Below are 57,671 nucleotides of genomic sequence, written 5' to 3'. Positions count from 1 at the left end.
TCATCACCGACAACACCGTGACCAGCGCCATTACCCCGAGAGTAATGCCTATGGTGGAGAGCCAGGAAACGAAGCGACCGAAGCGATCTGCTGCACGCCCACGCATATAACGCAGGCCGATGAATAGAGCGACAGGTTGGTACATGAAATCCGTCTGGTTGCTGTTAGCAAAGTCACGAGTATATAAGCGAAAGCGGAATGGGTAAATGACTGAACCGTAAGTGTTCGACAGCACTATTCCTAAAAGTATAAATAAATCAATTCGCTAAAGTTGTCCCTCTTCCCTTCAGCCCGGGCCCCTGATCTTTATCTTAAAAAAACAAAATGCAGACAGTTACGCATTACAGCGCACAGCGGGTTGCGCAGGATGGCAGGCTATAGCCAACAATATGGATACGCCGTCTCGATGAAGAAAAAAGAACTATGGATTAATCAAATCAAAGGGTTATGTATTTGTCTGGTGGTAATTTACCACTCGGTAATCACGTTTTACCCGCACCTCACTACTTTTCAGCATCCGCTTTCAGAGCTGCTGAGCAAATGCTGGATTTACCTCAATTTGTACCTGGCGCCGTTTCGCATGCCGGTCTTTTTCTTTATTTCGGGGTATCTGATCCGTCGCTACATTGATAGCGTCCCGTGGACAACCTGCGTGGATAAGCGGATCTGGAGCATTGCCTGGGTGCTGGTGCTTTGGGGAGTGGTGCAATGGCTGGCGTTAGTCGCGCTCAATAACTGGCTGGCCCCACAGCGCGATCTGAGCCATGCTGCCAACGCCGCTTATGCCGATTCGATCGCGGGTTTTACCCACGGAATGCTGACCGCCAGCACCAGCTTGTGGTATCTGTACGCGCTGATTGTCTATTTTGTTCTGTGTAAGATTTTCAGCCGCTGGGCGGTGCCACTGTTGGCGTTATTTGTGGTGCTGAGCGTGGCGATCAATTTTGTCCCGACGCCGTGGTGGGGAATGAACAGCGTGATTCGCAATCTGCCCTGGTACAGCCTCGGTGCATGGTTTGGCACAACGCTAATGGTATGGATCAAGGAGGTGCCCCTGCACCGCCATGCGGTCATTGTTCTGGTTAGCGCAATTGCCGCCGTCGTCGCGTGGCTGGCAAATGTCTCACTATTACTTTCTCTGCTTTCCATTGTGCTGATCATGAAGCTGTTTTATCAATTTGAGTTGCGCTTTGGTATGCGTGAGTCCGGCCCGTTAAGCGTGATTGGATCCAATACCATCGCCATCTACACTACCCACCGTATTCTGGTTGAGCTGTTCAGCTTAACGCTAATCCCTAAAATCAATCATACCGCCTGGCCTGCATATGCGGAGCTGGCCCTGCTGCTGGTGTATCCGTTCGCCTGCCTGCTACTGTGCACCTTGTTTGGCCTGTTGGTACGTAAAATTTCACAAAAAACCGTGGCCGACCTGCTCTTTTCCCCGCCTTCTTTATCGACCGCCTCGCGCTAACCCCAACGCGCTTTTTGCCCCCATTCGGGGGCGAATCAATTTGCTTATGAGAAACGATCACGGATAATAAAGAACATTGCTTATCAGATGTATATCTAAACGAGATCCTGACAACCGAATGCCTGAACAACATCGTTACACGCTCCCAGCGAAAGCAGGCGATCAGCGCCAGTTGGGTGAGCTTACCGGCGCGGCCTGCGCAACGCTGGTTGCCGAAATCGCCGAACATCATGCCGGTCCAGTGGTCCTGATCGCGCCGGACATGCAAAATGCGCTGCGTTTGCATGATGAAATTCGTCAGTTTACTGACCAGATGGTGATGAACCTGGCCGACTGGGAAACGCTACCCTACGACAGCTTTTCTCCCCATCAGGAGATTATCTCCTCGCGGCTCTCCACGCTGTATCAGCTGCCTGCCATGCAGCGCGGCGTGCTGATCGTTCCGGTAAATACACTGATGCAGCGCGTTTGTCCGCACAGCTATCTGCACGGTCATGCGCTGGTCATGAAAAAGGGCCAACGACTTTCACGTGATGCTCTGCGTGAACAGCTGGACAGTGCGGGCTATCGCCATGTTGATCAGGTCATGGAACACGGCGAATATGCCACGCGCGGCGCGTTGTTGGATTTGTTCCCGATGGGCAGCGAGTTGCCTTATCGTCTGGATTTCTTTGATGACGAAATCGACAGCCTGCGTCTGTTTGATACCGACACCCAGCGCACGCTGGAAGAAGTCGATGCCATTAATTTGCTTCCCGCACACGAATTCCCGACTGACAAAACGGCCATCGAGCTGTTCCGTAGCCAGTGGCGAGATACCTTTGAGGTGAAACGCGACGCCGAACATATTTACCAGCAGGTCAGCAAAGGCACGTTACCTGCGGGTATTGAATACTGGCAACCGCTGTTTTTCAGCGAGCCGCTGCCGCCGCTGTTCAGCTACTTCCCCGCCAATACGTTATTGGTGAATACCGGTGATATCGAGACCAGCGCAGAACGCTTCCAGGCCGATACCCTGTCGCGCTTTGAAAATCGCGGTGTTGATCCGATGCGCCCGCTTCTGCCGCCGGAATCGCTGTGGCTGCGGGTTGATGAGCTGTTTTCTGAACTTAAACGCTGGCCGCGCGTTCAACTGAAAACCGAGAGTCTGGCGAACAAAGCAGCGAATACTAACCTCGGGTTCCAGAAGCTGCCGGATATCGCCGTTCAGGCACAGCAAAAAGCGCCGTTAGATGCGTTACGTAAATTCCTTGAAGGCTTCACCGGTCGGGTGATTTTCTCGGTGGAAAGTGAAGGCCGCCGTGAAGCACTTGGCGAACTGCTCGCCCGTATCAAAGTGGCGCCGAAGCGGATATTGCGACTCGATGAAGCCGTAGATAACGGTCGTTATCTGATGATTGGCGCAGCTGAGCACGGCTTCATCGATAGCAAACGCAATCTGGCGCTGATTTGTGAAAGCGATCTGCTTGGGGAACGCGTGGCGCGCCGCCGCCAGGATTCTCGTCGCACCATCAACCCGGATACGTTAATTCGTAACCTCGCAGAGCTGCATCCCGGTCAGCCGGTGGTGCATCTGGAGCATGGCGTGGGTCGTTATGCCGGTATGACCACGCTGGAAGCGGGCGGCATAACCGGTGAATATCTGATGCTCACCTATGCCAACGACGCCAAACTGTACGTGCCGGTGTCGTCACTGCATCTGATCAGCCGCTATGCAGGTGGCGCAGAAGAGAATGCGCCGCTGCATAAACTTGGCGGCGATGCCTGGTCACGTGCCCGACAGAAAGCCGCTGAGAAGGTGCGCGATGTTGCGGCAGAGCTGCTGGATATTTATGCCCAGCGCGCGGCGAAAGAAGGCTTTGCCTTTAAGCATGACCGTGAACAGTATCAGCTGTTTTGCGACAGCTTCCCGTTTGAAACCACGCCTGACCAGGCGCAGGCGATTAACGCGGTACTCAGCGATATGTGTCAACCGCTGGCCATGGACCGCCTGGTCTGCGGCGACGTCGGCTTTGGTAAAACCGAAGTCGCGATGCGCGCGGCCTTTCTCGCCGTAGAGAACCACAAGCAGGTTGCCGTGTTGGTGCCGACCACCCTGCTCGCACAGCAGCACTTCGACAACTTCCGCGACCGCTTTGCCAACTGGCCGGTACGCATTGAGATGTTGTCCCGTTTCCGTAGCGCCAAAGAGCAAGCGCAGATTCTGGAGCAAGTTGCCGAGGGAAAAATTGATATTCTCATCGGCACGCACAAACTGCTGCAAGCGGATGTGAAGTTAAAAGATCTGGGTCTGCTGATTGTCGATGAAGAGCACCGTTTCGGCGTTCGCCACAAAGAACGCATCAAGGCGATGCGCGCAGATGTCGATATTCTGACCCTGACGGCAACGCCAATTCCACGTACGCTCAATATGGCAATGAGCGGCATGCGCGATCTGTCGATTATCGCCACGCCGCCCGCTCGTCGTCTGGCGGTCAAAACCTTCGTGCGCGAATACGACAACCTGGTGGTACGCGAGGCGATCCTGCGTGAAGTTCTGCGCGGGGGACAAGTTTATTATCTGTTTAACGACGTCGAAAACATCCAGAAAACCGCTGACAGATTAGCTGAACTGGTGCCGGAAGCGCGTATTGGTATCGGTCACGGACAAATGCGCGAGCGCGAACTGGAACGCGTGATGAATGATTTCCACCATCAGCGTTTTAACGTGCTGGTGTGTACCACCATAATCGAAACCGGGATCGACATCCCCACCGCTAACACCATCATCATCGAACGAGCGGATCACTTCGGTTTAGCGCAATTACACCAGTTGCGCGGTCGTGTGGGACGTTCTCACCACCAGGCTTACGCCTGGCTGCTGACGCCGCATCCGAAAGCGATGACCACCGACGCGCAAAAACGTCTGGAAGCCATCGCCTCGCTGGAAGATTTGGGTGCAGGTTTTGCGCTGGCGACCCACGACCTCGAAATTCGCGGCGCCGGGGAATTACTGGGTGAAGATCAGAGTGGTTCCATGGAAAGCATCGGCTTCTCGCTGTATATGGAACTGCTGGAAAACGCGGTCGATGCGCTCAAAGAAGGGCGTGAACCGTCACTGGAAGATCTCACCAGCCAGCAAACCGAAGTTGAACTGCGCATGCCGTCTCTGCTGCCGGATGACTATATCCCGGATGTAAACACCCGACTGTCGTTCTACAAGCGCATTGCCAGTGCGAAAGGCAAAAACGAACTGGAAGAAATTAAGGTTGAGCTGATAGACCGTTTTGGCTTGCTGCCCGACCCGGCTCGTACGCTGCTGGATATCGCCCGTTTACGCCAGCAGGCGCAGAAACTGGGGATCAGAAAGCTCGAAGGCAATGAAAAAGGCGGTACCATTGAATTTGCCGAGAAAAACCACGTCAACCCGGTCTGGCTGATTGGTTTACTGCAAAAGCAGCCGCAGCACTTCCGTCTGGACGGTCCAACCCGGCTGAAATTTATGCAGGAGTTGAGCGAGCGTAAAACGCGGATCGACTGGGTCCGCCAGTTTATGCGTCAGCTTGAAGAAAACGCCGTAGCATAAGCATAGTGAACAGGCCGGGTGAGCACACCACTCACCCGGCCTGATGAATTTACAAACTCTTTGCACTTCCCTGCACTTCCCGACACAGCAAACAGCCATAATTCTCGTTTACTTTTACATAATAAAAACCACGTAAAAACAATGGATTTATGGTGATGTTAAACAATAAACGACTCTCTCGCTGGCTCGCGTTTTTTACGCTTGCAGCGACATTCGCGTTAGCACTTCCGGCTCAGGCAAACACCTGGCCGCTGCCGCCACCGGGAAGCCGTCTGGTGGGTCAGAATGCCGTTCACGTTGTTGAAGACAATGGCGGTTCTCTGGAAGCGATTGCGAAAAAGTACAATGTCGGCTTTCTCGCGCTGCTGCAGGCCAACCCTGGCGTTGACCCTTACGTACCACGTCCGGGCAGCGTTTTGACGATCCCGTTACAAACTCTGCTACCTGATGCCCCGCGCGAAGGTATTGTTATCAACCTCGCCGAACTGCGTCTTTATTATTACCAGCCGGGGACCAATTCGGTGACCGTGTATCCTATTGGTATTGGCCAGTTAGGTGGTGACACGCTGACGCCTACGATGGTAACCACCATCTCTGATAAACGCGCCAACCCCACCTGGACGCCGACGGCAAATATCCGCGCGCGATACAAAGCAAACGGGATTGACCTGCCTGCCGTTGTGCCTGCCGGTCCGGATAACCCGATGGGCCATCATGCGATTCGCTTAGCGGCATACGGCGGCGTGTACCTGTTGCACGGTACAAATGCTGATTTTGGCATCGGAATGCGCGTCAGCTCCGGCTGTATTCGTCTGCGCGACGGTGATATAGAAACCCTGTTCCGTCAGGTAACGCCCGGAACTAAGGTCAATATTATCAATACGCCGATCAAAGCATCCGTTGAGCCTAACGGCGTGCGCCTGGTGGAAGTACACCAACCGCTGTCCGAAAAAATCAATGACGACCCGCAACTGCTGCCGATCGTGCTGAACGCGTCCATGCAGACATTTAAAAATGCGGCGCAAACAGATACCGCCGTCATGGATCATGCGATGGAGATTCGCTCTGGCATGCCGGTCGATGTGACTCGTCATCATGATGTTGCTCAACAACCGCTGTAAACGTAGTGTATAAAAAAACCCCCGCTGGATTTTATTCCGCGGGGGTTTTTTATTTAACTCGCAGTGGCATTGCGATGGGTTAAATCTTATTTGTAGATAACAGCAGTTCCGTGAAGAGTGTTAGGACCGGTAACGGAAGTAATACGGAAAGACTTCGCACCCATCTCATCGGCTTTCTGCGCCAGTTGATCTTCCAGAGAACCTAAGTTAGTCCCCGCATTCGCAGAAATAGTACCGGCTTTCTCTTGGCCCGCAGGAGTGGATTGAACTTCAACAGCGGCAAAGCTTGCAAATGACAGTGAGCTAAGAACAGCAGCAACAAACAGTGTTTTTACGTTTTTCATAATAGTGACCTTTAGCAGATGAATGGGTGTCGAAAAGATTAACTTAACGATCGATAGGTAAATCATAGATGTGATCCAGGTCACACGTCAACATTTTTTTATAATGATCGTTATATAAAATATAAAGGTCTTATTTTTCATAATAATAGCTATAAATTATTTTTATCGTGAATCCGCTGGAGTGTGCAGTCGAATATTTTTATAATGGTTATTCAATAAACCCAACAAAGGTACATCGGCGCCATGACAACTGAAACGACAGGTTGTGCAAAAAAAAGCCGTGGCCGACCAAAAGTGTTCGACAGGGAAGCCGCGCTTGATAAGGCCATGACACTCTTCTGGCAGCACGGATATGAAGCGACCTCGCTCGCCGATCTTGTGGAAGCCACCGGCGCAAAAGCGCCCACGCTGTATGCGGAGTTCACCAATAAAGAAGGGTTGTTCCGTGCCGTACTGGACCGCTACATCACCCGCTTTGCGGCGAAACACGAAGCCCAGCTGTTTTGTGAAGAAAAAAGCCTTGAGTCCGCACTTGAAGACTATTTCACCGCTATAGCGACCTGCTTTACCAGCAAGGACACCCCGGCGGGATGTTTCATGATTAATACTTCTGCGACGCTGGCAGCCTCTTCCCGCGATATTGCGCACACGGTGAAATCCCGCCATGCAATGCAGGAACAGACGCTTACCCAGTTCCTTCACCAGCGCCAGCAACGAGGCGAAATTCCGGCCCATTGCGACGTGCAAAAACTGGCCGAATACCTGAACTGTATTTTACAAGGTATGTCGATCAGCGCCCGTGAAGGCGCAACGTTTGAAAAACTGATGCAGATCGCACACACAACTCTGCGGCTGTGGCCCGAACTCGTCAAAGCTTAACCCTTTCCTGCAATTCCCCCGCTGTACTCACACCACCGGGAGCTGATAGAGCCCCCGGTTAGATTCCCGTTCTATTGTCCCTACATTTCTCATTGTTTTCATCGTGTTACCCGATCATTTTTTGTAAAAAGTATTGATAACGACAATTATTATCAGCAATATTCGCATTTGTTTTAATGCCTGTTTCACAATGTAACCATCGGTTTCTCTACCGCTATAACAAAAACAGACCGACTTTTTTTAAAAGGAATACAAATGCATAAGCGTCTCTGGGTGCTCAATCCTCTTCTGTTATCTTTAACTCTACCCGCTGTTGCGGCTGAGGAAGAGAACCTCATCGTCAGCGCCAACCGTAGCCAGCGCACCGTGGCAGAAATGGCGCAAACGACCTGGGTTATTGAAGGAAGCGAGATTGAACAACAGGTTCAGGGAGGAAAAGAGTTCAAGGATGTTCTTGCTCAGCTAATCCCAGGAATCGATGTTAGTAGCCAGGGACGCACAAACTACGGCATGAACATGCGCGGTCGCGCCATTGTCGTGCTAATTGACGGCGTCCGTCTGAACTCCTCGCGAACCGACAGCCGTCAGCTTGACTCCATTGACCCATTTAACATTGCGCATATTGAAGTCATTTCAGGCGCAACCTCTCTTTATGGCGGTGGCAGTACCGGCGGATTAATCAACATTGTCACCAAAAAAGGTCAGCCGGAGCGTGAAGTAGAACTCGAACTGGGGAGCAAAAGCGGCTTCAACAATAGCAACGATCATGATGAACGCGTTGCCGCGGCGGTGAGTGGCGGAACCGATCGCGCTTCCGGGCGTATGTCCGTCGCGTATCAACGATTTGGCGGCTGGTATGACGGTAATCACGATGCCCTGCTGCTCGATAACACCCAAACCGGGCTACAGCACTCCGATCGTCTGGACGTCATGGGCACCGGGACAATTGAACTTGACGACAACCGTCAGTTGCAACTGGTTACGCAGTACTATAAAAGTCAGGGGGATGACGATTACGGGCTGGATCTCGGCGAGAACATGTCCGCCGTGACCGGAAACGGCAAAGCATATACCAGCAGCGGACTGAATTCCGATCGTATTCCCGGCACCGAACGTCATCTTATTAGCCTGCAATATTCAGATGCGGATTTTTTTGGCCAAAACCTGGTCAGCCAAATCTATTACCGTGACGAATCGCTGAAATTCTACCCCTTCCCTACGCTCAGCAAAGGCAAAGTCACCAGTTTCTCCGCATCACAGCAGGACACAGACCAGTTTGGTGCCAAAATTACCCTCAACAGCCAGTTGATGGATAACTGGGAGCTGACGTGGGGTGTCGATGCCGATCACGAAACCTTCGACTCCAATCAGAAATTCTTCGATCTGGCCTGGTCCCTGCCCTCCGGCGGCATGGACAACCGTACCGCTTATACCACCGGGCGTTATCCCGGTTACAGCATCACCAACTTCGCGCCTTTCCTGCAAAACAGCTATGACATTAACGACATTTTTACCCTCAGCGGCGGCGTGCGCTATCAGTGGACCGAAAACAGGGTTGATGATTTCGTTGGCTATGCTCAACAGCAGGGAATCGCGACCGGGCTTGCGAACTCTGCCGATACTATTCCGGGCGGCAAAACCGATTACGATAATTTCCTGTTCAACGCCGGTATCCTTGCCCACCTGACCGACCGTCAGCAAACGTGGTTTAACTTTTCTCAGGGCGTGGAGCTTCCGGACCCAGGGAAATATTACGGTAACGGTACCTATTCGCTGGTTGGCGATCATTACCAGCTCCAGCGCAGCGTCAACGTGGCGGATTCACGTCTGGAAGGGATTAAAGTTAACTCGTACGAACTGGGGTGGCGCTACACCGGCGATAGTCTGCGCACGCAACTGGCCGCTTACTACTCGACTTCAGATAAATCGATCGTTATCAACCGTAGCGATATGACCATTAACGTTCAGCCCGACGATCGCCGCATTTATGGCGTTGAAGGTGCGGTGGATTATTTCATTGCGGACACGGACTGGAGCCTGGGTGGCAACTTCAACGTCATTAAATCGGAAGTGAAACAGAACGGTAAATGGCAAAAATGGGATGTCACGCTGGCCTCACCGTCCAAAGCAACCGCGTGGGTCGGCTGGGCACCAGAACCGTGGACCTTGCGCGTACAGAGCCAGCAAACATTTGATCTGACCGACGCCAGCGGTAACAAGCTGGATGGCTATAACACGATGGACTTTATCGGCAGCTATCAGCTCCCGTTGGGTAAGCTGACCTTCAGCGTGGAAAACCTGCTGAATGAAGAGTACACCACACTGTGGGGACAACGTGCGCCACTGCTGTATAGCCCAACCTACGGCAGCCCGTCACTGTATGAATACAAGGGCCGGGGTCGTACTTTTGGTCTGAACTACGCCTTAACCTTCTGATAAAAAAAGCCCCCCAGCCTGAGCGAATGGGGGGCTAATGTTCAGGATAATGCTATTTTACGCTTTGTTATTCAGTACCAACTGTCCGTTGTTATCCAACGGAATTTGCGCGCCGGGGTCCTTATCCATACGGATTTTCCCCTGCTGATCGCCAATTTTGTACGTCACGTCGTAGCCCAGCATCTTTTCAGATTTGTCATACACCGTTTTACAACGCTGCTGCGTGGTGGTGTAAGTATCGTTTTCCTGCATCGAACCCTGAATCTGGTTACCTGCATAGCCGCCGCCTAAAGCACCGGCCACGGTAGCAATATCTTTACCACGTCCACCGCCAAACTGATGCCCAATAACACCACCCGCAACCGCGCCCAGTACGGAACCCGCGATACGGTTTTCATCTTGTACCGGCTTGCGGTGGGTGACCGTTACGTTCCGGCACTCCTGACGCGGTGTTTTTACCGACTCTTTAATCGGTGTTGCAGAGACAACTTGCGCATACTGTGGGCCACGCTCGAAAACGTTCAGACTGGCCACCGCTGCAACACCCAGCGCAGCAGCTACGCCAATCCCTATACCCGCCAACATTGATTTATTCACGGGACTACCTCCTTTTTTGCTATTAGCAACAACTTTGCAACAGAAGGTAAGGAATGCCAATCAGATTACGGATGAAAATAGCGGGAGGTGGAGCGAAAGCGGAATGATTCAGACAACTCTGAAGGAAGGCGCCGGATGCGTAAAATCATCCGACGCCACAGGTCGATATTAATGCAGTTTCAGACGCGGGCGAATCACCCGGTTGATACTGCCGACCAGCATCATCAGCCCGGTTTTGAAGTAGCCGTGCAAAGCAATCTGGTGCATGCGGTACAGTGAGATGTACACAAAGCGCGCAATACGTCCTTCCACCATCATCGAACCACGGGTCAGGTTGCCCATCAGGCTACCCACGGTAGAGAAGTTAGAGAGCGAGACCAGAGAGCCGTGATCTTTGTACTGATACGCTTTCAGCGGCTTACCGTTCATCTGTGCCAGAATATTGTTCATCGCGCAGGTCGCCATCTGGTGTGCTGCCTGAGCGCGCGGAGGCACAAAACCGCCTTCCGGGCGAGCGCAGGAAGCGCAGTCGCCAATCGCGTACACGTCAGGATCGCGCGTGCTCTGCAGAGTTGGCTCAACCACCAGTTGGTTAATACGGTTCGTTTCCAGACCGCCAATGTCTTTCATAAAGTCTGGCGCTTTGATACCCGCCGCCCACACCATCAGATCAGCTTTAATGTATTCGCCATCTTTGGTGTGCAGTCCGCCTTCGTCAGCGCTGGTTACCATCGTCTGGGTCAGTACGCGTACGCCCAGTTTGGTTAACTCATTATGCGCAGCACCGGAAATACGCGGCGGCAACGCAGGCAGAATACGCTCACCGGCTTCGACCAGCGTAACGTTCAGCGCGTCATTGGTCAGCCCTTTGTAACCATAGCTGTGCAGTTGTTTTACCGCATTGTGCAGCTCAGCGGAGAGTTCAACACCCGTCGCACCGCCGCCCACAATGGCGATATTCACTTTTCCGTTAGCGCCCAGATTCGCGGAATACTTCAGGAACAGATTCAGCATCTCCTGGTGGAAACGACGCGCCTGATGCGGGTTATCGAGGAAAATGCAGTTTTCTTTCACGCCAGGGGTGTTGAAATCGTTAGACGTACTGCCCAACGCCATCACCAGCGTGTCATACGGCACTTTACGCTCAGGAACCAGTAGCTCACCCTTCTCATCGCGCAGCTCAGCGAGAGTAATGGTCTTCGCTTCACGATCGATATCCACCACCGAGCCTAACTGGAACTGGAAGCCATGGTTACGGGCATGAGCCAAATAACTCAGCGCATCCACACCTTCGTCCAGTGAACCCGTCGCCACTTCATGCAGTAACGGTTTCCACAAGTGACTGTGGTTTCTGTCTACCAGTGTGATTTTGGCCTTTTTCTTACGCCCGAGTTTTTTACCCAGCTGCGTCGCCATTTCCAGTCCGCCAGCACCGCCGCCGACAATCACGATCCTTTTCAATGGTGTAGTCAACGTGACCCCCTCAAATTTATTAACCAATTGTTAATTAAAAGTTATGAGCATAGCCTTTAATTAACAACAAGTTACGACAATGAAAATGTTCTTCGAGAGTGAGAATAACACGAACGGTGCATTGGTCATACCAAAATTGATATGTATCAAGTTTTGATGCTGAAAAGATAGACAACCGGAACTTTAAGAACAAAAAAACCAGCCCGATGGCTGGTTTTTTACACACTCAATAAGAATTAACCTAACGTCTTGAACGCTTTGATGCGCTGCAAATGCGGAGAGATATTCTTAAACTTATGCGTCTGCTCTTCGTCCCAGACTATCTCGTAAAAATGATGCAGCTCTTCCGACGAACGCTGACTGTTAAGCGCTTCATCATGACGTGACAGGATCACCAGGCAGCGATCGCGATTCTTCTCACGGAAATTGGTCACGCATTTTGTTGCGATGTCTGCATACTCCTCAGGTCTGTCGATTTTGCCTTCCATGTTCTCATACGGGAACAGGTTGGGATTAAACACTACCTGACGAATATCACACAGGAAACCAATCCGTTCAGCCCAATATCCCCCGAGCCCCACACCACAAATCAGCGGACGGTCATCCACATTCAGCTGCAGCATTTTGTCCACTTCTTTCAGCAGATGCTGCATATCATGTTTAGGATGCCGCGTACTGTAGCTAATCAGCCTGACATCCGGGTCGATGAATTGCAGCTGCAACACCTTCTCATGGTTGCCCGGGCTGTTAGAGTCAAAACCGTGTAAATAGATAATCATCGCATCCTCGCCAAACTTGCGTTAATGACCTGCTTTCTCTTCCTGCCAGCGCTCATGAAGTTGGTTAAGCTGAGCGCTTACCGTCTTCCAGCGTGCCGAGTCCATCAGTTCCTGACGTGAAAATGAACCTTTATGATACAAACGTGTAACACGTTCTGCATTGATCGGCGACAGATTATCTAACACACTGACCGCTCCCTTACGATTATTGCAGACCAGGATCATATCGCAACCTGCATCCAGCGACGCCTGTCCACGCTCCGCATAGCTTCCCATAATCGCCGCCCCTTCCATCGACAAATCGTCGGAGAAAATGACACCATCGAAGCCAAGTTCCTGACGTAGCACCGTTTTCAACCAGTGAGGTGAGCCACTCGCCGGACGCGGATCGACATCACTGTAGATGACATGCGCAGGCATAATGGCATCCAGTTTGTTTTCCGTAATCAACGTCTGGAACACGGACATATCTTTCGCACGAATCTCGGCTTCTGGGCGTGGATCGGTTGGGGTTTCTTTGTGTGAATCCGCCGTCACCGCCCCATGTCCTGGGAAATGTTTACCGGTCGTTTTCATGCCAGCAGCATGCATCCCGTCAATGAAGCGGGTCGCCATCGCCAGCGCTTTTAGCGGATCGGCATGGTAAGAACGCTCGCCGATTGCCGCGCTGATATGGCCCACATCCAGCACGGGTGCAAAGCTGATATCAATGTCCATCGCGATCATTTCGCTGGCCATCAACCACCCAGCGTCCTGAGCCAGTTTGCCGCCCTCTTCCAGACCGTGCAACGCAGCAAAGGATTGAGCTGCAGGCAGGCGGGTAAAGCCCTCACGAAAACGCTGTACGCGTCCGCCTTCCTGATCTACCGCCACCACCAGATGGTTACGTGACGCAGCCCGGATCTGACGCACTAATTCACGCAGCTGTTCCGGGTCATGATAATTTCGGGTAAAGAGGATCAACCCACCTACCAGCGGATGTGCCAGAATCTCACGCTCTTCAGCGTCCAGCTCATACCCTTCGACATCCAACATTACTGGGCCCACACTGCTCTCCTTATCCTTTCATTGTTAGCTGCCGCCAGGTTTCATCGGCCAGCCTGATAAATTGTCGATCGCCGGTTTGCCGCCAGCGATACTCAAACCACCCCGCCTTCAGCATCATTATCCAGGGTTGCCATTGTCTGACCTGTCGCCACAAAACGTCTGGCTCAATGTGCGCTCGTTGGGCGTAGGTGCTAACCAACTGTTGGTGCTGGGATTCATCGCTAACCCATACTGCCGCCAGCTCCAGGGCAATATCACCGTCTCCGGCGTATTCCCAGTCAATCAGCCGCAGTCCTGATGCCGTATGTACGATGTTGTCACCGTGAACATCCATATGCAGCGGCCCCAGACGCAAAGGTCGAGGCTCACCTCGTTTCCTTAGCCGCTTCAGCGCGCGCAGCCAGCATGGTGTACGACGCGCCGGATCGCCACACTGCCAGTACTGTTCAAGTAGCGGAAGCAGGCTGATTCGCCAGCCCAATCGGGGTTGCTGGTGCAGATGATACAGTAAGCCTGCGAGTTCGTCGGCGTCCGGTAATCTGGATTCTACCTTACCGTGAAAAAACTCGACTGCCATCCACCCACGCGTATAAAAGTGAGGACGTGGCGCAAGGCTTTCTGGCAGGTGTTTTAGCGCATGGTATTGGCGTAAGAAATGAGATTCCGGCGCGTCAGGGTCGTGATGGCAGCGCAGTACCAGTCGGTGGGAACGGTGTTCAATGATGCAGCTCCCGCCGCTCAGGCCGGTTTGGCTGGTTGCGACGGGATGATACTGCGGGAAATAGCGCGACAACACTTCGCCGCGCGTGAGTCTGTTATTGTTGCTGAACGGCACCTTTACCTGACCAGATTATCTCGCCAGTTTGTACCAGCATTAATTGCATTTGCAGCGCAGGCGAATTGACGTTGCCGGATGCGCTGGAATAAAGCACATACTGCGCGCCAACGTTACGGGCGATACCAATCGCTTTACTGCGCGTTCCCAGACTGTCATTCGGCGACAGACCTAACTGCTGTTTGGCGACAGCCAGCTGTTGGGCAGAAATCAGCGTAAACTTACCGTTATTCGCCAGTGCGTTACGTAAGGTTTCGGTGGCTTCACCCGCGTTCAACGAGCCGTTGGTGCGGTTATTCACGCTATCAACCAGCAGAACGCCGCCCGCTTTGACGCCGTCTGCCTGCAGCATTTTGCCGACCATCGGCTGCATAGCCCCGTTCCAGTCATAGTGACGTTGACGTGGCGTAGGCTGCGCCGTTTGGTCTTCATGCTCAATTGGGCCAGGCTGCTGCGGTATGCTTGGCACCGTTGGCACAACCGGCACCGGCTGTTGCGGCTGCGCAGGCTGTTCCGGTACCGGCTTCACTTCCTCTACCGGCGCGGGCTCACGTTGCGCCACACAGCCAGAGAGAAACATCGCCAGCGCGGCAATCAGTGCGTAGCGATTCATTTTGTTCATCAAGATTCACCCCTTACAAATAAAGATAAAGTCTAACCTTGTGCGCCCCCAGAAAATTGGCGCTGCCGTACAGCGTCACCGACGAATGAGCCGGAATAGTCACACTGCGTGGCGCTTCCAGAGGGTGCATTTCCAGCCCTCTGGCGTCATACCAGTAAAACCGATAATGAACGGTAACGGGTTCTTGTCTTTCGTTATAGAGTCGAGAGGATGCCGAAGCCTGAATATCAGACGTTGTTAACGTGGGCTGCTCTGCTGTAATACCCGCCGCCAGAATTGTTGATTCCATCACCAGCGACTGTTCATCACTTACCGGGATTTCAGGATGTGTTCGACAACCCGCCAGCAACAACAAGCCCAGTGAAAGCGCAATGCATCCTCTGGTCATGCTTACAGACCTTTATGCGCAAGCATTGGGCCAAGCGCACGTCCACCCAGCAGGTGCATATGAATGTGATACACCTCCTGCCCCCCGTGGCGGTTGGTGTTCATGATTAAGCGGTACCCATCTGCAGCAATGCCTTCCTGCTCAGCAATTTTCGCCGCAACGGTGATCATGCGGCCCAATGCCTGTTCATGTTCCGCCGTCACATCGTTGACAGTTGGGATCAGAATGTTAGGAATGATCAGGATATGCGTTGGTGCCTGAGGGGAAATATCACGAAACGCAGTGACCAGTTCATCCTGGTATACGATATCCGACGGAATCTCACGACGAATAATTTTGCTGAATATAGTTTCTTCTGCCACGACGTTTTCCTTTTTCATTAACAGCCCAAGCGTTTTGCCATGCTACGCCGGGTAACTCTGCGAGTATAGAGTATGAGCGAGTTACTCACGCTCTTTCAACTTTAACCCTCGATTTTTTAAGCGAAAACCCCAGTCAGTGCTGCTCTTATAACCATTTCCCTGCGCTATTGCTCAAGCATAGTACTGAAACAATATTTCATTTATGCCGTAGCATCTGTTTACACATTGAGTGCTAATGCGTATATTTCGCATTTGTATTTACATGCGCATTTAATAATTTACAACCAAAGGGTTCATCACAACTACCGGTGATTTGAACTTAATATTAATAATTATCAAGGACTTTTCGATGTCTTTCACAACACTCAACGGGAATGTTCAACGCCAACCGGGCCTTGCCCCTTCTTTGCTGGCAGCATGCGTCACGCTAGCCCTTTTACCTTCCACCAGCCTCGCAGCCCCTGCAGAAGAGACAGTGATCGTGGAGGGTTCTGCTCCAGCCGCATCCAGTGAGGAGCAGGATTACAGCGTTAAATCGACGACCGCTGGCACAAAAATGCAGATGACACAGCGCGATATTCCGCAATCGGTCAGCATTGTCAGCCAGCAACGCATGGAAGATCAGCAGTTGCAAACGCTGGGCGATGTGATGGACAACACGTTGGGGATAAGCAAAAGCCAGGCGGATTCAGATCGCAGCAGCTATTACTCGCGCGGATTTCAGATTGATAACTATATGGTCGATGGGATCCCGACCTATTTTGAATCCCGCTGGAATCTCGGTGACGCCCTTTCTGACACCGCCCTTTTTGAGCGTGTCGAAGTGGTCCGTGGCGCAAACGGGCTAATGACCGGGACGGGTAACCCTTCAGCCTCCATTAACATGATCCGTAAGCATGCCACCAGCCGCGAGTTCACCGGTAATGTTTCAGCGGAATATGGCAGTTGGAACAAACAACGCTATGTGACCGATCTGCAAAGCCCGCTTACAGCAGACGGCAACGTGCGCGGCCGCATCGTGGCGGGTTACCAGAATAACGACTCCTGGCTTGATCGCTACAATAGCGAAAAAATGTTCTTCTCCGGGATTGTCGATGCCGATTTGGGTGACACCACCAGCCTGTCTGCGGGCTATGAATATCAGCGCATTGATATCAACAGCCCAACCTGGGGTGGATTGCCGCGCTGGAATACCGATGGCAGTAAAAACAGCTACGACCGCTCGCGTAGCACTGCGCCGGACTGGGCTTACAACGATAAAGACTTCAACAAAGTGTTTGTCACCATCAAACAACGTTTTGCCGATACCTGGCAGGCGACCATGAACGCCACCCACTCCGAGGTCAAGTTCGACAGTAAAATGATGTACGTCGATGCCTATGTTAATAAGGCCGACGGCACGCTGATTGGCCCATATGGTAACTATGGTCCAGGATATGACTACGTCGGAGGAACCGGCTGGAACAGCGGCAAACGTAAAGTGGATGCTGTCGATCTATTCGCCGACGGCGGTTATGATCTGTTTGGTCGCCAGCATAATCTGATGTTGGGCGGCAGCTACAGTAAACAGAATAACCGTTATGAAAGCTCGTGGGCGAACGTTTTCCCCAACGAAATCGGCAGCTTCTATACCTACGATGGTAACTTCCCTGAAACCAACTGGAACCCGCAGTCATTGGCTCAGGACGATACCACGCACATGAAATCGCTGTACGCCGCAACGCGTATTTCGCTGGCCGACCCACTGCATTTGATTGTTGGCGCACGTTACACCAACTGGCGTATCGACACCCTGACCTACAGCATGGAGCAAAACCACACCACGCCGTATGCGGGTCTGGTCTATGACATTGACGATAACTGGTCTACCTACGCCAGCTATACCTCAATCTTCCAGCCGCAGAACAAGCGCGACAGTTCCGGTAAATATCTCTCTCCGATTACCGGCAACAACTATGAGCTTGGTCTGAAGTCCGACTGGATGAACAGCCGTTTAACCACCACGCTCGCGGTGTTCCGCATTGAACAGGATAACGTAGCGCAATCAACCGGCGTGCCAATCGCCGGTAGCAATGGCGACACAGCCTTTAAAGCGATGGATGGTACGGTCAGCAAAGGGGTCGAATTCGAGATTAACGGTGCGATCACTGATAACTGGCAGATGACGTTTGGTGCGACACGCTATGTTGCTGAAGACAACGAAGGCAATGCAGTAAACCCGAATCTGCCGCGGACCACGGTCAAACTGTTTACCCGTTATCGCCTGCCAGCCATGCCGGAACTGACCGTCGGCGGTGGAGTTAACTGGCAGAATCGTGTTTACAGCGATACGGTCACGCCTTATGGCACATTCCGCGCGGAACAGGGAAGCTACGCCCTGGTAGATTTGTTCACCCGCTACCAGGTAACAAAAAACTTCTCAGTGCAGGGTAACCTTAATAACCTGTTCGATAAAACCTACGACACGAATATCGACGGTTCTATCGTTTATGGTGAGCCGCGTAACGTCAGCGTTACCGCCAGCTATCAGTTCTGACACCGGGTATTGCGTAGAATCGCTAACTCGCTGACTTAGGTTGCAAATTCTCATCAAACTCCAGCCGCTTTCTGTCGGGTTCTACCGCAGTCAGCGGCTCCACTTCTGCAAGCGTCTGCTGACAGCGCCCCACCAGCACCTGATACTCGCGAGTGCCCTGTTTTTTCCACACCAGTTCCTGCTCAGTTAACATGCGAATCGCTTTCGCCGGGCTGCCGACAATCAGATGGTTGGCGGGCATCTCAGCGCGCGCTTTCACAAACGCCGAAGCACCAACGATACTGTTTTCACCGATAATCGCGCCATCGATAATCACCGCGCTCATGCCGATCAGCGCGTTACGCCCAATCACACAGCCGTGCAGAATCGCGCCGTGGCCGATATGTCCGTCCTCTTCCACCACCGTATCCTGGCCGGGAAATCCGTGCATCACGCAGTTATCCTGGATATTCGCCCCATCTTTAACCACGATACGCCCAAAATCTCCGCGCAGGCTGGCGTTGGGACCAACATAAACACCTTTGCCGAGAATGACATCGCCAATCAGCACTGCGGTTGGGTGAACATAGCTTTCTGCAGGAACTACCGGGATCATCCCGTCAATCTGGTAAATCGGCATGGCTTCTCCTGTTACACCTCGGCTAATCCGCCGAAGCGTTGATAATAGAGCGGACCCGGCGCGGGCAGTTCCCCCACCGAGCTCTCGCCTTTTTCGCTGACGAAAACCTGGGCGCCGGGCGCAACACGTTGATAAATATTAATGCACAGCTGACGCGCCGTCTGACCCAGCCAGTGAGCAGGCAACAATTCTTCCGGCAGTAGCGGATCTTTGAGCACAACCCGACGATAGAAGTGAATGAGCAACAGGCGGATCTGGAAGCAGCGCTCTGGCGTAAGTTCGTCCGGCCCGGCGTCACGCAGTAGCGGTAACAACGGACGGAACAGCATGATAAACGCCTCGTACATGGCATTTTGTTCGGTTAAGTGCCAGCACCCTTCTACCCGCTCACGCAGCGCAGCGCGGGAGAGTGCCAACGGCGAATGCGCCTCAAAAACGATGACGTTTTCCGCTACCCCAGCTTCATGAAGCAGCGACTGTACGTCCGCCAGCTTTTGCGATGGCGACGCCAGCAGACTCGGCGCCAGTACGCCAAAACCTTGCCATAACAGCTGCTTTTTAACTTCGGCCAGGGTATTTTTCTCCAGCCCCTCCGACAGCAGCAGCAGCCAGGTACCGTCCCACTCAGGGGCGCTGGCACGGTAGATTTTGCTCTCGGCGCGGCGCGTCAAGCGTAGCCCTTTATCACTCAGGCGGTAGAAACTGCGGCGGCCGATACGTACTACGTCCAGCCATTCTTCTTTATTAAGGCGAAACAGCGCGGTACGTACAAAACGTTCACCGAAGCCAAGCCCTTCCAGCAGCGCGGCAACGCTACCGAGCCAGACTTCTCCACCGCGTTGCGATAAACAGTCCCCGTAAAGCGAGGCGATAAGAGAGGTGCCGCTGACCGGCATTGCGGTTACCGCCTGCTGAATAAAACTATCGAGTTTTTCCATATGATTCATACTGTTGTCTTTTTTGTCTTTCTTGAATCATAGCACAGGATAATTTCCGCGATATGGCAGGAATTTGTAGGCCGGATAAGGCAACGCCGCCATCCGGCAACTTGTGCGCTCTCGCCTGGTGGCGCTGCGCTTATCAGGCCTACGAGTCTTAACCGTTGGCGGCAACTTTGCGCAGGTCGAACACCCGGCACGCCTTTCCTTCTGAGCGCGGAATGCTGCCGCAGTTAACAATGCTTACGTCCGTTGAAATACCGACCATCGACTTAATACGATGACGCAAATGATGGCAAATCTGGCAGCGCTGCTCATGGCTTAGCACCAGGCTACTCTCTTTAAGCTCCACGCGTACCGAAAGCGAATCAAGATGTCCTCGGCGATCCACTTCCAACTGGTAATGCGGAGCCAGATGTTCAATCTTGAGGATCTCTTCTTCCACCTGCGATGGGAAGACGTTGACGCCGCGAATAATCAGCATATCGTCGCTGCGCCCGCTAATGCGATCCATACGACGCATCGTGCGTGCGGTACCCGGCAGCAGGCGCGTCAGGTCGCGGGTACGATAACGAATGACCGGTAGCGCTTCTTTCGTCAGCGTGGTGAACAGCAGTTCGCCGTGCTCGCCGTCGGCCAGTGGCGTACCGTCATCCGGATTGACCACTTCCGGGAAGAAATGATCCTCCCATATTGTCGGACCATCACCCGTTTCGATGCACTCCATCGCCACGCCCGGCCCCATCACTTCCGAGAGGCCATAAATATCCAGCGCCGTAATACCCAGGCGACGTTCGATCTCCGCGCGCATCCCCGTTGTCCACGGCTCTGCGCCAAAGACACCGGTACGCAGCGAACAACCCCGCGCGTCACCGCCCATCTGGCGCTCCAGCTCTTCAATCAGGTTCAGACAGTAGGATGGCGTGACCATAATCATGTCAGGTTTGAAATCGCGAATCAGCTGCGCCTGTTTCTCGGTTTGACCGCCGGACATCGGGATAACCGTTGCCCCCAGGCGTTCCGCGCCGTAGTGCGCGCCCAGTCCGCCGGTGAAAAGGCCATAGCCATAAGCGACGTGGATTTTATCTTTCGCGGTACCGCCTGCGGCACGCAGCGAGCGGGCGACGATGTTAGCCCAGGTATCGATATCATTTTGCGTATAGCCCACCACCGTCGGTTTACCCGTGGTGCCGGATGATGCATGGATACGCACCACCTGCTCCATCGGTACCGCGAAGGTGTCGAAGGGATAGTTGTCACGCAGGTCCTGCTTGGTGGTGCAGGGAAACTTGCTCAGATCGCTCAGCTCACGGAAATCATCCGGGTGAACCCCCGCCGCGTCGAACTTACGGCGGTACATCGGGACATTTTCATAGGCGTGTTTTAACGTCCATTTCAGGCGCTCGGTTTGCAAAGCCTGTAATTCGTCACGCGATGCGGTTTCAATCGGATCTAATTTTGTTGTTGTCGTTGTCATTTTGTAGGGCACTCGCAGGTCAATTAGCTCACACTCGCTCAAGGATCATGGCAATGCCCTGACCCACGCCAATACACATCGTACACAGCGCATAACGTCCATTGCGTCGTTCCAGCTCCAGCGTTGCAGCCAGCGCTAACCGCACACCGCTCATCCCCAGCGGGTGACCTAAAGCGATAGCCCCCCCATTGGGATTCACGTGTTCTGCGTCATCTGCCAGTCCAAGCTGTCTCATCACACCCAACGCCTGGGCGGCAAAGGCTTCATTCAGCTCAATCACATCCATATCGTTGATATTCAGCCCGGCGCGCTCCAGCACTTTTCGTACCGCAGGAACTGGCCCAAGCCCCATAAACTTCGGCTCCACGCCCGCCGTCGCCATCGCGACAATGCGTGCACGCGGCGTTAGTCCCTGGGCCTTTATGTGTTGCTCGCTGGCTACGATCATTGCTGCCGCGCCGTCGTTCACCCCAGAGGCATTGCCTGCGGTGACCACGCCGTTCTTACGAAACGGTGTTTTCAGTTGTGCGAGTTGCTCCAGCGTGGTTTCTGCACGCGGATGTTCATCTTCACGTATTGCGCTAACTGCCCCTTTCTTGCCAATGATTTGTACCGGCACAATTTCCTGCGCCAGAATGCCGTCACGCTGGGCTTTCGCCGTGCGCTGCTGGCTGCGATACGCAAAGGCGTCCTGGTCCCCTCGGCTTATATTTAACAATTCAGCTACATTCTCCGCCGTTTCAGGCATGCTGTCAGTTCCGAATTGTTGCTGCATGAGCGGGTTCACAAAACGCCAGCCAATGGTGGTATCAAACATTTCTGCCTGACGCTGAAACGGCACGGTCGCTTTGCCCATTACAAACGGCGCGCGTGACATTGACTCAACACCACCAGCGATCAGCAGGTCGGCATCACCGGCTTTGATCGTGCGAGCAGCGAAGCCGATCGCATCAAGCCCGGAGCCGCACAGACGGTTGATGGTCGTGCCGGCAACGCTGTGCGGATACCCCGCCAGCAAGGTCGCCATATGCGCCACGTTGCGGTTATCCTCGCCCGCCTGGTTGGCGCAACCGAAGATCACATCGTCAATAGCGCTGGGATCCAGGCGTGGGTTGCGGTTGAGTAATTCACGCAACGGGATGGCCGCCAGATCGTCGGCACGCACGCCTGCCAGCGCCCCGCCGTAGCGACCAATCGGGGTACGAATACCGTCACAAATAAATGCGTCACGCATTAGACTTCTCCTGTAATCGTGCCACCGATGCGGTGGGATTTGCCGCGAAACAGAGCCACGGTTTTGTGTTGCTGATTGACAATTTCAATGTCGTAAACGCCAGTGAGTTTGCCTTGCTGCTTGACCCGCGCGGTGGCGGTCAGTTTGTCACCTGCAAAGGCCGGACGCAGAAAGTCGATACTGGCCGCTGAGGCTACTGCTGCCAGTCCCTGACTGTTGCAGGCGTAAGCAAAGGCAGTATCTGCCAGTGAAAACAGTTGCCCGCCGTGACAGGTCTGATGGCCATTCAGCTGCGACGGCGACACGGTCATGGTCATCTGTGAATAACCGTCGTCCATCTCAATAATTTCAATCCCCAGCGCCTGCGCGCAGGTGTCTTTCACATACATGGCGCGGGCGTTGCGCCAGGCTTCGTTACTCATGACGCATCTCCATCAGCGCTTTCTGGCGCAGCAGCGCACTCGGGCGATAGCGTTCTTCGCCGTAGTGCTGTTGTAGATTTTCCAGCAGACGCAGCACACGTCCCCAGCCGAGCGATTCGCCCCAGGCCAGCGGCCCGTGCGGGTAGTTGACCCCCAAGCGCATGGCGGTATCGATATCCTCGGCGCTGGCGACTCCTTTTTGCAGCGCATCCAGCGCTTCGTTCGCCAGCATCGCTACCGTGCGCCATACCAGCAGCCCTGGATAGTCGGCAATACGCAGCACTTTTTTGCCCTGCTGCTGGAAGTAGTACACCGCTTTGTCGGTGGCTGAAGCCGGGTTGGTTGGTGCGCTTGCCAGAACGACGGTGTCGCCCGCAGCATGGTCATACACCACCACCGGGCGCTGGTGCTGCACGCTTAAGGCCAGCGCGGTTTCACCGGTAGTTTCAAGGAGCAGCACATCATCCAGTTCAGTGACAACGTCACGCTTGATATTTTTTGCTGCATTTTCAGGCGCTACCGCTGCAACAGCCAGTTCAGGCGATACCTCAGCAGGCCAGCGATAGACGCCGTAACCGCTCTTCTTTCCCAGACGCCCCGCCAGAGCGAGCTCCTGTTGCAGCAAAGACGGCAGAAAACGGCGGTCCTGCCAGAAGGCGTTAAACACCGAACAGGTCACGGCAAAGTTGACGTCCTGGCCAATCAAGTCGGTCAGCGCCAGCGGTCCCATCGGGAAGCCGCCGCCGTCACGCAGAGCCGCATCAATCACTTCCGCTGACGCAACCTGTTCTTCCAGCGCGCGCCAGGCTTCAGCGTAGTACGGACGCGCCACGCGGTTGACGATAAAACCCGGCGTTGAGCGGCAGCGCACCGGCTGCTTGCCCCAGGCGATTACGCACTGGCAAAGCAGCTCGACTACCTCAGTTGAGGTGGCAAGGCCGCTCACCACTTCCACCAGTTTCATCACCGGTGCAGGGTTAAAGAAATGCAGCCCCGCCACACGTTCCGGATGCTTCACTCCCGCCGCAATTGCGGTAATTGAGATCGACGAGGTATTACTGGTCAGCAGCGTTGACGGCAAACAGATCTCCGCCAACTGATTAAACAGCGCTTTTTTAATTTCCAGCCGCTCGGAAGCGGCTTCAATCACCAGTTGTGCATCGGCAAGCTGATTCAGTTCAGTCGCGGGGGCGATCCGTCCCAGCAGCTCACTGGCCTGTTCCGCACTGATTTTTCCACGACCAACACGAACGTCGAGTCGCTGGCGAATACCCTCAATGGCGCGAGTAATCGCCTCAGCGGAAATGTCATACAGCAGGACCGAATGTCCGGCGCTGGCAGCCACCTCGGCAATACCTGCACCCATTGTTCCGCCGCCGATCACGGCAACGCGATGAAGAGTTTGCGTCATGGCTTATTTCCCGCTGAACTGTGGTGGGCGTTTGCCGAGAAAGGCGCTGACCCCTTCGCGGTAGTCGTCGCTGCGACCGGCCATGCGCTGGTAGTCGCGCTCAAGCTCAAGCTGCTGATCCAGCGTGTTGGTTTCGGAAAGCTGCAAGGCTTTCTTAATCAGCCCTAGGCCATAGGTCGGCTGCGTCGCGAAATGGCGCGCCATGGTCAACGCGGCATCTTTCAACTCGGCATCGTCGACCACTTGCCAGATCATGCCCCACTGCGCGGCCTGTTCGGCGCTGAGGTTATCGCCAAGCATCAGCAAACCCACGGCACGAGCGCGACCGACTACGCGCGGCAGCACCCAGCTTCCGCCGCAGTCCGGCACCAGACCGAGCTTGCTGAAGGCCATGACAAACTTCGCCGAGCGCGCGGCAAGGACGATGTCGCAGCCCATTGCCAGCGTGGCACCAGCACCAGCGGCAACGCCGTTGACGGCGCAGATAACCGGCTTCGGCAGCGCGGCTAAGCGGCGCACCAGCGGGTTGTAGAAGCGTTCCACCGACATGCCCAGATCCGGCGCGGGGCCGCTCGGGTCAACGTTACGGTCGTTCAGATCCTGTCCGGCGCAAAATCCGCGTCCGGCGCCGGTGATCAGCAGGCAACGAATGGTGTCGTCGCGCTCGGCCTGTTTCAGGCAGTCGGCAAGCTGCTGGTGCATCACGTCGTTAAAGCTGTTGAGTCGGTCCGGGCGGTTCAGGGTGATAGTCATCACGCCCTGCTCCACTTCGCTGAGAATAAATGCGTCCACGATTAGCGTCCTTTAAATTCCGGTGTGCGTTTTTCTAAAAAGGCGCTGACGCCTTCACGACGATCTTCGGTGCCGCTCAGCAGCGTAAACAGCTGACGTTCCTGCACCAGACCGGCCTGGAGACCCACTTCTTGCGAAGCGCGTAGAGACTGTTTTGCCGCCCGCAGCGCCAGCGGTGAGTGACGGGCGATGGTCGCCGCCAGCTTGAGCGCGTATTCATCGGAGAGGTTCGCCGGGTGAATGTCACTCACCAGCCCGGCCTGTTGCGCTCGTTCGGCATCAATGCTTTCACCGCTCAGCACCATTCGGCTGGCCAGCGCTTTACCAACACTACGGATAAGCCGCTGCGTACCGCCCGCCCCTGGCATGGTGCCGAGAGTAATCTCCGGCAGGCCGAAGCGCGCGTTATCCCCTGCAATCACCAGGTCGCACAGCAGCGCCAGCTCGCAGCCCGCGCCCAGCGCGTAACCGTTAACCACCGCGATCAGCGGCTTGTTGAAGGCATCAATACGTGCCCACAGGCGAGGACGAATATCGTCGAAAGTGGCGGGCAGATCTTTTTCCGCCATTTCGTTGAGATCGGCTCCGGCAGCGAAGTAGCGCGGGTTGCCGCTAATCACGCAAACGCTGATGCTGGCGTCCGCCGCCGCGCTTTCCAGCGCGTCAGCAATCTGCGTTAGCAGCGCATTGTTCAGGGCGTTACGCGCCTGCGGACGGTTCAGGGCCAGTTGCAGTACACGGTCGTGACGGGAAATCAGCAGTTCGCTCATGCCATCCCCCGCGCATCGAAGTCGACCACTACGTCACCGCTGGTTGGCAGCGCCTGGCAGCTCAGCACATAGCCCGCCGCCAGTTCATCGGCTTCAAGGCTGTAGTTGGCGGCCATCGCCACCTCGCCGCTGACCACCTTGCATTTGCAGGTGGCGCACACGCCGCCTTTACAGGCGAACGGCAGGTCAGCGCCCTGGCGCAGCGCAGCGTCGAGAATGCTGTCATCTTCCGCATTCAGTGAAATCAGGCGATCGCGCCCATCCTGACGAAGGGTGACCGTGCGGCCTTCCGCCTGCACGCCGGTGGCGCGTTTCACGCTGGTCCCCGGCGTATTGAAACGCTCAAGGTGAATAGATTTTTCCGCTATGCCCAGTTCGCGCAGTGCCACTTCGGCTTCATCCATCATTGCCGATGGGCCACAGATAAAGGCGTCGTCAAAGCGGCTGAAATCGAGCAGGTTTTTGCTCAGCGCACGCAGTTTGTCGCCGTCAATACGACCCTGTAGCAGATCGCTGTCCATCGACTCCTGACTGAACAGGTGCACCACCTGTAAACGCTGCGGATAGCGGTCTTTCAGATCGGCCAGCGCCTGACGGAACATCATGCTGTGGCTGCTGCGGTTGCCGTAGATCAGCGTGAACTGGCTGGCCGGTTCGGTCGTCAGCGTCGCTTCAATAATCGCCATCATCGGCGTAATGCCGGACCCGGCGGCAATCGCCAGATATTCGGCTTCGCGCTCGGCCTGCGGCTGGTAGCCGAAGTGCCCCTGCGGCACCATCACCTCCAGCGCCATACCCTGCTGGATATCCTGCTGGGCATAGCGGGAGAAACGCCCACCGTCGATAGCTTTAACCGCGACGCTAATTTCCGACGGCGAGCGGCTGCGACAAATGGAGTAACACCGACGCAGCTCTTCTCCACCGAGGTGAGCTTTCAGCGTCAAATGCTGGCCCGGTCGGAAGGCGTAGTCATTACGCAGCGCGTCGGGAATGGTGAAAGTGATGGTCACCGCATCGCGCGTTTCCGCTTCGACGTTGGCCACGGTAAGCGAATGAAATGTTGTCATCGCAACCTCAAATACATTTAAAGTAATCAAAGGGTTCACGGCAGCTGTCGCAGCGATATAACGCTTTACAGGCCGTGGATCCGAATTCGCTAATCAGCGAGGTATGGGTGCTGGCGCAGCGCGGGCACTGTACGTCAGTTGGCATTTCGGCATGACAGGCGTGGGCCTGCGGCGGGCTGATACCATACTGGCGCAGGCGTTCGCGGGCGTCCGGGCTCATCCAGTCAGTGGTCCACGGTGGGTCAAGCTGCAGGACGATATGTACTGGCGTATAGCCGTGCTCCGCCATCACCATGCGAATTTCACCCAGTAGATGCTCGGTGGCCGGGCAGCCGGAGTACGTCGGCGTAAAGCCGATTACCCAGCCGTCGCCGCAGCGCTCAACGCTGCGTACCATGCCGAGATCGGTGATGGTCAGCACCGGCACTTCCGGATCGGAAATCGCACTTAACAGCCCCCAAACGGTGTGCACCTCTGGCGGTGCGACCGCGGTAAGACGTTGCATAGCCACCCCCTGCTACCACTGCTGACCAGGATACGCACGCTGCAAGTACTGCATCTCGGCCAACATCGGCCCGAGATGTTCGCTGTGTAGCCCCTGCTTACCGCCGTTGCGAAACGCCGCCTCTTGCGGAACGTGTAAACCAGAATCAATCAGCGCAGTGTGTACCGTCGTCTGCCATTCGGTTTGCAGTTCGCGCGGATCGACGGCAATGCCCTGCCTGGCCAGAGCGATCTCCAGTTCGTCGGCAAGGAACAATTCGCCGGTGTAACGCCACAGATTGTCCACCGCCTTCTGCATCAGTTGCGCGGAGTAGTCAGTACCATTCCCCAGTCGCTCCAGCCAGCCGCGGCTGAAGCGCAGGTGATAACGCACTTCTTTCAGTCCTTTGGCAGCGATAGCCGCAATCTGCTTATCGCGGCTGTTAACCAAACGAGTGAACAGCGCCACATGCCAGACGTCGATAAAGAACTGGCGAGCGATCGTGTCGGCAAAGTTGCCGTTAGGCTGTTCCACCAGCAACAGATTGCGGAACTGACGCTCGTCACGACCAAAAGCCAGTGTGTCTTCGTCGCCGCTACCCGCCAGTTCGGCGGCGTAGCTGAGGAAGTTGCGCGCCTGCCCCAGCAGGTCGAGGCCGATGTTAGCCAGCGCCAGATCAATCTCCAGCTCCGGCGCATGACCGCACCAGGCACCCAGACGCTGAGCCAGCACCAGGCCGTTATCGCCCAGACGCAGGGCATAGGTTGCAACGGGATTCAGGTTATTCATCGTTGCCTCACATATGTTCCATGCCGTCCGGCACGGTGTAGAACGTGGGATGGCGATAGACTTTGCTCTCTGCCGGGTCAAAAAACTCACCGCGTTCTTCCGGCTGTGACGCAACAATTTCGCTGGCTTTCACCACCCAGATGGAGCAGCCTTCGCTGCGGCGTGTATAGGCATCGCGGGCATTTTCCAGCGCCATCTGGTCATCGGCGGCATGCAGACTGCCAACGTGACGGTGCGATAACCCTTGTTTGCTGCGGACAAAAACTTCGTATAACGGCCAGTATGTTTTGCTCATGACTCTCTCCTTACGCCGCGTCGCGGGCCTGTTGCTTTTCGGCGTGCGCCAGTGCGGCCTCGCGCACCCATGCCCCTTCTTCCCAGGCCTTACGCTTTGCGCCCAGACGTTCGTGGTTGCAGACACCACGACCGTTGATGACCTCATTAAATTCCTGCCAGTCGATCTCACCGAATCGATATTTCCCCGTCGCTTCATCAAGCTGTAGGTCGGCGTCCGGCACGGTCATACCGAGAATTTCTACCTGCGGGACCGTGTTATCAACAAAGCGCTGACGCAGTTCGTCGTTGGAGTGCAGTTTGATTTTCCACGCCATGCTGCGGGCGCTGTTCGGTGAGTTGTCGTCGTTCGGGCCAAACATCATTAGTGCAGGCCACCAGAAACGGTTGATGGCGTCCTGCAGCATCTGACGCTGATCCTCGCTACCGGTAGCCAGCGCCATACACGCTTCGAAGCCCTGACGCTGATGGAAGCTCTCTTCTTTGCAGATTTTGACCATCGCCCTGGCATACGGGCCGTAGGAGGTACGACACAGCGCCACCTGGTTAACAATCGCCGCGCCATCGACCAGCCAGCCGATCACACCGATATCCGCCCAGCTGAGGGTTGGGTAGTTGAAGATGGAGGAGTATTTCATCTGGCCGTCGAGCATCTTCTGGTACAGATCTTCACGCGCGCAGCCCAGTGTTTCCGCCGCGCTGTAGAGGTACAGACCGTGTCCGGCCTCGTCCTGTACTTTTGCGAGCAGAATGGCCTTACGCCGCAGCGTAGGTGCGCGGGTTATCCAGTTGCCTTCCGGTAACATGCCGACAATTTCCGAGTGCGCATGCTGGCCAATCTGGCGGATCAGCGTCTTACGGTATGCGTCCGGCATCCAGTCCTGCGGCTCGATGGCCGTTTCCTGCGCGATGCGCTGGTCAAAGCGTTGTTCTTCTGTCACGTCATCACCTTATGATTCCGATAATTTCAACAAATCAATATTTGCGAATCACTTTTTTTATAAAAGTTACATCTTGGTTAAATAAAACCACAAATTTTGTTTGCTGATTTTGCGATACTTGTCGCAAATGGTTTTTGTTTATTCATTAATAACAGATAGATAACCAATAAAGGTAAAGTGTTCGCGATCTCATTGTTAACAAATTATTAAAATCTCACTTGCATTTTGTGATTCATAAAAGAACTATTTAAAGAGATATTACGGAACACATCTGGAGATTAACGATGCAGCAGTTAGCCAGTTATTTATCCGGTGCCTGGCAGACAGGCCGGGGCCGCACCCGCACCATCCACCACGCCCTTACCGGTGAAGCGCTTTGGGAAGTGACAAGCGTTGGACTGGATATGGCGCAGGCGCGCCGCTTTGCTATTGAGCACGGCGGCAAAGCGTTACAGGCAATGAGTTTTATTGAGCGCAGCGCGATGCTAAAAGCGGTGGCGAAGCATTTAATGGAACTGAAAGCCGATTTCTATGCCATATCCGCGCAAACCGGAGCAACGCGCGGTGACAGCTGGGTCGATATCGAAGGCGGCATTGGCACGCTTTTCACTTATGCCAGTCTCGGTGCCCGCGAGCTGCCGGACGATACGCTGTGGCCGGAAGACGAACTGATCCCGCTCTCCAAACAGGGCGGTTTTGCCGCACGCCACGTGCTGACCTCCAAATCCGGTGTTGCGGTGCATATCAACGCCTTTAACTTCCCCTGCTGGGGTATGTTAGAAAAGCTGGCGCCAACCTGGCTTGCCGGGATGCCAGCCATTATCAAACCTGCAACCGCCACCGCGCAGCTCACTCAGGCAATGGTGAAAGCGATTATCGACAGTGGCCTGGTACCGAACGGCGCAATTAGCCTTATCTGCGGCGGCGCGGGTGACCTGCTCGATCACCTCGACAGCCAGGATGTGGTGACCTTTACCGGTTCTGCTCATACCGGACAGCAGCTGCGCGTGCACCCCAATCTGGTGGCTAAATCGGTTCCTTTCACCATGGAAGCGGATTCACTCAACTGCTGCGTGCTGGGTGATGACGTCACCCCAGAACAGCCTGAGTTTGCATTGTTTGTACGTGAAGTAGTGCGCGAGATGACGACCAAAGCCGGGCAGAAATGTACCGCTATCCGCCGCATTATCGTGCCACAGGCGCAGGTGAAAGCGGTCAGCGAGGCGCTGATTACCCGTCTGCAAAAAGTGGTAGTGGGCGATCCGGCGCAGGAAGGCGTGAAGATGGGGTCGCTGGTGAATAACGATCAGCGTCAGGACGTACAGGATAATGTGAATCGTCTGGTTGAAGCCGGGTGTGAGGTGCTGATGGGCGGAAAAGCAGATCTGAGCACGGCTGGGGCTTTCTTCCCGCCAACGCTGCTGTTTTGTCCGCAGCCGGATGAAATTGGCGCGGTACATGCAATTGAAGCCTTTGGTCCGGTCGCCACGCTGATGCCGTATCAAAATACCGGGCATGCCATGACGCTGGCGCGCGCCGGTGAAGGCAGTCTGGCAGGAACACTGGTGACGGCGAGCGGCGAACTGGCGCGAGAGTTTGTCCTCGGTGCGGCCCGCGCCCACGGGCGTATTCAGGTGCTGAACGAAGAGTCCTCGGCGGAATCGACCGGTCACGGCTCTCCGCTGCCACAGTTGGTCCACGGCGGGCCTGGACGTGCAGGCGGCGGTGAAGAGCTGGGCGGTCTGCGCGCGGTGAAACACTACATGCAACGCACCGCCATTCAGGGCAGCCCAACCATGCTCGCGGCGGTAAGCCAACAGTGGGTGCGTGGCGCTCGGGTGGAGGAAGATCGTATTCACCCGTTCCGTAAATACTTCGAAGAGATCCAGCCGGGCGACAGCCTGCTGACGCCACGTCGTACACTGACCGAAGCGGATATCGTTAACTTTGCCTGCCTCAGCGGTGACCACTTCTACGCCCATATGGACAAGATTGCAGCAGCCGATTCCATTTTCGGCGAGCGCGTGGTGCACGGTTACTTCCTGATTTCCGCCGCAGCCGGTCTGTTTGTTGACGCGGGCGTCGGTCCGGTGATTGCCAACTATGGCATGGAAAACCTGCGCTTTATCGAGCCGGTTAAGCCGGGCGACACTATCCAGGTGCGTTTAACCTGCAAACGCAAAACGGTGAAACGTCAGCGCAATGCCGAAGAAAAAGCGACCGGCGTGGTGGAGTGGTCAGTGGAGATCTTTAATCAGCACCAGCAGGCGGTGGCGCTGTATTCCATTCTGACGTTGGTTGCTCGTCAGCATGGGGATTTCCCGGCGTAAGATTCCGGCGTAGCTTCGCTCGACCAGGCTTGAAACAAAAAACAAAAAGCCTGCTTAGTTTCCTAAGCAGGCTTCTTAAATATGGCTCCTCTGACTGGACTCGAACCAGTGACATACGGATTAACAGTCCGCCGTTCTACCGACTGAACTACAGAGGAATCGTTGTGGAGGCTTATCTTAGCGGCGAAAAAAATTTTGTCAAACCCCATTTCCTCGAATGCGAATCAATTGATGCTTCTCTCGACAGTTTGTTGCATTTACAGACATTTTAAATAGAAAAAACTTTGCAGCTTTTTTGATTCTCCCTCATCATTTGAAATGAGGTTTCAACTTTCTTCGTTAAGGTCCACTTTGAACGTCTCCGCTGCCTTACGCCAGGTCGCTTCCCGCACGCCCTGGTATGCCAAACGCAAGAGTTATAAGGTTCTCTTTTGGCGCGAAATCACTCCGCTGGCTGTCCCCATTTTTCTGGAAAACACCTGTGTGCTATTGATGGGTGTTCTCAGTACCTTCCTGGTCAGCTGGTTGGGAAAAGAAGCGATGGCCGGTGTCGGACTCGCCGACAGCTTTAATATGGTCATCATGGCATTTTTCGCCGCCATCGATCTGGGCACCACCGTGGTTGTAGCATTTAGCCTCGGGAAACGAGATCGTCGACGGGCCAGAGCCGCGGCCAGACAATCACTGGTGATCATGACAATTTTTGCTACCGTTCTGGCAGCGGTCATTCACTATTTTGGTCAACAGATTATTGACGTTGTCGCAGGTGAAGCAACGCCAGACGTTAAAGCTTTGGCACTCACCTATCTGGAGCTGACGGTGCTCAGCTACCCGGCGGCAGCCATTGCGCTGATTGGCAGTGGCGCACTACGTGGAGCCGGAAATACAAAAATACCGTTGTTGATTAACGGCGGCATGAACATCCTGAATATCATCATCAGTAGCATCCTGATTTACGGGATCTTTTCCTGGCAAGGTCTGGGATTTGTGGGAGCAGGCCTGGGACTGACCATTTCGCGCTACATCGGGGCGATTGCCATCATCTGGGTACTGATGATTGGTTTTAACCCCGCGCTGCGAATTCCCTTCAAAAGCTATTTTAAGCCACTCAATCTCGCCATTATCTGGGAGGTGATGGGGATCGGCATTCCGGCAAGTATCGAGTCAGTGCTGTTCAATGGCGGTAAACTTTTGACGCAGATGTTTGTTTCAGGCATGGGAACCAGCGTTATCGCCGGGAACTTTATTGCATTTTCTATCGCCGCGCTTATCAACTTACCGGGGAATGCTTTAGGTTCCGCGTCGACAATCATTACCGGCAGGCGTCTGGGAAATGGCCAGATTGCCCAGGCTGAAATCCAGCTACGGCATGTATTCTGGCTGTCGACGATCGGCCTGACGGCAATTGCCTGGTTAACCGCTCCTTTCGCCGGGGTGATGGCCTCATTTTATACCCACGATCAGGATGTAAAAGAGGTCATAGTCATCCTGATTTGGCTCAACGCAGCATTTATGCCGATATGGGCAGCCTCCTGGGTGTTACCAGCAGGCTTTAAAGGTGCGCGAGATGCACGTTTTGCTATGTGGGTATCGATGCTGGGCATGTGGGGCTGCCGCGTAGTCGCGGGTTACACCCTGGGTATCGTATTAGGATGGGGAGTTGTCGGCGTTTGGTTAGGCATGTTCTTCGACTGGGCCGTACGCGCCGCGTTATTTTACTGGCGTATGGTCACCGGCCGCTGGCTGTGGAAATACCCGCGCCCCGAACGCGAAAAGTGCATAAAACAACCGGTTGCGTCTGAATAAGCGGCGAAATGGGGAATATTTCAGCAAACGATCGCATTTATCCATTCAGGCTTTGACAACGCTGAGCGGCATCGCTAATATTCGCCTCGTTCAAACGATTCCTCTGTAGTTCAGTCGGTAGAACGGCGGACTGTTAATCCGTATGTCACTGGTTCGAGTCCAGTCAGAGGAGCCATATTTAAGAAGCCTGCTTAGGAAACTAAGCAGGCTTTTTGCTTTTCTGCGATCCCAGTCGCCAGGTAGACCGCTTCACTCCACACCAGGTTTTTCCATACTGCCGACGGGAGAATGTCCGTCTGCTTATGCAAAATGTCTCTATGATCCAATTCGTTAACTTCATGGTTAAGTATCTTATCGTGCAACGACATCAGAATGAGACCCATACTTGCCCATGCCGATACTGCTGAAAGCAGCGCTAACCGCTTTATTAGTAATTCCACTGAGTACAATAGCCGGTGAGAAAGTCACGCTACGTTGCCCGGACAGAGGCTGGGCGGAGGTGACATTTCATTTGTTCCAGCACGTTAGCGTGCTGTGGGAAAACAATAGTTTTTATGTTTCCGATGCCCGCCGTAGTCAGAGTAATAAATTCTATACGTTTACCAATCGAGATGTTCTTTCGGTGAAGAATGGATTTCAGTTTATTTATGCGGATTCGGGACGGGCGGTGTCTTGTTCGATATTGTCGCGGGTGCCGACGCAGGATCTGAGGCTGGAGACCTTGAGGTAACGCAGCTTTCTACCCGCCATTCAGCAACGTCAGAGAAGCCCGTTCGCTCACGGGCTTTTGTAGTTAAATCTGATAATCAATCACCGCTTCATCTGGCTCCATCGCCTGGCGCTTAATTTCATCGACGGATAGCCCTGCATTGCATAGCTCGATGAATCGCCAGACGTAGTTGCGCTGCAGCTGTCCGCGTTTAAGCCCCAGCCAAACGGTATTTGCATCAAACAAATGCCGGGTATCCAGACGGGTTAAGGTCCCCTCTTCCTGCTCGCCGCTGGATTGCTCTGCCACCAGCCCAATCCCCAACCCCAGCGACACGTAAGTTTTAATCACATCCGAGTCCTGGGCGCTGAGAATAATATCCGGTATCAGCCCTTTGCGAGCAAATGCTTCATCGATGCGGGAACGCCCTGTAATCCCCTGACGATAGGTAATTAACGGCCAGTGAGCAATAGACTCCAGCGTGAGCGGAGAGGCTTTCACTAATGGATGGTCGTGAGGAACAAGCAGGCTGTGGTGCCAACGAAACCAGGGAAAAGCCACCAACAATGGATCGCTGCTCAGCCGCTCACTGGCAATTCCGATATCTGCCCCGCCATTTTGTAGCAGGACATCAATCTCCTGTGGCGTACCCTGAATAAGTTCCAGACGCACCTCAGGGAACAGCTCACGAAAAGCTTTTATCACCGCAGGCAAGCTATAGCGTGCCTGGGTATGCGTGGTGGCAATCGTCAGAACGCCGGACGTGTCATTGGTAAACAGATCCGCCAGTCGACGAACATTACTAGCCTCATTCAGAATACGCTCGGCAATAACCAGCAAGGCTTTACCCGGTTCGGTCATGCCCAACAGGCGTTTACCGCGACGGATAAAAATCTCGATACCAAGTTCATCTTCAAGTTCACGAATGTGTCGGCTGACGCCCGACTGCGAGGTGTACAGTATATTCGCGACCTCTGTCAGGTTGTAATCCTGACGGGCCGCCTCGCGGATTATTTTAAGTTGCTGGAAATTCACGTTTCGCTCCGGGCACATCAGACATTACGCTATTGTTAAAGTCTGATGCCCGGCATAACAAATAATAAAAACCTGCATCTTATTCCTTGTGGGAATAAGGTTTAGCTGACCAGCTGCAGCTCGCGATTTTCCAGCGCCGGACGGCTGACCAGCGACAACAGGATCTCCTTCACGGCCTGCGCCTGGGGCGATAAGCTCCCTCTGGCGGATACGTTCAACGATAATGGCAGATTCATCGATGGTGTTGTGATGCGCGCCATCCAGCCGTTAGCCGCATTGCATAATGAACGGGCGGCCGACTCAGGCAACACTGTGACACCCATACCACTGGCAATGGCGGCCGTTAGGGTGGAGATAGACTCAATTTCGCCAATCACTTTAGCCGTTAAGCGACGTAGCGAAAAAGCTTCATCCACGCGCAGGCGAACCGCGCTGTAATCCCGTGGCAAGAACAAATTCATCTGCGCCACTGCGGCTAAATCGACGCTTTGCCCCGGACACTCACGCGTGCCAACCAGGTACAGATCCTCTTTAAGCAACGGTTGACTGCTGATGCCCGCCACGGGTGAACGCTCATAGAGCACTGCCATATCTAATTGCCCGCTGAGCAGCTTGTCATTCAGCACTGCCCCACTGTTTTCATGCAAATAGACCAGCACATCAGGCAGTTCGGCACGTAGCGTCTGTAATAACGGCATGGTAATGGATGACGCGACTGTCCCCGGCGCAAGGCCGATAGAGACCTGTCCACTCAAGGTCTGGCCCACGTTATTAACCGCAAGTTGCGCCTGTTCGCACTGACGTAAAATCGTCCGGGCGTGGGTATATAGCACTTTTCCTGCTTCCGTCGGCGTGACGCCACGCTTGGTACGAATCAGCAATTGCTGATCCAGCTCACCTTCCAGCGTAGCGACCTGCTGGCTCAGCGCGGGTTGCGCAATGTGCAACACTTCCGCTGCCTGGGTCAGGCTACCAATATCGACGATTTTCACGAAATATTTCAGTCGTCTGAAGTTCATTTTGCCTCCTGTCGGAATACCAGAACCCGTGCTGGCAGTCATTAAATTCAGGATTGCAAGATGCTTGCCACTTTCGTCTAAAACGGTGTTTTACGGTTAAAGCCGCGTAAAGTCAGGAGTAAAAGCGAAGGAAGATCATTCTGCGCACCTAAGTATCTCATTCAGGCTGCCCTGGAAGAGGTAGACACGCACCAGAATGGGGCAAAAGCATAAAAAGACGGAAAGATCGCCGCTTTGCTGATTTTGTCAGCAAACGAACACACAAATGTATTTACCCCTTTGACAAGCCTCACCACCCTCGCTAATATGCGCCTCGTTCAAACGATTCCTCTGTAGTTCAGTCGGTAGAACGGCGGACTGTTAATCCGTATGTCACTGGTTCGAGTCCAGTCAGAGGAGCCATATTTAAGAAGCCTGCTTAGGAAACTAAGCAGGCTTTTTGCTTTTATGCCATTGCTCATTGCGCATATCAAAACCTCAACTTAGTCTGGCCAACACTTCATTCATAATAGCCGCAGGTATTTGTTCCAGACGCTTACCGTTCCGGGCTTCCATATCAATAGACAGGACCAACAATGAGTTGAGATGTCCGCTCTTCGCTCACTGCAGACTTTAAACTCACCCAGTACCTCCGTTCTGTGCCAGCAGCGGCGTTTTCTATCGCCGCTGATATATTAATCAATGGAGAGCAGGCCATATTTATAATATAAATTGACGGATACGCTGAATTTTACAGGAACATCTCCAATGAATATTGCCGCCTCAATTGCCCTTTTGGGCGCTTGCCCATTTGTGAGTCTGGCGGCAGTACCGGTGACCTTTTCCGAAACTGTCCTGGATGCCGCAGGGCCAAAAGGCCCTTTGAAAGGCACGTTACTCACCCCGAATTCAAAACCAACAGCCGTTGTTCTTATCGTTCCTGGCTCCGGGCCAACCGATCGGGATGGAAACAACCCGCTTGGTGTGAACGCATCGCCTTACCGACTTCTTGCTGAAGGCCTGGCTGCCAAAGGTTTTGCGACGCTTCGTATCGACAAACGTGGAATGTTCGCTAGCGCAATGGCCGTAGACGATGCCAATGCGGTGACGATTGCTGACTATGTTGACGACATTCGATCCTGGGTAGACGTGCTTCGACGTCACATGCACACCCCCTGTATTTGGGTTTTAGGGCACAGCGAAGGGGGCGTAGTCGCACTTGCCTCGGCTCAAGAAGAGAATGTGTGCGGTGTGGTTCTTATCGCAACGCCCGGGAGGCCGATGGGCGAGGTGTTGAGGGGGCAACTTAACGCTAATCCGGAAAATGAAATTCTATTAAAGCAGGCGCTGCCGATAATTGATGCTCTGGAGCATCGGCGGCGAGTCGATATTACGAATATTCACCCAGCACTGCAAAGTATCTTTAATCCTGCTGTTCAGGGGTTTTTGATCAATGCATTTTCATATAATCCGGGTCATCTCATTTCGAGTATTTCCAAACCCGTGTTAGTGCTACAAGGGCAACGCGATCTCCAGGTGGAAGAAACGGATGCAAGACTGCTTAAGGCCGCGAATCCTCAAGCGTCCCTGGTTATACTGCCCAATATGAACCATGTTATGAAAGAGGTGACTTCGGACGATCGCAAAGCGAATATCGCGACATACGCTGAACCCGCGCTCCCCTTAGCTCCCGGTTTAATCGACTCGATTGAGCATTTCCTGATCCGCAACTCACCTTTTCCCGAAAAGTAACAGCTGCTCTGCTCTCGGTGTCCTCCCAAAAACGGTTTACTTTTAAAGAGTTCAGCATGCTTTAAAGCATTCGTCTGCTCCATGCTCACAGCAGACATGGTCAGATGTCATTCCAACCGTCACATGCCAGAAGCAGACTCCCCTTCCCCATCCGATATCCACCTCATAACATTTTTATAAATAACAACGCATTAAGAAGTTCAACGTAATACAATTATATTTCTAATTGTAATGATAACCATTCTCATATTACTATAATCGCGTGATAATTAACTTTTGATACATTCCACATGTCTGACCACGCCACTACCACTGCTTCCTTTACGCTCGAGTCGCTTTATGGCGCACATCACGGCTGGTTGAAAAGCTGGCTGACGCGCAAACTCCAGTCCGCCTTTGATGCAGATGACATTGCCCAGGACACTTTTCTACGGGTAATGGGCAGCGACTCGCTCTCGACGATCCGCGATCCGCGCTCCTTTCTGTGCACTCTCGCCAAACGGGTGATGGTCGACCTGTTTCGCCGAAACGCGCTGGAAAAAGCCTATCTGGAGATGTTGGCGCTTATGCCGGAGGCGCTCGCGCCTTCCCCCGAGGAACGCGAGAGCCAGCTCGAAACCCTGCAACTCATCGACAGCATGCTTGACGGGCTGAACGGAAAAACACGAGAAGCGTTTCTGCTTTCGCAACTGGATGGTCTGACATACAGCGAGATCGCGCTGAAGCTCGGTATCTCCGTCAGCTCGGTGAAAAAGTATATGGCAAAGGCTATCGAACATTGTCTGCTGTTTCGTCTGGAGCACGGTCTGTGAACGCTTCTATCACCGATTCTCGCCGCCAGGCATTGCGCTCGGCATCGCACTGGTATGCTGTATTGAGCGGCGAGCGTGTCAGCCCACAGCAAGAAGCGCGCTGGCAACAATGGTACGAAGAGGACAAAGATCATCAGTGGGCATGGCAACAGGTTGAAAACCTGCGCAGCCAGCTCAGCCGCGTACCGGGCGATGTTGCCAGCCGGGCGCTGCACGATACGCGCCTTACCCGTCGTCATGTCATGAAAGGGCTACTGCTGCTACTCGGCGTAGGCGGCGGCTGGCAGCTCTGGCAGTCTGAAGCCGGTGAAGGTCTGCGCGCGGATTACCGCACCGCCAAAGGCGCGGTCAGCCATCAGCGGCTGGAAGATGGTTCTCTGCTGACGCTCAACACACAAAGCGCCGCGGATGTTCGTTTTGATACGCGTCAACGCGCTGTCCATCTCTGGTACGGCGAAATTGCTATTACCACCGCAAAAGACGCGCAGCAGAGACCTTTCCGCGTTGTGACCCGCCAGGGCCAGCTCACCGCATTAGGCACAGAATTTACCGTCTACCAGCAGGACAACGTCACACGCGTTGTCGTTCAACAACATGCTGTAGAAGTCTTACTGGCAAATCGTCCGCAGGAAAAACGCATCGTCAGCGCTGGCGAGAGCCTGCAGTTTAGCGCGTCTGAATTTGGTGCAATAGCCTCAGCGGATGATGAAAGCGCCACCTGGACGCAGGGCATTCTGAGCTTCAGCGATAAACCTTTGAGTGAAGTGATTGCCACGCTGAGCCGTTATCGCAACGGCGTGCTGCGCTGCGATCCGGCTGTAGCCGGGTTACGCCTGAGTGGCACTTTCCCGCTGAAAAATACTGATGCAATCCTGGATGTTATTGCCAAGACTCTTCCAGTTAAAATTCAGTCAGTTACGCGATACTGGGTAAATATTTCCGCACTGTAAGAAAAATAATTCTCATTTCGATTGTCCTTTTTCCCCTTCTCATTCGACTCATAGATGAACACAACAAAAATGATGATGGAGAAGGTATGACGCCTTTACGCGTTTTTCGCAAAACAACACCTTTGGTTAACGCCGTTCGTCTGAGCCTGCTGCCGCTGGCCGGGCTGTCGTTATCCGCCTTCGCAGCGCAGGTTGATATTGCACCGGGTTCGCTCGACAAAGCCCTTAATCAGTATGCCGCGCTCAGCGGAATTACCCTGTCGGTTGACGCCAGCCTGACGCGCGGCAAACAGAGTAACGGTCTTCACGGTGACTACGACGTCGAAACCGGCCTGCAACACCTGCTGAACGGTAGTGGCCTGCAGGTGAAACCGCTGGGTAATAACAGCTGGACGCTGGAGCCCGCACCAACACCGCAAGAAGATGCCCTGACCGTGGTGGGCGACTGGCTGGGGGATGCGCGCGAAAACGACGTATTCGAGCATGCCGGCGCACGTGACGTTATCCGCCGTGAGGATTTTGCCAAAACCGGCGCAACATCCATGCGCGAGGTACTGAACCGCATTCCTGGCGTTACCGCCCCAGAAAACAACGGCACCGGTAGCCACGATCTGGCAATGAACTTTGGTATTCGCGGCCTGAACCCGCGCCTGGCCAGCCGTTCAACGGTGCTGATGGACGGTATTCCCGTGCCGTTTGCCCCTTACGGCCAGCCGCAGCTTTCACTGGCGCCCGTCTCACTCGGAAATATGGACGCCATCGACGTGGTTCGCGGCGGTGGCGCGGTGCGTTACGGGCCACAGAGCGTGGGCGGTGTGGTGAACTTTGTTACCCGCGCTATTCCGCAAGACTTCGGCATCGAAGCCGGCGTGGAAGGCCAGCTCAGCCCAACATCTTCACAAAATAACCCAAAAGAAACGCACAACCTGATGGTGGGCGGCACGGCGGATAACGGTTTTGGTACCGCCCTGCTTTACTCCGGTACACGTGGAAGCGACTGGCGCGAACACAGCGCGACCCGCATCGACGACCTGATGCTGAAAAGCAAATATGCGCCAAACGAAGTGCATACCTTCAACAGTCTGTTGCAATACTACGACGGTGAAGCCGACATGCCCGGCGGCCTGTCTCGCGCGGATTACGACGCCGACCGCTGGCAATCCACGCGCCCTTACGATCGCTTCTGGGGGCGCCGCAAGCTGGCAAGCCTCGGCTATCAGTTCCAGCCGGACAGCCAACATAAATTCAATATTCAGGGCTTCTACACTGAAACCCTGCGCAGCGGCTACCTGGAACAGGGAAAACGCCTCACCCTTTCACCGCGTAACTACTGGGTACGCGGCATTGAACCACGCTACAGTCAGAGCTTTATGGTGGGTCCTTCCGCGCACGAAGTGGGCGTGGGATACCGTTATGTGAGCGAGTCGACGCATGAAATGCGTTACTACACTGCCACCAGCAGTGGACAACTGCCGTCCAGCGCCAGCCCTTACGATCGCGATACTCGTTCCGGCACCGAAGCGCACGCCTGGTATCTGGATGACAAAATCGACATTGGCAACTGGACTATCACACCGGGTATGCGCTTTGAACATATCGAGTCATACCAGAACAACGCCATCAAAGGCACACATGAGGAAGTAAGCTACAACGCCCCACTTCCGGCGCTAAATGTGCTTTATCACCTGACTGATAGCTGGAATCTTTATGCAAACACTGAAGGCTCATTCGGCACCGTACAGTACAGCCAAATTGGCAAGGCTGTGCAAAGCGGCAATGTGGAACCGGAAAAAGCGCGAACCTGGGAGCTCGGAACCCGATACGACGATGGCGCGCTGACGGCGGAAATGGGGCTGTTCCTGATTAACTTTAATAATCAGTACGATTCCAACCAAACCAACGACACCGTTACTGCACGCGGTAAAACGCGTCATACCGGACTGGAAACTCAGACTCGCTATGATCTCGGCACATTGACGCCAACGCTCGACAACGTTTCAGTCTACGCAAGCTATGCGTATGTGAACGCTGAGATTCGCGAGAAAGGCGATACCTATGGCAATCAGGTGCCGTTCTCGCCGAAACACAAAGGCACGTTGGGCGTGGACTATAAGCCGGGCAACTGGACCTTCAACCTGAATAGCGATTTCCAGTCCAGCCAGTTTGCGGATAACGCCAACACCGTTAAAGAGAGCGCTGATGGCAGTACCGGTCGCATCCCTGGCTTTATGCTCTGGGGCGCACGCGTAGCCTATGACTTCGGCCCGCAGATGGCAGACCTGAACCTGGCGTTCGGTGTGAAAAATATCTTCGACCAAGAGTATTTCATCCGCTCTTACGACGACAACAACAAAGGCATCTACGCAGGCCAGCCGCGCACGCTGTATATGCAGGGTTCGTTGAAGTTCTAAACCCCCGTTTACCCGGCCTGCATGCTGTTTTTGTAGGTCGGGCAAACGAAACGCCACCCGACGCAGGCAATTTACATGTTCACACCATTACGCACGCTATTCGCCGCTCTGCTGCTCACCGGCCATGCTTTTGCCGCCACGGTTCATGACGAACATGGCACCTTTACGCTTGATAAAACGCCACAACGGATAGTGGTGCTGGAACTGTCGTTCGCGGACGCACTGGCTGCTGTCGATGTCAGTCCGGTCGGCATTGCCGACGATAACGATGCCACACGCATTCTTCCAGAGGTTCGTGCCCATCTGAAACCCTGGCAGTCTGTCGGCACGCGTGCGCAGCCGAGTTTAGAAGCCATCAGCGCGCTGAAACCGGATCTGATCATTGCCGACAGCAGCCGCCATGCGGGTATTTACATCGCCTTACAGCAAATAGCACCTGTGCTGCTGCTCAAGTCTCGCAATGAAACCTACGCTGAAAATCTGCAATCTGCGGCCATCGTCGGTGAAATTGTGGGTAAAAAAGCACAGATGCAGTCACGCCTGGCGCAACACCAACAACAGATGTCAGCGTGGGCCAGCCAACTGCCAAAAGACACGATGGTGGTGTTTGGTACGTCCCGGGAGCAGCAGTTCAACCTGCATACTCAGGAGACCTGGACCGGGGGCGTCCTGACCTCTCTGGGGCTGACGGTGCCTGCAGCTATGGCGGGTTCGTCTATGCCGTCCATCGGTCTGGAACAGCTGCTGGCGCTCAATCCGGCATGGCTGCTGGTCGCGCACTATCGTGAAGAGAGCATCGTGAAACGCTGGCAACAAGACCCGCTGTGGCAGATGTTAACTGCGGCGCAAAAACAGCAGACGGCGTCGGTCGACAGTAACGCCTGGGCGCGGATGCGCGGCATTTTCGCAGCCGAACGCATTGCCAGCGACACGGTAAAAATCTTTCACCACCAGCCTTTATCCGATGTGAAATGACAGTTTTCAAACATCCAGCGCTACAGTGGGGGCTCCCCCTTGTCGCGCTTATCGCTATCTTCTGGCTGAGTCTGTTTTGCTACTCGGCCATTCCTGTTTCCGGCGTTGACGCCATTCACGCCCTGTTACCAGGCCATACGCCGACGCTTCCACAAGCGCTGGTGCAAAACCTTCGTTTGCCGAGAAGCCTGGTCGCCATTTTGATCGGCGCAAGCCTGGCTCTGGCGGGAACGCTGCTGCAGACCCTGACGCATAATGCAATGGCCTCCCCTTCACTACTCGGTATTAACAGTGGCGCAGCGCTGACGATGGCGCTTACCAGCGCTATCAGCCCTGCGCCCGTTACGGGTTACTCCATCGCCTTTATCGCCGCCTGCGGCGGTGGCGTAAGCTGGCTGATGGTGATGACCGCAGGTGGTGGATTTCGCCACACCCAGGACAGAAACAAACTGATCCTCGCGGGCATCGCGTTCTCGGCTTTCTGCATGGCCCTTACCCGCATCACCCTGCTGCTGACGGAAGATCACGCCTACGGCATTTTTTACTGGCTTGCGGGAGGCGTATCCCACGCACGTTGGCAGGAGTTCTGGCAGCTTTTCCCAATGGTAGTGGTTGCTGTACCGGTGGTATTGCTGCTGGCTAATCAACTGAACCTGCTTAACGTCAGTGACAGCACCGCCCGCACGCTGGGGGTGAATCTGCCGAAGCTCCGTTTGATCATCAATGTTCTGGTGCTGCTTCTGGTCGGTACCTGCGTCAGCGTGGCAGGTCCGGTGGCGTTTATCGGTCTGCTGATGCCGCATCTGGCTCGCTTCTGGGTAGGATTCGATCAGCGCAAGGTCCTGCCGATGAGCATGCTTATGGGCGCCACGCTGCTGCTGCTGGCTGATGTTCTGGCCCGAGCGCTGGCCTTCCCTGGCGAATTGCCCGCGGGGGCAGTAGTGGCGCTGATTGGTGCACCCTGTTTTGTCTGGCTGGTCAGGAGGCGTGGATGAAAATTGCGTTCGTCATTTTCATCGCCCTCGCGCTGGCAGGACTTTCGGTTTTGTCACTACAAATGGGGGTGCTCGCCGTTCCCTGGCGTGCTCTGCTGAGCGACTGGCAGACCGGGCGCGAATATCATTTCGTATTAACGTCGTACCGCCTGCCGCGACTGCTGCTGGCGCTGCTTGTTGGTGCAGCCCTCGCGGTGGCAGGCGTGCTGGTGCAAGGGATCGTGCGTAACCCTCTGGCATCACCGGATATCCTCGGCGTAAACCATGCTGCTAGTCTTGCCTCTGTGGGCGCGCTGCTTCTCTTACCGTCACTACCGGTGATTACTCTGCCGCTACTGGCCTTTGCCGGTGGCATGGCGGGCCTGATCCTGCTGAGAATACTGGCGAACACCAGCCAGCCGATGAAGCTGGCGCTCACGGGTGTTGCGCTCTCTGCCTGCTGGGCCAGCCTGACGGATTATCTGATGCTTTCGCGTCCGCAGGATGTGAACAACGCCCTGCTGTGGCTGACCGGCAGCTTATGGGGCCGTGACTGGAGCTTTGTGAAAATAGCCGCCCCACTGCTGATTTTGTTTCTGCCGCTGAGTCTGCGTTTTTGCCGCGATCTCGACCTCCTGGCATTGGGCGATGCGCGCGCCACCACGCTCGGTGTGTCGGTGCCGCGTATTCGGCTCCTGGCTTTGCTACTGGCCGTCGCCATGACATCGACCGGCGTGGCCGTCTGCGGCCCAATTAGCTTTATTGGTCTTGTGGTGCCGCATATGGTGCGCAGCATTACTGGTGGACGTCACCGCTGGCTGCTGCCCGTTTCAGCCATGACAGGTGCGTTACTGCTGGTGGTTGCCGACCTGCTGGCGCGAATTGTTCATCCTCCTCTGGAACTTCCGGCTGGCGTGCTGACCGCCATTATCGGTGCACCATGGTTTGTCTGGCTGCTTGTGAGAATGCGATAAATGACATTACGAACTGAAAATCTGACGGTCTGTTACGGTACAAACAAGGTGCTTGATGGCGTTTCACTCACCCTACCAGCGGGGAAGGCAATCGCCCTGCTCGGCCCTAACGGCTGCGGGAAGTCAACGTTGTTAAACTGTTTTTCACGACTGTTAACGCCGCAGTCCGGAGGCGTATTTCTCGGCGATAGTGCCATCAATACGCTCTCATCACGCCAGCTAGCCCGCAGGCTGGCGCTGCTGCCCCAGCACCATTTAACTCCCGAGGGGATCACCGTCCAGGAGCTTGTTTCGTACGGTCGCAACCCGTGGTTGTCACTCTGGGGGCGTCTCTCCGTTGAAGACAATACGCGGGTCCATGATGCTATGAACCAGACCCGGATCCAACATCTTGCCGACCGACGGTTAACCGATCTTTCTGGCGGTCAGCGACAGCGCGCATTTCTGGCGATGGTCCTGGCGCAGGATACGCCCGTTGTACTACTCGATGAGCCAACCACCTATCTCGATATCAATCATCAGGTGGAACTGATGCGGCTGATGGGCGAACTCCGGGCTCAGGGGAAAACGGTGGTCGCCGTGCTGCACGACCTTAATCAGGCCAGCCGGTACTGCGACCATCTGGTGGTCATGGCGAACGGACATGTTATGGCGCAAGGCACACCAGAAGAGGTGATGAACCCTGGATTGCTGAGAACCGTATTCAGCGTGGATACGGAGATACACCCCGAACCAGTATCTGGCAGGCCGATGTGTGTAGTGAGGTAGATGATACAGTCTGTAATGGTACCATGGCCTCAACAGGTCGCCTGTCATATCACTCACGCTGCGATGACTTTACTCTGCCCTGTGAGCTCAATCGGTCGATGCAACACTATCCTTAATCGAAGGGGGACGTTGGACGTTCACTAGAATACGGCAGATTCCGGTGTGATGATTAACCATTACGCGTGGTTGCCGTTGTATCAACGTACTATCCTGGAAAGGATAAAATCCACACATCCCTCTACAGAAACGCATAGCAATTCATAAGAAAATCTGTCTGCGCATCACCACTGATTTTTTTATGAAAATTATTTGACTGATCGTTCCATAATCAATACTATGCCGCCTCAACTCATTTCAAGTCCCACATCCCTATGAGTGCTGAAAAACCAACCTTTCCAGGTCGTCCGCGAAAGTTCGAAGCTCAGGATGTCATTGATGCTGCCGTCGCTGTTTTCAGCGCCAATGGTTATGCAGGCACCTCTGCGCAAGATTTATGCAATGGTACGGGATTAGGGCGGGGAAGCCTATACAATGCCTTTGGAAGCAAGCAAGCCCTGTACGAGCAAGCTTTGTTGCGCAGCCACGAACAAACTATGTCAGCACAGTTAACAATACTCACACAACCAGGTCTGGTAAAAGAGCGATTGCACACCCTTCTGCTCTGGGGTATTGCCGAAGATCTTTCTCAGCCAGAGCAGCATGATGCGATGGTCTTATTTTCAGCCCTGGAGATGGGCAGTAAAGATGAAGCCGTTGCGAGCCTGAATAATGAATATCGTCAGCATTTAGAAAAAACGCTGGTGTCGGTATTCATCGAAGGCCAACGAACCGGCGAACTGAACAATAAAGCATCAGCCGTCGAAATGGCGAGAGGCTTTATGGCAGGCTATTACGGTTTACGTGTACTGAATAAAAACATTACAGATAGAAAAATCCTCGAAGATGTCGTCGCTGGTCTGTTAATCAATTTATAAATTTAAGCGAAAAAATTCATTATTTACTTGCACTCATTTTTGTAACGATCATTCCAATACAAGGAAAAATAAAAAAACATGCCATTAGTCGTTTATATTTTAGGGTTAGCCATTTTTTCATTAGGTACAGCAGAGTTAATGGTGGCGGGTATGATGACCACGCTATCGGAAGCATTTGGTGTTACAGTCGGCGAAGTCGGGCATTTGATTTCATATTATGCATTCGGTGTAATGCTAGGTGGCCCGGTATTAACCTACACCTTTCTTAAGTTTAAAGCGCCCTATCGCTCAACGTTATTATGGCTGTTAGGGTTATATGTTATCGTACAAGGATTAAGCGTCTTTGCCCCTGATTACAATGTGTTAGTTGCCATTCGAATCGTGACAGGTATTTTATGTGCAGGGTGTTTAAGTCTTTCACTCGCGACAAGTATGGCTCTTGTATCTGTAGAAAATCGCCCTCGTGCCGCATCAATAGTGATAGCAGGTTTTATGGTATCCAATGTCTTTGGTGTACCTATCGCGACAATCATTGACCAGCACTGGGGCTGGAAAATGAGTTTTGGGCTGGTCGCGGTCCTGGTTTTCATATGCCTGCTAGCATTAGTACGTTTATTGCCACATATGAGCGGCGGCGGTGCTATCAAGATGGCTGAAGAGATTAAGGCATTTAAAAATAAAGCCTATTGGAAAGCCTGTGCAACCAGCTGTTTGATTTTGGGGGCAAGTTTTGCGGCATTCAGTTATTTTGTTCCCGTGCTGACTGATGTCAGTGAATTTACAATGCAGACGGTTCCCTTCATTCTGATGCTTTATGGACTAGCCAATATCATCGGGAATATGGTAACGGGACGTCTTGCATATCGCCATAGTTTAACTGTTATGGTTGTCGGCTTAACAATATTGAGTATTTCTTTGCTCGGCATGGCGCTATTTGTTCAATATCAGGTCATTGCTATTCTGGCTGTTATACTTATCGGTTTATCTGGCGTACCAATGAATCCGGCAATGATGGCAAGAATTGTCAGCGTGGCACATCCAGGGCCAATGGTCAATGCCGTTCATACTTCCGTGATCAATATTGGATTAGGTGGCGGTTCTTATTTAGGTGGAATGGCAATTTCATCTGGATTCGGTTTACGTTCAGCTCTATGGATTGGAATGGTATTAGCGGTTCTGGCTTTATTATCCGTATTACCTTATATCCGTCGTAGTAAACAAGGCTGGAGTTAATAGGTTCTGAAGATAAAAACGCCCCACTTATAAAAATTACGGGGCGTCGATTTAGCCGTTAAATTTTATTCAAAACTGACTGGCTGCATGTCGCTCAAAGTTGCCCCTCAGTTCCACGACAGGTGCGGAGTAAACCCATCCGTGTAAGTGCACAATTTTCATGCGCTACTTAAGCAGCGTGCTCCCATCAACATTCAGTCAGCTTTATACGCCTGCCACTCGCGCCAGACATTCTCAGGATCAATATCGCGGTAGCCACGCTCTCTGATTATGCCCTCGGCTGCTTCGGCTGGCAGGCGGATGGCTGTAGCGCCATCGCGAATGGACTCAACCTCATCGCGGGTCAATTCCCGTCCTATGTCCTGTTCTTTATCAATCAGAACTACGATCAACGCAGGGATAAAAACAATCTTCATACTGATAAGCCTCTGAAATATTCGCATACCACTGTATCACTGACAGTTTTGATATAGTTCAGTAATCGTTAATTTATTACCAGGACAGGAATCATTCATGACATTACAAATCCGTGAAGCCACACCTGCCGACGCGATGTTGCTTAATGCGCTGGGCTACCGCATCTACCGCGCACACTTTGAACATCTGTGGGAGTCAAAGTCTGAACTGGAAGCTTTTTTAGCAAGCGAATATTCTCTGGACGAGCTGGAACAGAGCCTGAATGAGCAAGCGGCCTGTTGGTATGTAGCAGAGACCGATAGGCCAATTGGTTTTGCGAAAGTGACCTATGAAAGCAGCATCCCTGATACGAATATGTCAGGGATGCTGCTTAACAAACTCTATCTTGATCCTGCAGACACCCGTAAAGGTTACGGTCAGGTCATGTTTGACACCGTCAAAGACCTGGCCCGGGCCAGGGGGAAAGACTTTGTATGGCTGGAGGTTCTAGAACAGAACGAACGCGCCTGTAATTTCTACCGCAAACAGGGCATGACCTTAATTAAAAGAGACTATTTCAAAACAGCTTCACAGCAGAGCGTCATCAGGATTATGGGGATTGCTGTCTAGCAGGTGACCAGTCCGCTTCGTGCCAGGAGTGGACGTTGCTAACATTAACCTCTATTTATCAATTGGGGTAGGTTACCACGTCAATGACTGGCTTAAAAAATTCCATTTAAAACAACATAAGAGTGTTTAGCAATTCAACTGAGTTGTGCCATCAATACCAAAGAAACTTGACAACTCCACGTTATCAGCTAGACCTAAAATGCTCGTCCTTAAAAAATAAACTTCCGTTAGCAACAAAGCAACGAGGTGTTCAAAAATGGCAAAGTCAGATTTGAAAATCAGATCAGTTTCTGCTGAGTCCTTAGGTTTAGATGTTAACACTGCGGTCGGGCTATCTTCAAATGGAACTGTGCATCCTGTTCCAGCTGTGGCAAGCAACGGCGATCCCATAATAGTGAATTTCTTCACTCAATCTGGAGAAAAATTACCTCGGAGCTATTATGAGTTACTGGTAAAGAATGAAAATCTTGTTCTTGATGGGTTATCTGGAGATGCAAAAATATTAATGGAATCTCGAATCGCAGAAATAAAGAAATACTTAGAGCTCACGGCATCTAAAAATTAATAAATCAACCTAAAGTAGATTCCTTATCCATACATTAACCACTATTATGAGTGGACATCTTGATGATTGACATTGTGATACCGCCATTTGCATCTCTCGAATTCCCGAGCCTCGATGCCGCTGTTGCTACACAGGTGCTAAGAGAAATGGGTATATCAGTTAATGTTAATTACATTAATCAAGATTTCTCAGAACTGATAGGCAGTTCGGTATACACATCTATTGCCAACATTCCTCCTACGCGGGGGGTCGCAGATTGGATTGGGACAGGTTCACTTTCTCGATCAAAATTTCCTGACGATACTGTTAGCTTACGAACCACTAAGACATTTGCAGATTATATAAAAAAAATATTAGATTTAACAGATGAACAAATATCACAAATTTATGAGTTGCGTGAGCTGTGGGAGTATTTTTCACCAGCTGCTGCAAAGAAAATCTATGATTCAAATCCTACTGCCGTATTTATAGTCTGCAGACATCAGCAACTAGGCGCAACAATCCGTCTTGCCAAGGCCATAAGAGCTTTAGGCTACCAAAAACCAATAATTATCTTTGGACAATACTTTTCTTCTGCCTCGCAAGCCAAAGCGATAATGGACTCATTTTCTGAAATTGACGGAGTCATTTTTCAGGGCGGAGCTGCCACTATAAAAAATAGTTTACCTGCAATCCTCTCCCTTAGAAGCGCACCAGGGTTTCTTGCACGAAATACAATAGCCACCTCCTTGCCAGCTAATTATCGCGCAGGAAATCTTACAGCAACTCCAGACTATGAAAATTACTTTGAACGTTATTACCAAGATCCATTGCAATCCGTAATTCCATTTCAAGCTAGCCACGGATGCTGGTGGGCAGACAAACGGCATTGCATATTTTGTGGATTAATAGAAGAAGGTCAGAAATATCTTGAGAAGGAATCAGGTACAGCACTCAAACAAATACTTGAGCTTGTCAATAAGCATGAGGCTATGCATATAGTCCATGCTGACCACCTTCTTTCCAAAAAGCATGAGAGAGAGCTGCTCCCTTTTATTTCTGATCTTGATCTCGACATTACTCTTTTTTTTGAAATCAAGGCATCTACTTCCAAGGCTACAATGAAGCATTTGGTGAAGGCAAATACATATATTGTAGAGATAGGGATAGAGAGTTTTGACACGGAAGTACTTTCGCTCATCCAAAAGGGAACTACCGCATTAAAGAACATTCGTATTCTCAAATGGGCTCAAGAATTAGCAATCACCCCATACTGGACACTTATGTATGGCCTGCCAGGAGAAACAGAGAAATCACTCCAGACTCAGATTGAAAAAATCAAAAAAATCTCTCATCTCCAGCCCCCCCTTCATGCTACGCCAGTGAGGCTTGAGAGAGATAGCCTAATGTTTAAGAATCCAGAAATGTATGGAATAGAAAAAATAAAACCGATTGAATCAGCTCTTCATACTTACCCTATAAGTCAAATCCTGATATCAGGTTTTTGTAGACTATTTAATTTCGAATACAAAAATATAGAACCTATAGATAACTCGGTATTTGAATTACAAGATTTAATTAAAAAGTGGAAACAAGCATGGCATCCAAACAAACTCTATTACCGCAAGGGACCTGGTTTTGTAAAGATTTGTGATATTCGCAGCGAACCGCGAACGATCACGCTACGAGGATGGCGGATGGCGGTATTTTTAGCTCTAGATGATGTTCAAACACTACAATCTTTATTTCGCTTGCTTCAGTCATTAGATTACAGCGTATCACAAGCCGACATTCAGTCGTTCTTAAGTGAAATTAACGATATCAATCTTATTCAGTGGGATGCCAATAAATTGATATCTCTAGTGCCTCGAGTCAACCTACTTCAACTTCAGTCATCTAAACTTGATACTCTTGGATTATCAAATCGTGCAGGAGGTGATATATGAATCGAGACAATCTAGCTCCCATTTATTTAAACATTGCGTCACCTTACACAACAAAAAAAATTCTCCCGCAAAAATTCCGCAAAGTGAGCCTAATAAACCCTCCTTTTGCAAATCGTAACTACCCATCACTAGCTTTAGGATTACTGAAATCTTGTCTAGTCCAGCATGGACATCAAGTCAATGTTTATTATGCAAATTTACTTTATGCTGAACTTATCGGAGTTGATGCATACGATACTTTAAGTATTGGACATTGTGAGCAAAAGGGAGAGCAGGTATTCACTCAGCTATTGCATCCTGATAGAGAGAAGGATTTTGAATTTGCAGAGTACATTAGACAGTCCCTACCACTTAACGAATTCATGGCACTTGTAAAACATGCTGAAAATTTTTTAGATACTATTGCAAAACAGGTCCTCGTTGGCAAACCAGATATTATCGGTATTACCTCGACACTTTTGCAACGGCAAGCTGCGCTTGCTCTCGCCAAAAAAATCAGACAGCTCGATGCAACGGTTGACATTGTTATGGGTGGTGCAGATTGCGAAACACCAATGGGAGAGGAATTATTGCGCAATTATCCCTTTCTTGATGCCGTATTCCATGGTGATGCAGAAGTTTCATTCGTTGAGTATGTAAATCATTTTGACGAAACTAAAGAAACAAGAAGTGATGTAAACGGCATATCTTTTAGAACAAAAGTATCTCAAGAAATTGTTACCCGGCCTCGGGCCAGCCCAACTATTCTTGATAACATACCAGTTCCAGATTATACAGATTTTATTATAGAAACTAGATTATTTGGTCAGGTTTCTGATACTTGGCAGCTACCCTATGAAACATCTCGAGGTTGTTGGTGGGGAGAAAAGCATCACTGTACTTTCTGTGGTTTAAATGGCCAGCAGATAAAATATAGATTAAAGTCAACAGAAATAATCAAGGAACAATTAGTTATTTTGCGAAGTCGACATGGACCTAGACAGGTTGTCTTTACTGATAATATCATCTCGTACGACTCAGTTCGTACAATCCTGCCGGAAATCGGAAAAATTGACGGCTTTCGATATTTTTTTGAGACTAAGGCAAATCTCAAAAAATCCGACTTAGAAATATTCAAGACTAATTTCGTCACCGCTATTCAGCCTGGAATTGAAAGGCTTAATACCCAAGCGTTAAAGCTAATGAATAAAGGAGTTAGTGCTAAACAGAATATTTATTTATTAAAATTCGCTGATGAGTTTAATATCGAAATTTTGTGGAATTACATATATGGATTCCCAAGAGAGGATTCTGACTCATTGACTGATGAAATTAAACTCATTAAGAAACTTCGATCACTCCCACCACCATACTCACATTCTAGAGTAAGAGTGGATCGATATAGCCCTCTTTTCGATGAAGGTACTAAGCATGGTATTGTCGTTGGTGCACCTACAGGTCGAGATAAATGGCTTCCATTTCCATTAGACTCTCGAACTCGGATGGCATATTTTTTTGATTTTTCTTACACTGGAGAAGATGAGTTAGAAAATAATTCCCTATGGGAACAACTTGCTTCCGAAATAGATATGTGGAAAAAACAATATCGCCCCAAAAGTCTTACTTATAGTGTTAAAGGTTCAAGTGTAATAATTCTAGATAATAGACCGATGATGGAAGCCCGTGAGATTAAAATTTCCGGGCGACTTGCTGAGGTATTTCTCAAGTGTAAAGAAGGTTTGCATGTGCGCGAATGCGGTGCGATTCAAGAAGAGCTTGAAATTCTTTTTGAATGTGAAGTCGCCGTAAAAATAGATAATCATATAATATCACTACCAATTCTAGTGAATAGGTAAAGCTATTCTGCCACGGAAGGTGGTTATAATAGGGCATGCGATGCATAGCTGGATTGTAAAGGTTCCTATTTTACACAAATGTACTGACCATTCTCAGCACCTACTTCCAGCTTATCAGCATAAGAGATAATTTTGCGCTATTGGAAGTTTAATCCAGATACCAGTCAAACATCACTTCGTTCTTCATACTGGGAGTGTTCTGTTAATGGTCAATGGAAACTGGTAATACATCAGTTCCCACCGGACGCGGGGGACGTATAGGTTCAAAATACAACTTCCGCTCCTCGCTCACAGCGGGCCTAACGGACTTGCTTTAGGTCTGCTCCATGCAAGGAGCGGAAGTTTACCGTTTTAGAAATCATGCTAATTAGCATAAAATCTCTCAACTGATGGGGTCTGGAGTTGCAGAAAAAATGACTACAAGGCAGTATGCGCAAAAATCAATCTTCGATCTGGAGGAAATTTTCGAGCGGTCACGGAACAATGCTAGTGAACTTGAACGGCTGTTGAACGAACTGACCTTCCGCAATACTGCCAAGGCCCAAACGTTGAGGACTAAAATCGAGCAAGCCCGAACTGTACTTAGTGGTCACTGCGTGATCTCAATGTCGGATTCCAGTCCATCAGCGCGTCATCCTGGCTCGTCGTCCACACAATCCTCCCAAGTTCCGCCCCGTGATGTGCCTGCAGCGGTAGTGCAACAGCAACCCAAGGCTAATCCAGCTCCTGTCATGCAACAGCAATTCGGCGAAGACCAGATCGACCTAGGTCCACTCCCATCTTTCTCTCCGACAGGTAAGTCGAATGATGCGCGAGCAATACTGGCAGCATGGACAGCCCTCGAAGCACTGTCGCCTCAAGGTTATAAACGCCCAGAGGATATGGCAACCGGCGACCGCTCTAGGGTTGCCCTATTGGAGCGAGGTGTACCATGGGGACCAAATGCCCGCAGCAAGCCCAGCCATAAGCTTTATTTCGAGGTCGTCCTCGGCTCCATCGCTCTCGACAAGGCGACGGACGAGCTGGTCAAGGTTTTTGGCGAGGATGAGGAGCGTTCACGCCCGGACGGTAAGAAGGCGGCCATCGGCTCGATCCTGATCGACAAAGAAGGTTATGTGCTTGAGGACAAAGGCGTTGCCGTTTCCAGTTTTGCCTGGGCACTCAAGCCGGCTCTCGACCTGAAGCTTGGGAGCTTAGGGAATTGGCCGAATGTTGAGCCGCGCATTATCGAGCATCTGGATCGAATGGTTCGCCGCCACAACGAGGATGGAGAACCCATACCGATCGATTTGGATGTCGTTCTTAACGCTTATAGATGGCTTGTGTCTCAGTTCGGTGTACCCGAACATTTGGTTGAGCCACCCACATTCGCGATTAAGGTGTTTCATCATTTCAAGGCCAAGGCGCCGCCTGAACCTTCGTTACTGAATTCCTTCTATCTTGAAGATCTCGGTGAAGCAACCAAATTGCTCGAGACGGGCAAAGCCGGAGCCGGTTTGCGCCGCTACATGGGAATTGGCAGGCCTGAACAGAAAATCGACGTGCTATCGCCCATTTCCGCAGTTGAGCCATTCGTCGCACCCTCGCTCATGCCGCAGGCTCGTTGGCCTTCGAAAGGCGGCCATCCACTGGTACTGCTTCAACAGGCTGCCGTGAATGCGGCGCGTGCTGAGCTGAATGATGCTCCAGGTATCATCGGCGTCAATGGGCCTCCGGGAACCGGAAAGACCACTCTTCTGCGAGATATTGTCGTCGGGTGCATTCTTGATCGGGCCACGGCGATGTGCGGCTTCAATAAACCGCAGGATGCCTTTTCCACAACAGGCGAGAAGCTGGCATTCGGCTCCAATGCATTCCTGCACTTCTACAAGTTACATGCATCCTTAAAGGGCCATGAGATCGTTGTAGCGTCCTCCAATAACAAAGCGGTCGAGAACGTTAGTAAAGAGCTTCCTCTCAAGGAAGCCAATGGTCGTCATGAACAAATCGCCTATTTTCGGTCCATCAGCGACCTGATTGCGAACCCCAAACGCGTCGGCTATTTCGAAGCCGAGGCCGAGGGGGACATCCCCTCCGACCCAGTCGAAACCTGGGGGCTAATCGCCGCTGCTCTCGGCAAGAGCAGCAACCGAGGCGCGTTCCAGCAAGGTTTCTGGTGGAATGAAGACGGTGGTTTCCTTACCTACCTGAAAGCAGCTCGCGGCATAAATGTCATGCGTGAGATCAAGGACGAACGAACAGGCGAAATCATCGATCGCGTAATGCCCAGCGTGGTTGTCAATGAGCGGCCCAGCACCAACGAAGCGGATGCTGCTGCGGCCTGGCTGAAAGCGCGAACCGCATTTCTTAAACTCAAGGCAACGGTAGACGCCGAAATCGCCAGCATCGAAGAGATGCGACGGGATATCCAGGCGCTCAAGGGAGCGATCACCGAACTTCAAAGGGCTGAAGAGCGTCGACCGAGTCTGGATGAAGCCGTAGAAGAGGCACACCAGATTGCTGAATCCTGCCAACGGGAGCATGAGAAGGCAAAATCGCAGATCGAGCAGGATAAGATCATGCTCGACAGCCATCTTGCTGGCCGTCCAGGTTTCTTCTCCCGTTTGTTCGCGACTGCGGCCTGGAAGTCGTGGAGATCGACACTGCAGATGCTCTCGGCGACCTTGCAGCAATCAGTCCTACGGGCGCTGGAGACAGACGGTGCCCTGGAGCTTGCAAGGGCTGAGTGGAGCAATACTGAGTCCCAGTTACAGCAACTCGACCAGGAAATTTCCAGCAAGTGTCAGGCTGTCTCGAAATTGAAAGCAACCGAGGCAGAGGCACGAAACCGCATGGGAGACAGGGTCGTTGATGAGAGATTCTTCGAGCGCGAGCACGAGGCTATCCACCTGACTGCGCCATGGCTTCCCGATGAGGTTCATCGCCTGCGGGAGGATCTATTCGCCGCTGCCCTGACTGTGCATAAAACGTTCATCGATGCTTCGGCCAGCCGCTTGCAACACAACCTTGGGCTATTGATGTCGGGCATGGTGACTGGTGCCTTCCAGTCTTCCGCTCACCGTGAACTTCTCCCCGACCTTTGGTCAAGCCTTTTCATGGTGGTGCCGACCGTGTCCACGACATTCGCCTCTGTTCGGACGATGTTCGGGGATCTGCCACCAGAGAGCATTGGCTGGCTTCTGGTAGATGAAGCGGGCCAGGCCGTTCCTCAGGCAGCAGTTGGAGCTATCATGCGGGCAAAGCGCTCCATCGTGGTAGGTGACCCGTTGCAAATCCCACCTGTAGTTTCACTTCCTGAAAAGCTGAACGTCGAAATCTGCAAATTCTTCGACATTGATCAGAGCGAATGGTCTGCGCCCGCAGCATCTACGCAGACCCTTGCTGATCAGGCATCGCGCTTCAAATCCACCTTCGTCATGGATGTAGGTGATCGAGAAGTCGGGCTGCCACTCCTCGTTCACAGGCGTTGCCAGAACCCAATGTTCGATGTTTCTAACTCCATCGCCTATGCCGGGCAGATGGTCCATGCTGTCGGGCCTAAAAGACTAGGATCTATCGGCTCGGCTTTGGGGCAATCTCGCTGGTTCGACGTCAATGGCAATGCTGAGACGAAGTGGTGCCCCGAGGAGGGTGATGCGGTTGTACGAATGCTTAAAGAGCTGGCCGCATCGGGCATTACAAATCCGGACGTCTTTATCATCACACCATTCAAGATCGTAGAGCAGAACATGCGTCGGCGTCTCGACAGTGAGACCGATCTGCTGCAAGCGCTGGGAGTAAAGTGGAATGAGTGGAGCCGTGATCGTGTAGGCACGATCCACACGTTCCAGGGCCGAGAGGCGGACACGGTCATCCTGCTGCTGGGTGCTCCGAAAGCGAGTCAGCAAAGAGCCCGTCAGTGGGCGGCAAGCCCGCCAAACATTATC

At 52.7% G+C, this 57,671-nt stretch carries 49 protein-coding genes, 3 tRNA genes and 1 pseudogene (2 of these 53 cut by a window edge); 25 read left to right on the top strand and 28 right to left on the bottom strand.

The features are described from left to right. On the bottom strand, window positions 1–145 hold the beginning of the coding sequence (gene lolC / locus OGX97_RS12240; protein WP_032934420.1) for a lipoprotein-releasing ABC transporter permease subunit LolC. The gene continues 1,055 nt to the left of window position 1, outside the view; only the first 145 of its 1,200 coding nucleotides appear in the window; it begins with the start codon at window positions 143–145; its stop codon lies beyond the left edge, outside the window. A gap of 261 nt (window positions 146–406) precedes the next feature. On the opposite strand from lolC, the gene OGX97_RS12235 reads away from it, so the two are divergent. The 3 genes from OGX97_RS12235 to ldtC all read left to right on the top strand — a co-directional run bounded on the left by OGX97_RS12235 (window position 407) and on the right by ldtC (window position 6,157). Continuing rightward, complete coding sequence (locus tag OGX97_RS12235) at window positions 407–1,471, top strand: acyltransferase family protein (RefSeq protein ID WP_279850540.1); 1,065 nt, start codon at window positions 407–409, stop codon at window positions 1,469–1,471. Window positions 1,472–1,589: 118 nt separating this feature from the next. Beyond that, window positions 1,590–5,036 carry a transcription-repair coupling factor gene (mfd, locus tag OGX97_RS12230; RefSeq protein ID WP_286592439.1) on the top strand — a complete coding sequence of 1,149 codons (3,447 nt, stop codon included), beginning with the start codon at window positions 1,590–1,592 and terminating at the stop codon, window positions 5,034–5,036. Window positions 5,037–5,191: 155 nt separating this feature from the next. Continuing rightward, complete coding sequence (gene ldtC, locus OGX97_RS12225; protein WP_032944376.1) at window positions 5,192–6,157, top strand: L,D-transpeptidase LdtC; 966 nt, start codon at window positions 5,192–5,194, stop codon at window positions 6,155–6,157. 86 nt (window positions 6,158–6,243) lie between these two features. Here the strand turns inward: ldtC and bhsA are convergent, their stop codons facing one another. Next, window positions 6,244–6,501 (bottom strand): multiple stress resistance protein BhsA, encoded by a 258-nt coding sequence (gene bhsA / locus OGX97_RS12220; protein WP_279850537.1) that lies wholly within the window; start codon window positions 6,499–6,501, stop codon window positions 6,244–6,246. 243 nt (window positions 6,502–6,744) lie between these two features. Here bhsA and comR point away from each other — a divergent pair, with 243 nt between their 5' ends. Together comR and OGX97_RS12210 are read left to right on the top strand one after the other, a co-directional pair. Then, window positions 6,745–7,380 carry a TetR family copper-responsive transcriptional repressor ComR gene (comR, locus tag OGX97_RS12215; RefSeq protein ID WP_008784432.1) on the top strand — a complete coding sequence of 212 codons (636 nt, stop codon included), beginning with the start codon at window positions 6,745–6,747 and terminating at the stop codon, window positions 7,378–7,380. A gap of 255 nt (window positions 7,381–7,635) precedes the next feature. Beyond that, window positions 7,636–9,816 carry a TonB-dependent siderophore receptor gene (locus OGX97_RS12210; RefSeq protein ID WP_048235621.1) on the top strand — a complete coding sequence of 727 codons (2,181 nt, stop codon included), beginning with the start codon at window positions 7,636–7,638 and terminating at the stop codon, window positions 9,814–9,816. Window positions 9,817–9,873: 57 nt separating this feature from the next. Here the strand turns inward: OGX97_RS12210 and OGX97_RS12205 are convergent, their stop codons facing one another. From OGX97_RS12205 to hinT, 8 genes are all read right to left on the bottom strand, one after another. After that, the gene (locus tag OGX97_RS12205) at window positions 9,874–10,413 is read right to left on the bottom strand and encodes a glycine zipper 2TM domain-containing protein (RefSeq protein WP_003030814.1); all 540 of its coding nucleotides are present in this window, start codon (window positions 10,411–10,413) and stop codon (window positions 9,874–9,876) included. A 168-nt stretch (window positions 10,414–10,581) separates the two neighbouring features. Continuing rightward, window positions 10,582–11,886, bottom strand: coding sequence for an NADH-quinone dehydrogenase (gene ndh, locus OGX97_RS12200; RefSeq protein WP_003832263.1), 1,305 nt, complete (start codon window positions 11,884–11,886; stop codon window positions 10,582–10,584). 236 nt (window positions 11,887–12,122) lie between these two features. After that, window positions 12,123–12,665 (bottom strand): alpha/beta hydrolase YcfP, encoded by a 543-nt coding sequence (gene ycfP, locus OGX97_RS12195; protein WP_003030817.1) that lies wholly within the window; start codon window positions 12,663–12,665, stop codon window positions 12,123–12,125. 21 nt (window positions 12,666–12,686) lie between these two features. After that, window positions 12,687–13,712, bottom strand: coding sequence for a beta-N-acetylhexosaminidase (nagZ, locus tag OGX97_RS12190; protein ID WP_032943019.1), 1,026 nt, complete (start codon window positions 13,710–13,712; stop codon window positions 12,687–12,689). Window positions 13,713–13,722: 10 nt separating this feature from the next. Next, window positions 13,723–14,547, bottom strand: a complete 825-nt coding sequence (gene thiK, locus OGX97_RS12185; RefSeq protein ID WP_111465769.1) for a thiamine kinase — start codon at window positions 14,545–14,547, stop codon at window positions 13,723–13,725. Beyond that, window positions 14,528–15,169: a penicillin-binding protein activator LpoB gene (gene lpoB / locus OGX97_RS12180; protein ID WP_008784426.1), complete on the bottom strand. Its 642-nt coding sequence runs from the start codon at window positions 15,167–15,169 to the stop codon at window positions 14,528–14,530. Before lpoB ends, thiK begins: the two co-directional genes overlap by 20 nt. A 13-nt stretch (window positions 15,170–15,182) precedes the next feature. Beyond that, window positions 15,183–15,557, bottom strand: coding sequence for a YcfL family protein (locus OGX97_RS12175; protein WP_008784425.1), 375 nt, complete (start codon window positions 15,555–15,557; stop codon window positions 15,183–15,185). Between the two features lie 2 nt (window positions 15,558–15,559). Beyond that, window positions 15,560–15,919, bottom strand: a complete 360-nt coding sequence (gene hinT / locus OGX97_RS12170) for a purine nucleoside phosphoramidase (RefSeq protein WP_003030826.1) — start codon at window positions 15,917–15,919, stop codon at window positions 15,560–15,562. A gap of 349 nt (window positions 15,920–16,268) precedes the next feature. Between hinT and fhuE the strand changes: the two genes are divergently transcribed. Then, window positions 16,269–18,455, top strand: a complete 2,187-nt coding sequence (fhuE, locus tag OGX97_RS12165; RefSeq protein WP_071444744.1) for a ferric-rhodotorulic acid/ferric-coprogen receptor FhuE — start codon at window positions 16,269–16,271, stop codon at window positions 18,453–18,455. Between the two features lie 22 nt (window positions 18,456–18,477). Here the strand turns inward: fhuE and paaY are convergent, their stop codons facing one another. From paaY to paaA, 13 genes are all read right to left on the bottom strand, one after another. Continuing rightward, the gene (gene paaY / locus OGX97_RS12160; protein WP_279850534.1) at window positions 18,478–19,074 is read right to left on the bottom strand and encodes a phenylacetic acid degradation protein PaaY; all 597 of its coding nucleotides are present in this window, start codon (window positions 19,072–19,074) and stop codon (window positions 18,478–18,480) included. A gap of 11 nt (window positions 19,075–19,085) precedes the next feature. Further along, complete coding sequence (gene paaX / locus OGX97_RS12155) at window positions 19,086–20,012, bottom strand: phenylacetic acid degradation operon negative regulatory protein PaaX (RefSeq protein ID WP_172111175.1); 927 nt, start codon at window positions 20,010–20,012, stop codon at window positions 19,086–19,088. A gap of 157 nt (window positions 20,013–20,169) precedes the next feature. After that, window positions 20,170–21,489 carry a phenylacetate--CoA ligase PaaK gene (paaK, locus tag OGX97_RS12150; protein ID WP_003832244.1) on the bottom strand — a complete coding sequence of 440 codons (1,320 nt, stop codon included), beginning with the start codon at window positions 21,487–21,489 and terminating at the stop codon, window positions 20,170–20,172. A gap of 28 nt (window positions 21,490–21,517) precedes the next feature. After that, a complete protein-coding gene (pcaF, locus tag OGX97_RS12145; protein WP_048235626.1) occupies window positions 21,518–22,723 on the bottom strand; it encodes a 3-oxoadipyl-CoA thiolase in 1,206 nt (401 codons plus the stop codon). Beyond that, window positions 22,723–23,145, bottom strand: coding sequence for a hydroxyphenylacetyl-CoA thioesterase PaaI (gene paaI, locus OGX97_RS12140; RefSeq protein ID WP_003832239.1), 423 nt, complete (start codon window positions 23,143–23,145; stop codon window positions 22,723–22,725). Before paaI ends, pcaF begins: the two co-directional genes overlap by 1 nt. Next, complete coding sequence (gene paaH, locus OGX97_RS12135; RefSeq protein ID WP_235124218.1) at window positions 23,138–24,556, bottom strand: 3-hydroxyacyl-CoA dehydrogenase PaaH; 1,419 nt, start codon at window positions 24,554–24,556, stop codon at window positions 23,138–23,140. Before paaH ends, paaI begins: the two co-directional genes overlap by 8 nt. Before the next feature lie 3 nt (window positions 24,557–24,559). Continuing rightward, a complete protein-coding gene (gene paaG, locus OGX97_RS12130) occupies window positions 24,560–25,348 on the bottom strand; it encodes a 2-(1,2-epoxy-1,2-dihydrophenyl)acetyl-CoA isomerase PaaG (RefSeq protein WP_235124229.1) in 789 nt (262 codons plus the stop codon). A gap of 2 nt (window positions 25,349–25,350) precedes the next feature. After that, the gene (paaF, locus tag OGX97_RS12125) at window positions 25,351–26,118 is read right to left on the bottom strand and encodes a 2,3-dehydroadipyl-CoA hydratase PaaF (protein ID WP_008784415.1); all 768 of its coding nucleotides are present in this window, start codon (window positions 26,116–26,118) and stop codon (window positions 25,351–25,353) included. Then, the gene (gene paaE, locus OGX97_RS12120; RefSeq protein ID WP_235124239.1) at window positions 26,115–27,185 is read right to left on the bottom strand and encodes a 1,2-phenylacetyl-CoA epoxidase subunit PaaE; all 1,071 of its coding nucleotides are present in this window, start codon (window positions 27,183–27,185) and stop codon (window positions 26,115–26,117) included. Before paaE ends, paaF begins: the two co-directional genes overlap by 4 nt. Before the next feature lie 7 nt (window positions 27,186–27,192). Beyond that, complete coding sequence (gene paaD / locus OGX97_RS12115) at window positions 27,193–27,690, bottom strand: 1,2-phenylacetyl-CoA epoxidase subunit PaaD (protein ID WP_008784413.1); 498 nt, start codon at window positions 27,688–27,690, stop codon at window positions 27,193–27,195. Window positions 27,691–27,702: 12 nt separating this feature from the next. Beyond that, the gene (gene paaC, locus OGX97_RS12110) at window positions 27,703–28,458 is read right to left on the bottom strand and encodes a 1,2-phenylacetyl-CoA epoxidase subunit PaaC (protein WP_020996485.1); all 756 of its coding nucleotides are present in this window, start codon (window positions 28,456–28,458) and stop codon (window positions 27,703–27,705) included. Between the two features lie 7 nt (window positions 28,459–28,465). After that, complete coding sequence (gene paaB / locus OGX97_RS12105) at window positions 28,466–28,753, bottom strand: 1,2-phenylacetyl-CoA epoxidase subunit PaaB (protein ID WP_032943000.1); 288 nt, start codon at window positions 28,751–28,753, stop codon at window positions 28,466–28,468. 10 nt (window positions 28,754–28,763) lie between these two features. Beyond that, window positions 28,764–29,693: a 1,2-phenylacetyl-CoA epoxidase subunit PaaA gene (gene paaA / locus OGX97_RS12100; RefSeq protein WP_008784410.1), complete on the bottom strand. Its 930-nt coding sequence runs from the start codon at window positions 29,691–29,693 to the stop codon at window positions 28,764–28,766. A 284-nt stretch (window positions 29,694–29,977) separates the two neighbouring features. Here paaA and paaZ point away from each other — a divergent pair, with 284 nt between their 5' ends. Continuing rightward, the gene (gene paaZ, locus OGX97_RS12095; protein ID WP_279850533.1) at window positions 29,978–32,023 is read left to right on the top strand and encodes a phenylacetic acid degradation bifunctional protein PaaZ; all 2,046 of its coding nucleotides are present in this window, start codon (window positions 29,978–29,980) and stop codon (window positions 32,021–32,023) included. 82 nt (window positions 32,024–32,105) lie between these two features. Here the strand turns inward: paaZ and OGX97_RS12090 are convergent. Beyond that, a tRNA-Asn gene (locus tag OGX97_RS12090) sits at window positions 32,106–32,181 on the bottom strand. A gap of 160 nt (window positions 32,182–32,341) precedes the next feature. Here OGX97_RS12090 and OGX97_RS12085 point away from each other — a divergent pair. Continuing rightward, window positions 32,342–33,829: an EmmdR/YeeO family multidrug/toxin efflux MATE transporter gene (locus OGX97_RS12085; RefSeq protein WP_003846749.1), complete on the top strand. Its 1,488-nt coding sequence runs from the start codon at window positions 32,342–32,344 to the stop codon at window positions 33,827–33,829. 99 nt (window positions 33,830–33,928) lie between these two features. Continuing rightward, window positions 33,929–34,004 (top strand) — tRNA-Asn (locus OGX97_RS12080). Between the two features lie 618 nt (window positions 34,005–34,622). Here OGX97_RS12080 and cbl read toward each other — a convergent pair. Both cbl and nac read right to left on the bottom strand, forming a co-directional pair. Beyond that, on the bottom strand, window positions 34,623–35,573 hold the full coding sequence (gene cbl, locus OGX97_RS12075) for an HTH-type transcriptional regulator Cbl (protein ID WP_048214440.1): 951 nt from the start codon (window positions 35,571–35,573) through the stop codon (window positions 34,623–34,625). Window positions 35,574–35,674: 101 nt separating this feature from the next. Next, a complete protein-coding gene (gene nac / locus OGX97_RS12070; protein WP_008784390.1) occupies window positions 35,675–36,592 on the bottom strand; it encodes a nitrogen assimilation transcriptional regulator NAC in 918 nt (305 codons plus the stop codon). Window positions 36,593–36,918: 326 nt separating this feature from the next. On the opposite strand from nac, the gene OGX97_RS12065 reads away from it, so the two are divergent. Further along, a tRNA-Asn gene (locus OGX97_RS12065) sits at window positions 36,919–36,994 on the top strand. A gap of 75 nt (window positions 36,995–37,069) precedes the next feature. Here OGX97_RS12065 and OGX97_RS12060 read toward each other — a convergent pair. Next, window positions 37,070–37,156 (bottom strand): annotated as a pseudogene (locus OGX97_RS12060) (type II toxin-antitoxin system PemK/MazF family toxin); the annotation flags it as partial. Between the two features lie 183 nt (window positions 37,157–37,339). Here OGX97_RS12060 and OGX97_RS12055 point away from each other — a divergent pair. From OGX97_RS12055 to OGX97_RS12010, 10 genes are all read left to right on the top strand, one after another. Then, a complete protein-coding gene (locus OGX97_RS12055; RefSeq protein ID WP_279850532.1) occupies window positions 37,340–38,323 on the top strand; it encodes an alpha/beta hydrolase in 984 nt (327 codons plus the stop codon). A gap of 290 nt (window positions 38,324–38,613) precedes the next feature. Beyond that, the gene (gene fecI, locus OGX97_RS12050) at window positions 38,614–39,135 is read left to right on the top strand and encodes a ferric citrate uptake sigma factor FecI (protein ID WP_008784388.1); all 522 of its coding nucleotides are present in this window, start codon (window positions 38,614–38,616) and stop codon (window positions 39,133–39,135) included. Beyond that, the gene (gene fecR / locus OGX97_RS12045) at window positions 39,132–40,085 is read left to right on the top strand and encodes a ferric citrate uptake sigma factor regulator FecR (protein ID WP_118262358.1); all 954 of its coding nucleotides are present in this window, start codon (window positions 39,132–39,134) and stop codon (window positions 40,083–40,085) included. Before fecI ends, fecR begins: the two co-directional genes overlap by 4 nt. A gap of 86 nt (window positions 40,086–40,171) precedes the next feature. Continuing rightward, window positions 40,172–42,496, top strand: coding sequence for a TonB-dependent Fe(3+) dicitrate receptor FecA (gene fecA, locus OGX97_RS12040; protein ID WP_279850529.1), 2,325 nt, complete (start codon window positions 40,172–40,174; stop codon window positions 42,494–42,496). Between the two features lie 75 nt (window positions 42,497–42,571). Further along, the gene (locus OGX97_RS12035; protein ID WP_279850528.1) at window positions 42,572–43,471 is read left to right on the top strand and encodes a Fe(3+) dicitrate ABC transporter substrate-binding protein FecB; all 900 of its coding nucleotides are present in this window, start codon (window positions 42,572–42,574) and stop codon (window positions 43,469–43,471) included. After that, on the top strand, window positions 43,468–44,466 hold the full coding sequence (gene fecC / locus OGX97_RS12030; protein ID WP_279850527.1) for an iron-dicitrate ABC transporter permease FecC: 999 nt from the start codon (window positions 43,468–43,470) through the stop codon (window positions 44,464–44,466). Before OGX97_RS12035 ends, fecC begins: the two co-directional genes overlap by 4 nt. Next, window positions 44,463–45,419, top strand: coding sequence for a Fe(3+) dicitrate ABC transporter permease subunit FecD (gene fecD / locus OGX97_RS12025; RefSeq protein WP_279850526.1), 957 nt, complete (start codon window positions 44,463–44,465; stop codon window positions 45,417–45,419). The genes fecC and fecD overlap by 4 nt, the downstream gene beginning before the upstream one ends. Continuing rightward, a complete protein-coding gene (gene fecE, locus OGX97_RS12020) occupies window positions 45,420–46,187 on the top strand; it encodes a Fe(3+) dicitrate ABC transporter ATP-binding protein FecE (RefSeq protein WP_128611809.1) in 768 nt (255 codons plus the stop codon). Window positions 46,188–46,558: 371 nt separating this feature from the next. Continuing rightward, window positions 46,559–47,161 (top strand): TetR/AcrR family transcriptional regulator, encoded by a 603-nt coding sequence (locus OGX97_RS12015; protein WP_279850525.1) that lies wholly within the window; start codon window positions 46,559–46,561, stop codon window positions 47,159–47,161. 78 nt (window positions 47,162–47,239) lie between these two features. Next, window positions 47,240–48,394, top strand: coding sequence for an MFS transporter (locus OGX97_RS12010; protein ID WP_079934884.1), 1,155 nt, complete (start codon window positions 47,240–47,242; stop codon window positions 48,392–48,394). A gap of 194 nt (window positions 48,395–48,588) precedes the next feature. Here OGX97_RS12010 and OGX97_RS12005 read toward each other — a convergent pair whose 3' ends face one another. Then, the gene (locus OGX97_RS12005) at window positions 48,589–48,810 is read right to left on the bottom strand and encodes a hypothetical protein (protein ID WP_235124270.1); all 222 of its coding nucleotides are present in this window, start codon (window positions 48,808–48,810) and stop codon (window positions 48,589–48,591) included. Window positions 48,811–48,907: 97 nt separating this feature from the next. Between OGX97_RS12005 and OGX97_RS12000 the strand changes: the two genes are divergently transcribed. From OGX97_RS12000 to OGX97_RS11980, 5 genes are all read left to right on the top strand, one after another. Beyond that, window positions 48,908–49,420, top strand: coding sequence for a GNAT family N-acetyltransferase (locus OGX97_RS12000; RefSeq protein ID WP_128611807.1), 513 nt, complete (start codon window positions 48,908–48,910; stop codon window positions 49,418–49,420). Window positions 49,421–49,676: 256 nt separating this feature from the next. Next, on the top strand, window positions 49,677–49,985 hold the full coding sequence (locus OGX97_RS11995) for a hypothetical protein (protein WP_235124272.1): 309 nt from the start codon (window positions 49,677–49,679) through the stop codon (window positions 49,983–49,985). Window positions 49,986–50,047: 62 nt separating this feature from the next. Then, the gene (locus tag OGX97_RS11990; protein ID WP_235124282.1) at window positions 50,048–51,910 is read left to right on the top strand and encodes a RiPP maturation radical SAM C-methyltransferase; all 1,863 of its coding nucleotides are present in this window, start codon (window positions 50,048–50,050) and stop codon (window positions 51,908–51,910) included. Continuing rightward, a complete protein-coding gene (locus OGX97_RS11985) occupies window positions 51,907–53,745 on the top strand; it encodes a RiPP maturation radical SAM C-methyltransferase (protein WP_181596688.1) in 1,839 nt (612 codons plus the stop codon). The genes OGX97_RS11990 and OGX97_RS11985 overlap by 4 nt, the downstream gene beginning before the upstream one ends. Before the next feature lie 413 nt (window positions 53,746–54,158). After that, window positions 54,159–57,671, top strand: the 5' portion of a protein-coding gene (locus tag OGX97_RS11980) for a DEAD/DEAH box helicase (protein ID WP_235124284.1). The gene runs 117 nt beyond the window's last position; 3,513 of the gene's 3,630 nt are visible here — the first part of the coding sequence; its start codon is at window positions 54,159–54,161; its stop codon lies beyond the right edge, outside the window.

The sequence above is a fragment of the Citrobacter sp. Cpo061 genome, from assembly GCF_030332845.1.
Taxonomy (GTDB): Bacteria; Pseudomonadota; Gammaproteobacteria; order Enterobacterales; family Enterobacteriaceae; genus Citrobacter; species Citrobacter portucalensis.
The sequence above is the reverse complement of the archived record's forward strand: the minus strand, read 5'-3'. Positions and strand labels throughout refer to the sequence as shown.

What these genes read in the sequence shown, in the direction of transcription:
- OGX97_RS12235 (WP_279850540.1), top strand. Translation starts at nt 407, where the DNA reads ATGAAGAAAAAAGAACTATGGATTAATCAAATCAAAGGGTTATGTATT.
- mfd (WP_286592439.1), top strand. Translation starts at nt 1,590, where the DNA reads ATGCCTGAACAACATCGTTACACGCTCCCAGCGAAAGCAGGCGATCAG.
- ldtC (WP_032944376.1), top strand. Translation starts at nt 5,192, where the DNA reads ATGTTAAACAATAAACGACTCTCTCGCTGGCTCGCGTTTTTTACGCTT.
- bhsA (WP_279850537.1), bottom strand. Translation starts at nt 6,501, where the DNA reads ATGAAAAACGTAAAAACACTGTTTGTTGCTGCTGTTCTTAGCTCACTG.
- comR (WP_008784432.1), top strand. Translation starts at nt 6,745, where the DNA reads ATGACAACTGAAACGACAGGTTGTGCAAAAAAAAGCCGTGGCCGACCA.
- OGX97_RS12210 (WP_048235621.1), top strand. Translation starts at nt 7,636, where the DNA reads ATGCATAAGCGTCTCTGGGTGCTCAATCCTCTTCTGTTATCTTTAACT.
- ycfP (WP_003030817.1), bottom strand. Translation starts at nt 12,665, where the DNA reads ATGATTATCTATTTACACGGTTTTGACTCTAACAGCCCGGGCAACCAT.
- lpoB (WP_008784426.1), bottom strand. Translation starts at nt 15,169, where the DNA reads ATGAACAAAATGAATCGCTACGCACTGATTGCCGCGCTGGCGATGTTT.
- OGX97_RS12175 (WP_008784425.1), bottom strand. Translation starts at nt 15,557, where the DNA reads ATGACCAGAGGATGCATTGCGCTTTCACTGGGCTTGTTGTTGCTGGCG.
- fhuE (WP_071444744.1), top strand. Translation starts at nt 16,269, where the DNA reads ATGTCTTTCACAACACTCAACGGGAATGTTCAACGCCAACCGGGCCTT.
- paaY (WP_279850534.1), bottom strand. Translation starts at nt 19,074, where the DNA reads ATGCCGATTTACCAGATTGACGGGATGATCCCGGTAGTTCCTGCAGAA.
- paaX (WP_172111175.1), bottom strand. Translation starts at nt 20,012, where the DNA reads ATGGAAAAACTCGATAGTTTTATTCAGCAGGCGGTAACCGCAATGCCG.
- paaK (WP_003832244.1), bottom strand. Translation starts at nt 21,489, where the DNA reads ATGACAACGACAACAACAAAATTAGATCCGATTGAAACCGCATCGCGT.
- pcaF (WP_048235626.1), bottom strand. Translation starts at nt 22,723, where the DNA reads ATGCGTGACGCATTTATTTGTGACGGTATTCGTACCCCGATTGGTCGC.
- paaI (WP_003832239.1), bottom strand. Translation starts at nt 23,145, where the DNA reads ATGAGTAACGAAGCCTGGCGCAACGCCCGCGCCATGTATGTGAAAGAC.
- paaH (WP_235124218.1), bottom strand. Translation starts at nt 24,556, where the DNA reads ATGACGCAAACTCTTCATCGCGTTGCCGTGATCGGCGGCGGAACAATG.
- paaF (WP_008784415.1), bottom strand. Translation starts at nt 26,118, where the DNA reads ATGAGCGAACTGCTGATTTCCCGTCACGACCGTGTACTGCAACTGGCC.
- paaE (WP_235124239.1), bottom strand. Translation starts at nt 27,185, where the DNA reads ATGACAACATTTCATTCGCTTACCGTGGCCAACGTCGAAGCGGAAACG.
- paaD (WP_008784413.1), bottom strand. Translation starts at nt 27,690, where the DNA reads ATGCAACGTCTTACCGCGGTCGCACCGCCAGAGGTGCACACCGTTTGG.
- paaC (WP_020996485.1), bottom strand. Translation starts at nt 28,458, where the DNA reads ATGAATAACCTGAATCCCGTTGCAACCTATGCCCTGCGTCTGGGCGAT.
- paaB (WP_032943000.1), bottom strand. Translation starts at nt 28,753, where the DNA reads ATGAGCAAAACATACTGGCCGTTATACGAAGTTTTTGTCCGCAGCAAA.
- paaZ (WP_279850533.1), top strand. Translation starts at nt 29,978, where the DNA reads ATGCAGCAGTTAGCCAGTTATTTATCCGGTGCCTGGCAGACAGGCCGG.
- OGX97_RS12085 (WP_003846749.1), top strand. Translation starts at nt 32,342, where the DNA reads ATGAGGTTTCAACTTTCTTCGTTAAGGTCCACTTTGAACGTCTCCGCT.
- nac (WP_008784390.1), bottom strand. Translation starts at nt 36,592, where the DNA reads ATGAACTTCAGACGACTGAAATATTTCGTGAAAATCGTCGATATTGGT.
- OGX97_RS12055 (WP_279850532.1), top strand. Translation starts at nt 37,340, where the DNA reads ATGAATATTGCCGCCTCAATTGCCCTTTTGGGCGCTTGCCCATTTGTG.
- fecI (WP_008784388.1), top strand. Translation starts at nt 38,614, where the DNA reads ATGTCTGACCACGCCACTACCACTGCTTCCTTTACGCTCGAGTCGCTT.
- fecA (WP_279850529.1), top strand. Translation starts at nt 40,172, where the DNA reads ATGACGCCTTTACGCGTTTTTCGCAAAACAACACCTTTGGTTAACGCC.
- OGX97_RS12035 (WP_279850528.1), top strand. Translation starts at nt 42,572, where the DNA reads ATGTTCACACCATTACGCACGCTATTCGCCGCTCTGCTGCTCACCGGC.
- fecC (WP_279850527.1), top strand. Translation starts at nt 43,468, where the DNA reads ATGACAGTTTTCAAACATCCAGCGCTACAGTGGGGGCTCCCCCTTGTC.
- fecD (WP_279850526.1), top strand. Translation starts at nt 44,463, where the DNA reads ATGAAAATTGCGTTCGTCATTTTCATCGCCCTCGCGCTGGCAGGACTT.
- fecE (WP_128611809.1), top strand. Translation starts at nt 45,420, where the DNA reads ATGACATTACGAACTGAAAATCTGACGGTCTGTTACGGTACAAACAAG.
- OGX97_RS12015 (WP_279850525.1), top strand. Translation starts at nt 46,559, where the DNA reads ATGAGTGCTGAAAAACCAACCTTTCCAGGTCGTCCGCGAAAGTTCGAA.
- OGX97_RS12010 (WP_079934884.1), top strand. Translation starts at nt 47,240, where the DNA reads ATGCCATTAGTCGTTTATATTTTAGGGTTAGCCATTTTTTCATTAGGT.
- OGX97_RS12005 (WP_235124270.1), bottom strand. Translation starts at nt 48,810, where the DNA reads ATGAAGATTGTTTTTATCCCTGCGTTGATCGTAGTTCTGATTGATAAA.
- OGX97_RS12000 (WP_128611807.1), top strand. Translation starts at nt 48,908, where the DNA reads ATGACATTACAAATCCGTGAAGCCACACCTGCCGACGCGATGTTGCTT.
- OGX97_RS11995 (WP_235124272.1), top strand. Translation starts at nt 49,677, where the DNA reads ATGGCAAAGTCAGATTTGAAAATCAGATCAGTTTCTGCTGAGTCCTTA.
- OGX97_RS11990 (WP_235124282.1), top strand. Translation starts at nt 50,048, where the DNA reads ATGATTGACATTGTGATACCGCCATTTGCATCTCTCGAATTCCCGAGC.
- OGX97_RS11985 (WP_181596688.1), top strand. Translation starts at nt 51,907, where the DNA reads ATGAATCGAGACAATCTAGCTCCCATTTATTTAAACATTGCGTCACCT.